The organism is Thioalkalivibrio sp. ALE25, assembly GCF_000377285.1.
Lineage (GTDB): Bacteria > Pseudomonadota > Gammaproteobacteria > Ectothiorhodospirales > Ectothiorhodospiraceae > Thioalkalivibrio.
Window position 1 is genome coordinate 112,702 of record NZ_KB897933.1, and the last position, 55,583, is coordinate 168,284.

Annotated in this window: 55 protein-coding genes, 5 tRNA genes and 1 pseudogene (2 of these 61 only partly in view); 47 read left to right on the top strand and 14 right to left on the bottom strand. The window is 68.4% G+C overall.

Going from position 1 to position 55,583, the window contains the following annotated elements; all coding sequences use genetic code 11:
- From C996_RS0109435 to lipB, 5 genes are all read left to right on the top strand, one after another.
- Positions 1–645, top strand: the 3' portion of a protein-coding gene (locus C996_RS0109435) for a septal ring lytic transglycosylase RlpA family protein (protein WP_018867203.1). Its footprint begins 348 nt before the window's first position; the window shows 645 of its 993 coding nt (coding positions 349–993); its start codon lies beyond the left edge, outside the window; the stop codon is at positions 643–645.
- Positions 646–728: 83 nt separating this feature from the next.
- The gene (locus C996_RS0109440) at positions 729–1,988 is read left to right on the top strand and encodes a D-alanyl-D-alanine carboxypeptidase family protein (protein WP_018867204.1); all 1,260 of its coding nucleotides are present in this window, start codon (positions 729–731) and stop codon (positions 1,986–1,988) included.
- A gap of 14 nt (positions 1,989–2,002) precedes the next feature.
- The gene (locus C996_RS0109445; RefSeq protein ID WP_018867205.1) at positions 2,003–2,890 is read left to right on the top strand and encodes a D-amino acid aminotransferase; all 888 of its coding nucleotides are present in this window, start codon (positions 2,003–2,005) and stop codon (positions 2,888–2,890) included.
- Entirely contained in the window at positions 2,887–3,150 is a 264-nt protein-coding gene (locus C996_RS0109450) for a YbeD family protein (RefSeq protein WP_018867206.1), read from the top strand. Before C996_RS0109445 ends, C996_RS0109450 begins: the two co-directional genes overlap by 4 nt.
- Positions 3,147–3,857 carry a lipoyl(octanoyl) transferase LipB gene (gene lipB / locus C996_RS0109455; RefSeq protein ID WP_018867207.1) on the top strand — a complete coding sequence of 237 codons (711 nt, stop codon included), beginning with the start codon at positions 3,147–3,149 and terminating at the stop codon, positions 3,855–3,857. Before C996_RS0109450 ends, lipB begins: the two co-directional genes overlap by 4 nt.
- A gap of 852 nt (positions 3,858–4,709) precedes the next feature.
- Here the strand turns inward: lipB and lipA are convergent.
- From lipA to C996_RS0109485, 6 genes are all read right to left on the bottom strand, one after another.
- Positions 4,710–5,666, bottom strand: a complete 957-nt coding sequence (gene lipA, locus C996_RS0109460) for a lipoyl synthase (protein WP_018867208.1) — start codon at positions 5,664–5,666, stop codon at positions 4,710–4,712.
- Positions 5,667–5,736: 70 nt separating this feature from the next.
- The gene (locus tag C996_RS0109465; RefSeq protein WP_018867209.1) at positions 5,737–6,942 is read right to left on the bottom strand and encodes an HDOD domain-containing protein; all 1,206 of its coding nucleotides are present in this window, start codon (positions 6,940–6,942) and stop codon (positions 5,737–5,739) included.
- A gap of 6 nt (positions 6,943–6,948) precedes the next feature.
- Positions 6,949–8,160, bottom strand: coding sequence for an HDOD domain-containing protein (locus tag C996_RS0109470; protein ID WP_018867210.1), 1,212 nt, complete (start codon positions 8,158–8,160; stop codon positions 6,949–6,951).
- An 87-nt stretch (positions 8,161–8,247) separates the two neighbouring features.
- Positions 8,248–8,802 (bottom strand): hypothetical protein, encoded by a 555-nt coding sequence (locus C996_RS0109475; RefSeq protein ID WP_018867211.1) that lies wholly within the window; start codon positions 8,800–8,802, stop codon positions 8,248–8,250.
- Complete coding sequence (locus C996_RS0109480) at positions 8,799–9,203, bottom strand: hypothetical protein (RefSeq protein ID WP_018867212.1); 405 nt, start codon at positions 9,201–9,203, stop codon at positions 8,799–8,801. The genes C996_RS0109475 and C996_RS0109480 overlap by 4 nt, the downstream gene beginning before the upstream one ends.
- An 18-nt stretch (positions 9,204–9,221) precedes the next feature.
- Positions 9,222–9,461: a BolA family protein gene (locus C996_RS0109485; protein WP_018867213.1), complete on the bottom strand. Its 240-nt coding sequence runs from the start codon at positions 9,459–9,461 to the stop codon at positions 9,222–9,224.
- Positions 9,462–9,685: 224 nt separating this feature from the next.
- Here C996_RS0109485 and C996_RS0109490 point away from each other — a divergent pair, with 224 nt between their 5' ends.
- From C996_RS0109490 to C996_RS0109500, 3 genes are read left to right on the top strand one after another with little or no spacing between them, the layout of a single operon-like run.
- Entirely contained in the window at positions 9,686–10,438 is a 753-nt protein-coding gene (locus C996_RS0109490) for an MBL fold metallo-hydrolase (RefSeq protein WP_018867214.1), read from the top strand.
- Between the two features lie 43 nt (positions 10,439–10,481).
- Positions 10,482–11,414 (top strand): nucleoside triphosphate pyrophosphohydrolase, encoded by a 933-nt coding sequence (gene mazG / locus C996_RS0109495; RefSeq protein ID WP_018867215.1) that lies wholly within the window; start codon positions 10,482–10,484, stop codon positions 11,412–11,414.
- Entirely contained in the window at positions 11,411–12,139 is a 729-nt protein-coding gene (locus C996_RS0109500) for a ferredoxin--NADP reductase (RefSeq protein ID WP_018867216.1), read from the top strand. The genes mazG and C996_RS0109500 overlap by 4 nt, the downstream gene beginning before the upstream one ends.
- 206 nt (positions 12,140–12,345) lie before the next feature.
- Here C996_RS0109500 and nadB read toward each other — a convergent pair whose 3' ends face one another.
- Positions 12,346–13,986, bottom strand: a complete 1,641-nt coding sequence (nadB, locus tag C996_RS0109505) for an L-aspartate oxidase (protein WP_018867217.1) — start codon at positions 13,984–13,986, stop codon at positions 12,346–12,348.
- A 144-nt stretch (positions 13,987–14,130) separates the two neighbouring features.
- Between nadB and rpoE the strand changes: the two genes are divergently transcribed.
- The 18 genes from rpoE (at position 14,131) to C996_RS0109595 (ending at position 30,030) form a co-directional block, all read left to right on the top strand.
- Positions 14,131–14,712, top strand: coding sequence for an RNA polymerase sigma factor RpoE (gene rpoE, locus C996_RS0109510; protein ID WP_018867218.1), 582 nt, complete (start codon positions 14,131–14,133; stop codon positions 14,710–14,712).
- Positions 14,713–14,724: 12 nt separating this feature from the next.
- Positions 14,725–15,288 carry a sigma-E factor negative regulatory protein gene (locus C996_RS0109515; protein ID WP_018867219.1) on the top strand — a complete coding sequence of 188 codons (564 nt, stop codon included), beginning with the start codon at positions 14,725–14,727 and terminating at the stop codon, positions 15,286–15,288.
- 6 nt (positions 15,289–15,294) lie between these two features.
- Complete coding sequence (locus tag C996_RS0109520) at positions 15,295–16,269, top strand: MucB/RseB C-terminal domain-containing protein (protein WP_081619385.1); 975 nt, start codon at positions 15,295–15,297, stop codon at positions 16,267–16,269.
- 18 nt (positions 16,270–16,287) lie between these two features.
- Positions 16,288–16,776: a SoxR reducing system RseC family protein gene (locus tag C996_RS0109525; protein WP_018867221.1), complete on the top strand. Its 489-nt coding sequence runs from the start codon at positions 16,288–16,290 to the stop codon at positions 16,774–16,776.
- A gap of 82 nt (positions 16,777–16,858) precedes the next feature.
- A complete protein-coding gene (locus tag C996_RS0109530) occupies positions 16,859–18,283 on the top strand; it encodes a DegQ family serine endoprotease (protein ID WP_018867222.1) in 1,425 nt (474 codons plus the stop codon).
- Between the two features lie 87 nt (positions 18,284–18,370).
- Positions 18,371–18,610, top strand: a complete 240-nt coding sequence (locus C996_RS0109535) for a glutaredoxin family protein (RefSeq protein WP_017940958.1) — start codon at positions 18,371–18,373, stop codon at positions 18,608–18,610.
- Positions 18,607–20,415, top strand: a complete 1,809-nt coding sequence (gene lepA / locus C996_RS0109540) for a translation elongation factor 4 (RefSeq protein ID WP_018867223.1) — start codon at positions 18,607–18,609, stop codon at positions 20,413–20,415. The genes C996_RS0109535 and lepA overlap by 4 nt, the downstream gene beginning before the upstream one ends.
- A gap of 67 nt (positions 20,416–20,482) precedes the next feature.
- Complete coding sequence (lepB, locus tag C996_RS0109545) at positions 20,483–21,253, top strand: signal peptidase I (protein ID WP_018867224.1); 771 nt, start codon at positions 20,483–20,485, stop codon at positions 21,251–21,253.
- 62 nt (positions 21,254–21,315) lie between these two features.
- Positions 21,316–21,672: a DUF4845 domain-containing protein gene (locus C996_RS0109550; RefSeq protein WP_018867225.1), complete on the top strand. Its 357-nt coding sequence runs from the start codon at positions 21,316–21,318 to the stop codon at positions 21,670–21,672.
- A 43-nt stretch (positions 21,673–21,715) separates the two neighbouring features.
- Positions 21,716–22,393, top strand: a complete 678-nt coding sequence (gene rnc / locus C996_RS0109555; protein ID WP_018867226.1) for a ribonuclease III — start codon at positions 21,716–21,718, stop codon at positions 22,391–22,393.
- Positions 22,390–23,313 (top strand): GTPase Era, encoded by a 924-nt coding sequence (gene era, locus C996_RS0109560; protein WP_018867227.1) that lies wholly within the window; start codon positions 22,390–22,392, stop codon positions 23,311–23,313. Before rnc ends, era begins: the two co-directional genes overlap by 4 nt.
- A 16-nt stretch (positions 23,314–23,329) precedes the next feature.
- Positions 23,330–23,989: a DNA repair protein RecO gene (locus C996_RS0109565; protein ID WP_018867228.1), complete on the top strand. Its 660-nt coding sequence runs from the start codon at positions 23,330–23,332 to the stop codon at positions 23,987–23,989.
- A gap of 35 nt (positions 23,990–24,024) precedes the next feature.
- The gene (pdxJ, locus tag C996_RS0109570; protein ID WP_018867229.1) at positions 24,025–24,792 is read left to right on the top strand and encodes a pyridoxine 5'-phosphate synthase; all 768 of its coding nucleotides are present in this window, start codon (positions 24,025–24,027) and stop codon (positions 24,790–24,792) included.
- Positions 24,793–24,797: 5 nt separating this feature from the next.
- Positions 24,798–25,178: a holo-ACP synthase gene (gene acpS, locus C996_RS0109575; protein ID WP_018867230.1), complete on the top strand. Its 381-nt coding sequence runs from the start codon at positions 24,798–24,800 to the stop codon at positions 25,176–25,178.
- A gap of 126 nt (positions 25,179–25,304) precedes the next feature.
- Positions 25,305–26,528, top strand: coding sequence for an FtsH protease activity modulator HflK (gene hflK / locus C996_RS0109580; RefSeq protein WP_018867231.1), 1,224 nt, complete (start codon positions 25,305–25,307; stop codon positions 26,526–26,528).
- Positions 26,528–27,412, top strand: a complete 885-nt coding sequence (hflC, locus tag C996_RS0109585) for a protease modulator HflC (protein WP_018867232.1) — start codon at positions 26,528–26,530, stop codon at positions 27,410–27,412. The genes hflK and hflC overlap by 1 nt, the downstream gene beginning before the upstream one ends.
- A 132-nt stretch (positions 27,413–27,544) precedes the next feature.
- On the top strand, positions 27,545–28,729 hold the full coding sequence (locus tag C996_RS0109590) for an ATP phosphoribosyltransferase regulatory subunit (protein WP_018867233.1): 1,185 nt from the start codon (positions 27,545–27,547) through the stop codon (positions 28,727–28,729).
- Positions 28,729–30,030 carry an adenylosuccinate synthase gene (locus tag C996_RS0109595; protein WP_018867234.1) on the top strand — a complete coding sequence of 434 codons (1,302 nt, stop codon included), beginning with the start codon at positions 28,729–28,731 and terminating at the stop codon, positions 30,028–30,030. Before C996_RS0109590 ends, C996_RS0109595 begins: the two co-directional genes overlap by 1 nt.
- A 266-nt stretch (positions 30,031–30,296) precedes the next feature.
- Here C996_RS0109595 and C996_RS0109600 read toward each other — a convergent pair.
- Positions 30,297–30,383: transfer RNA gene (locus C996_RS0109600), tRNA-Leu, on the bottom strand.
- Positions 30,384–30,761: 378 nt separating this feature from the next.
- On the opposite strand from C996_RS0109600, the gene rnr reads away from it, so the two are divergent.
- From rnr to C996_RS14875, 15 genes and pseudogenes are all read left to right on the top strand, one after another.
- Positions 30,762–33,413, top strand: coding sequence for a ribonuclease R (rnr, locus tag C996_RS0109605; protein ID WP_018867235.1), 2,652 nt, complete (start codon positions 30,762–30,764; stop codon positions 33,411–33,413).
- 103 nt (positions 33,414–33,516) lie between these two features.
- Complete coding sequence (gene rlmB, locus C996_RS0109610) at positions 33,517–34,284, top strand: 23S rRNA (guanosine(2251)-2'-O)-methyltransferase RlmB (protein ID WP_018867236.1); 768 nt, start codon at positions 33,517–33,519, stop codon at positions 34,282–34,284.
- A 149-nt stretch (positions 34,285–34,433) separates the two neighbouring features.
- The gene (gene rpsF / locus C996_RS0109615; RefSeq protein ID WP_018867237.1) at positions 34,434–34,838 is read left to right on the top strand and encodes a 30S ribosomal protein S6; all 405 of its coding nucleotides are present in this window, start codon (positions 34,434–34,436) and stop codon (positions 34,836–34,838) included.
- Between the two features lie 42 nt (positions 34,839–34,880).
- Positions 34,881–35,105 (top strand): 30S ribosomal protein S18, encoded by a 225-nt coding sequence (rpsR, locus tag C996_RS0109620; RefSeq protein WP_018867238.1) that lies wholly within the window; start codon positions 34,881–34,883, stop codon positions 35,103–35,105.
- A 31-nt stretch (positions 35,106–35,136) separates the two neighbouring features.
- Positions 35,137–36,072 carry a hypothetical protein gene (locus C996_RS0109625; protein ID WP_018867239.1) on the top strand — a complete coding sequence of 312 codons (936 nt, stop codon included), beginning with the start codon at positions 35,137–35,139 and terminating at the stop codon, positions 36,070–36,072.
- A gap of 67 nt (positions 36,073–36,139) precedes the next feature.
- A complete protein-coding gene (gene rplI, locus C996_RS0109630) occupies positions 36,140–36,589 on the top strand; it encodes a 50S ribosomal protein L9 (RefSeq protein ID WP_018867240.1) in 450 nt (149 codons plus the stop codon).
- 79 nt (positions 36,590–36,668) lie between these two features.
- On the top strand, positions 36,669–38,033 hold the full coding sequence (dnaB, locus tag C996_RS0109635) for a replicative DNA helicase (RefSeq protein WP_018867241.1): 1,365 nt from the start codon (positions 36,669–36,671) through the stop codon (positions 38,031–38,033).
- An 8-nt stretch (positions 38,034–38,041) separates the two neighbouring features.
- Positions 38,042–39,151 (top strand): alanine racemase, encoded by a 1,110-nt coding sequence (alr, locus tag C996_RS0109640; protein ID WP_018867242.1) that lies wholly within the window; start codon positions 38,042–38,044, stop codon positions 39,149–39,151.
- A 40-nt stretch (positions 39,152–39,191) separates the two neighbouring features.
- Positions 39,192–40,382: an O-succinylhomoserine sulfhydrylase gene (locus C996_RS0109645; protein ID WP_018867243.1), complete on the top strand. Its 1,191-nt coding sequence runs from the start codon at positions 39,192–39,194 to the stop codon at positions 40,380–40,382.
- Positions 40,383–40,409: 27 nt separating this feature from the next.
- Positions 40,410–41,882: a cardiolipin synthase gene (gene cls, locus C996_RS0109650; protein WP_018867244.1), complete on the top strand. Its 1,473-nt coding sequence runs from the start codon at positions 40,410–40,412 to the stop codon at positions 41,880–41,882.
- A gap of 96 nt (positions 41,883–41,978) precedes the next feature.
- Positions 41,979–42,335, top strand: a complete 357-nt coding sequence (locus C996_RS0109655; protein WP_018867245.1) for a hypothetical protein — start codon at positions 41,979–41,981, stop codon at positions 42,333–42,335.
- Positions 42,336–42,443: 108 nt separating this feature from the next.
- Positions 42,444–42,575, top strand: a complete 132-nt coding sequence (locus C996_RS14820; protein WP_019592986.1) for a hypothetical protein — start codon at positions 42,444–42,446, stop codon at positions 42,573–42,575.
- 11 nt (positions 42,576–42,586) lie between these two features.
- Positions 42,587–45,091, top strand: coding sequence for a heavy metal translocating P-type ATPase (locus tag C996_RS0109665; RefSeq protein ID WP_018867247.1), 2,505 nt, complete (start codon positions 42,587–42,589; stop codon positions 45,089–45,091).
- Positions 45,092–45,110: 19 nt separating this feature from the next.
- Positions 45,111–45,953, top strand: coding sequence for a ferritin-like domain-containing protein (locus C996_RS0109670; protein WP_026279277.1), 843 nt, complete (start codon positions 45,111–45,113; stop codon positions 45,951–45,953).
- 347 nt (positions 45,954–46,300) lie between these two features.
- A pseudogene (locus tag C996_RS14875) lies at positions 46,301–46,506 on the top strand (hypothetical protein).
- Between the two features lie 278 nt (positions 46,507–46,784).
- Here C996_RS14875 and C996_RS0109675 read toward each other — a convergent pair.
- Together C996_RS0109675 and C996_RS0109680 are read right to left on the bottom strand one after the other, a co-directional pair.
- Complete coding sequence (locus C996_RS0109675) at positions 46,785–47,540, bottom strand: UDP-2,3-diacylglucosamine diphosphatase (RefSeq protein WP_018867249.1); 756 nt, start codon at positions 47,538–47,540, stop codon at positions 46,785–46,787.
- A gap of 8 nt (positions 47,541–47,548) precedes the next feature.
- The gene (locus C996_RS0109680) at positions 47,549–48,064 is read right to left on the bottom strand and encodes a peptidylprolyl isomerase (protein WP_018137548.1); all 516 of its coding nucleotides are present in this window, start codon (positions 48,062–48,064) and stop codon (positions 47,549–47,551) included.
- A 192-nt stretch (positions 48,065–48,256) separates the two neighbouring features.
- Between C996_RS0109680 and gltX the strand changes: the two genes are divergently transcribed.
- Positions 48,257–49,690, top strand: coding sequence for a glutamate--tRNA ligase (gene gltX, locus C996_RS0109685; protein ID WP_018867250.1), 1,434 nt, complete (start codon positions 48,257–48,259; stop codon positions 49,688–49,690).
- A 30-nt stretch (positions 49,691–49,720) separates the two neighbouring features.
- Here the strand turns inward: gltX and folD are convergent, their stop codons facing one another.
- Positions 49,721–50,584, bottom strand: coding sequence for a bifunctional methylenetetrahydrofolate dehydrogenase/methenyltetrahydrofolate cyclohydrolase FolD (folD, locus tag C996_RS0109690; RefSeq protein WP_018867251.1), 864 nt, complete (start codon positions 50,582–50,584; stop codon positions 49,721–49,723).
- A gap of 107 nt (positions 50,585–50,691) precedes the next feature.
- On the bottom strand, positions 50,692–51,567 hold the full coding sequence (locus C996_RS0109695; RefSeq protein ID WP_018867252.1) for a GGDEF domain-containing protein: 876 nt from the start codon (positions 51,565–51,567) through the stop codon (positions 50,692–50,694).
- A gap of 173 nt (positions 51,568–51,740) precedes the next feature.
- Here C996_RS0109695 and C996_RS0109700 point away from each other — a divergent pair.
- From C996_RS0109700 to C996_RS0109720, 5 genes are all read left to right on the top strand, one after another.
- Positions 51,741–51,817 (top strand) — tRNA-Pro (locus tag C996_RS0109700).
- A gap of 67 nt (positions 51,818–51,884) precedes the next feature.
- A tRNA-Arg gene (locus C996_RS0109705) sits at positions 51,885–51,961 on the top strand.
- Positions 51,962–52,000: 39 nt separating this feature from the next.
- Positions 52,001–52,076: transfer RNA gene (locus C996_RS0109710), tRNA-His, on the top strand.
- A gap of 16 nt (positions 52,077–52,092) precedes the next feature.
- Positions 52,093–52,168, top strand: a tRNA-Lys gene (locus C996_RS0109715).
- A 346-nt stretch (positions 52,169–52,514) separates the two neighbouring features.
- The gene (locus C996_RS0109720; RefSeq protein WP_018867253.1) at positions 52,515–54,515 is read left to right on the top strand and encodes a nucleoside-diphosphate sugar epimerase/dehydratase; all 2,001 of its coding nucleotides are present in this window, start codon (positions 52,515–52,517) and stop codon (positions 54,513–54,515) included.
- Positions 54,516–54,579: 64 nt separating this feature from the next.
- Here the strand turns inward: C996_RS0109720 and C996_RS0109725 are convergent, their stop codons facing one another.
- The gene (locus tag C996_RS0109725; RefSeq protein ID WP_018867254.1) at positions 54,580–55,548 is read right to left on the bottom strand and encodes a D-2-hydroxyacid dehydrogenase; all 969 of its coding nucleotides are present in this window, start codon (positions 55,546–55,548) and stop codon (positions 54,580–54,582) included.
- Positions 55,539–55,583, bottom strand: the 3' end of a protein-coding gene (locus C996_RS0109730; protein WP_018867255.1) for an aldolase/citrate lyase family protein. The gene runs 807 nt beyond the window's last position; 45 of the gene's 852 nt are visible here — the last part of the coding sequence; the start codon falls outside the window, past its right edge; it ends in the stop codon at positions 55,539–55,541. The genes C996_RS0109725 and C996_RS0109730 overlap by 10 nt, the downstream gene beginning before the upstream one ends.

Genomic DNA, 55,583 nt, shown 5'->3' on the forward strand with positions numbered 1-55,583 from the left:
GGAACCAAGTTCCACGGACGGCGCACTTCCAGCGGCGAGCCCTACGACATGTACGCGATGACCGCGGCGCACAAGTCCCTGCCGCTGCCGAGCTTCGTCGAGGTCACCAACCTGGAAAACGGCAAACAGGTGATCGTACGGGTGAATGATCGCGGCCCGTTCGTGGACGGACGCATCATCGATCTCTCCTACGCCGCCGCCCATCGCATCGACATGACCGATGCCGGGGTCGCGCGCGTGCGCATCCGGGCGGTGGGGCCGGGCGACACGACGCCGGCCCGGGTGGCAGAGGCACCGGAGCCCGAGCCGCTCGAGGTGGCCGCCGCAGCTCAGCCGGACATCGCGCCCGAACCGCAGGACGCAGCGCCGGCCGCGGCCGGCGCCAATGGCGAGGCGGCGGGGCCCGGGCGTTTCGTCCAGGTCGGGGCGTTCGCCGAGCGCCATTCGGCCGAGCAGGTGCGCGAGGATCTGCGCGCGCTCGGCTTGGAGCCGGTGCGGATCTCCAGCGTCGAACGGGACAACGGGGCGCAACTGCACCGCGTGCGCATCGGCCCGCTGGCCGATGGCGACGCGGTCCGCACGATTACCGATCGCCTGCAGGGCGCGGCGCACGTGGACTACCGCGTAGTGACCGACGCGCCGTAAGCCCTCGTCCCCGGTATTTCCGGCCCGTACCGGGCCCCAATTCTGCTATCGTATTTCGGTCCTTCAGGAGGCCCTTCGCAATCATGAATTCGTCCGTCCGCACCCCGTTTCTGCCGCTGTTGGCGGCCTGCCTGCCGGTGATGCTGGCGCTCCTGCTGGCGCTGGTTCCGGCGCAGGCGCAGGAGTCGGAGCTGCCCGTGGCCGGCGCCGGCGCGAACGTGCCCGGTGGCATCCCGCGGCCGCCCTCGGACGTGACGGCGGCGAGCTATGCGCTGATGGACTTCGACTCCGGCCTGATGCTCGCCAGCCGCGATCCGCTGGTGGAGCGCGAGCCGGCCAGCCTGACCAAGCTGATGACGGCCTACGTGGTGTTTGGCGAAATCACCGATGGCCGCATGGCGCTGGACGACCAGGTTACGGTCAGCGAGCGTGCCTGGCGGACCGGTATGCGCGGGGCATCGCGCATGTTCATCGAGGTCGGCGAGGAGGTTGTGGTCGAGGATCTGCTGCGCGGGATGATCATCCAGTCCGGCAACGATGCCTCCACCGCGCTGGCCGAGCATGTTGCCGGTTCGGAGGGGGCGTTTGTCGACATGATGAACGCCCAGGCGCGCGAGCTGGGGATGCGCCAGTCCTACTTCGCCAACCCGCACGGACTGCCCTCCGACGAGTCGCAGTACACCACCGCCCAGGACATGGCATTGCTCGCCCGGGCGCTGATCCGCGACTTCCCGGATCTCTACGGCTACTACAGCGAACGTTCCTTCGAGTACAACGACATCTCGCAGAGCAACCGCAATATGCTGCTGTGGCGCGATGCCGGATTCGACGGCCTGAAGACCGGCTGGACCTCGAACGCGGGCTACAACCTGGTTTCGTCCGCCAAGCGTAACGACCGCCGGTTGGTGGCCGTGGTCATGGGGATCGAGGCGTCGGATCATCAGCAGGGCGGTACTCGCCGCGCCAACGAGTCCCAGGCGCTGGTGAACTGGGGGATGCGCTTCACCGCGACCCGCAAGCTGTTCGAGGGCGGGCACGAACTGGGGACCCCGCGGGTCTATCGCGGGGCGCAGACCGAAGTGGCCGTGGGCCTGGCGGAGGACTTCTGGGTCATGGTCCCGCCGGGGCGCGAGGACGATCTGGACGCCTCGATGGAGGTCAACCAGCCGCTGGAGGCCCCGCTGGCCGCGGGCGATCCGGTGGGCGAAGTCGTGGTGCGTCTGAACGGCGAGGTCCTCCGCACCCAGCCGCTGGTTGCGTTGCAGCCGGTGGAACAGGGCGGTCTGATCCGCCGCCTGTGGGATAGTGCGGCCCTGGGCATTCAGTCGGCCTGGCCATTCTGAGCCGTGTTTCGCCCGTGAGCATTGCCTATTACAACGGGGATTACCTGCCGCTGGACCAGGTGCGGATCTCGCCGCTGGACCGGGGCTTCCTGTTCGGAGACTCGGTATACGAGGTGATCCCCAGCTATTCCGGCGAGTTCTTCCTGCTCTCCGAGCACCTGGAGCGCCTGGCGCGATCCCTGGCGGCGATCCGCATCCGCAACCCGTTTGACCGCGAGGGGTGGCGTGCGCTTCTGATGGACTTGCTGGCGCGCAATGCCGACCCTGCGACGCCCGATCTCGGGGTCTACCTTCAGGTGACCCGTGGCGTGGCCCCGCGCGACCATGCCTTCCCGGTGGATGCGCCACCCACCGTCCTGGCGATGGTCAGCCCGATCCGGCCCCTCCCGGAGACCATCCGCGTGGACGGCGTGGCCGCCGTGACGGCCGAGGACCGCCGCTGGGGCCACTGCGATATCAAGGCCACCACCCTGCTGGCCAATGTGCTGAACCGCCAGGATGCGACCGAGCGGGGTGCCGTCGAGGCCGTGTTGTTGCGGGACGGGCAGTTGACCGAAGGCGCGGCCAGCAATGTCATCGTGGTCCTGGACGGGCGGGTGATCACCCCGCCGCTGGATGCATCGGTACTGCCGGGGGTCACCCGCTCGCGGGTGCTCGACCTGGCGCGCGAGCTGGGCTACCCGGTGGAGGAGCGCGGGGTCAGCGCCGACGAGCTGGCCCGGGCCGGGGAGGTCTGGCTCACCAGCTCGACCCGCGAGATCCTGCCGGTTACGCGGCTGGACGACCGCACCGTGGGTACAGGGCGCCCCGGACCGGTCTGGCAGGCCGTGCACGCCGCCTACCAGGCGGCCAAGCCCGGCGCAGCCGTGAGCGAACCCCTGCAGTCCGGAGGTGCGGCATGAGCGACCGCGAGAGCCTGATCGAGTTTCCCTGCCGTTTCCCGGTGAAGGTGATGGGCGATGCTCATCCGGAGCTGATGGAGGCGGTCGAGGACTGTGTCGCCGAACATCTGGATGCCGAGGATACGGTGATCGAGCAGCGCGCCTCGCGCGCCGGCCGTTTCGTCGGCATCACCATCACCTTTACCGCGACCAGCCAGGAGCAGCTGGACGCCTTCTATCGTTCCCTGGGCCGTTGCGACCGGGTGCGCATGATCCTGTGACCGACGCGCTCGTGCCCGGGCCGGTGGTCCGCCTGCTGGGTGTGCAGCCCTACGTCCCCGTCTGGCAGGCGATGCAGCTCCAGGCGCGGGAGCGCGATGCGGCCCGGCCGGATGCGTTCTGGTGCGTGGAGCATCCGCCCGTGTTTACCCAGGGCCGGAATGGCCGCCCCGAGCATCTGCTGGACCCCGGCGCGACGCCGGTGGTGGCGATCGATCGCGGCGGGCAGGTGACCTGGCATGGCCCCGGGCAACTGGTCATCTACACGCTGGTGGACCTGCCGCGACTGGGGATCGGGGTGCGGCGCCTGGTCGCGGGTCTGGAGCAGGCGGTGATCGACACGCTGGCGCAATGGGGGATCCTTGCGCAGCGTCGAGACAAGGCGCCGGGGGTGTATGTCGATGGCGCCAAGATTGCGGCGCTGGGGCTGCGGATACGGCATGGGCGCAGCATCCATGGGCTGGCGCTGAACATAGCCCCTAGTCTGGCACCGTTTCAGCGCATGAATCCCTGTGGCTATCCGGGGCTCGCCGCGACCTCCATGCAGCATCTGCTCGGTCCGCTGGACGGCAACCGGGTCCGGGAGCAGTTGCTTGCCCACCTCACCGCGCAGCTGTTTCCCGCTGAGGTTGCGCGCATGCGGCATGAACCTGCGTTGCCGCCCGAGTTGGTCCGCGTGCTTGCGCTGGGACGTTGTCCCACGCCCTGAGGCTTCCCCCTGGTTCGACCTCGAGTGTTTTCGGTGGCGCTGTCCGGCCGCCTGCCAAGATGTGGCTGGGCCTGGTTCGTCCTCTGGTGTTTACGGTGCCTCCGGTCCACGTACTGCCGTGCGCTGACTCGCCAGCGCGCCGCGAGGTCCTTCTTTGCTCGTGCAAAGAAGTACCCAAGAAACACGCCCGACTGCCGCGACCCCGGCCCGCTGTGCGGGCCGGGGTTTCCCTCGCTCCGAGGGTTTTCGCGGGCGGCGCCGAACTCGCTGCGCCTGCGGCTCCGCTCAGACATCCAGCGCCTCTAAATCAGAAAACTGTCCCGACGGTCTTGCCAGTGGATGAAGGCTAGGTCTTCGCACATCTTGGGCACGCTCGGCCTTCGGCCATAGCGTGCCGCGCCCGCGGTGCGGGCGCCGGGGGGTTCAGGCGGCGGGGCCGTTGTCGTGTCGTGGCGTTGGGATGCCTTCTGTTTTGACCTTCCCCTCCCGTATGGAGCCCCTTGCGGAAGGGTCCTCGGGCCGGAAGAAGGCGCTGGATGTCTGAGCGAAGCGCAGCGTAGCGAGTTCAGCGCCGCCGGCCCGAGGGCCCTGGAGCAAGGTTCCCGGGCGAAATCCGGGTGCCCTTCTTTGGGTCCTTTCTTGGGCAAGCAAGAAAGGACCTCGCGGCGCGCTGGCGAGTCAGCGCTCGGCAGTACGTGGACCGAAGGCACGTAAACACCGGAGGACGAACCAGGCCCAGCCACATCATGGCAGGCGGCCGGACGAAGCCATCGCAATCACCGGGGCTCGAAGCGCCAGCGCCAGCCTCGGGGCACGGGATGATGGCCCAGAGGCTGGAAACGGCAGGGCGGGTCAGGCGGTCTCGAGGCCCTGGGCCTGGAGGTCGGCGTGGTAGGAGGAGCGCACCATCGGGCCGCTGGCTACCTGCTTGAAGCCCATTTCGCGGGCACGCTCGCCGAGCTCGTCGAACTCCTCCGGCGACAGGAAGCGCGTTACCGGCAGGTGATGGCGCGACGGCTGCAGGTACTGGCCCAGGGTCAGCATGTCGCAGCCGTGCTCGCGCAGGTCGTGCAGGACCTCCAGCAACTCCTCGCGGGTCTCGCCCAGACCCAGCATCAGGCCGGATTTGGTCGGCACGCCGGGGTGCTGCTCGCGGAACTGCCGGAGCAGCTCGAGCGACCAGGCATAGTCGGCACCGGGGCGCGCCTCGCGGTACAGCCGCGGAACGGTCTCCAGGTTGTGGTTGAAGACGTCCGGCGGGGCCTGGTGCATGATCTCCAGCGCGCGGTCCATGCGTCCGCGGAAATCGGGCACCAGGATCTCGATCTTGGTGTTCGGGTTCAGGCTGCGCACCTCGCGGATGCAGTCCACGAAGTGGCCGGCGCCGCCGTCGCGCAGGTCGTCGCGGTCCACCGAGGTGATGACCACGTAGTTGAGGCCCAGCGCCTGGATGGTCTCGGCCAGATGGCGCGGCTCGTCGGCATCCAGTGCCTCCGGGCGGCCGTGGGCCACATCGCAGAACGGGCAGCGACGGGTGCAGATGTCGCCCATGATCATGAAGGTGGCAGTGCCGTGGGCGAAGCATTCGCCCAGGTTGGGGCAACTGGCCTCTTCGCAGACGGTGTGCAGCTTCTGTTCGCGCAGGATGCCCTTGATGCGCTGCACCTCGGGGCGGGCCTGACTCTGGGCGCGAATCCACTTGGGCTTGCGCTGCGGGCGCTCGGTGGGATTGATCTTGACCGGGATGCGCGCGACTTTGTCGGCGGCGCGCTGTTTCTCTCCGGGCTGGGGGCGGGTGCGTGTGTCCATGGACCTTCCCTGAATCTCTCGGGCGGCCGGTGTGTGGGCGGCCGACGTGGGGCGACTGGGCGGTACCGGGTCAGGCAACCTGACGAATCAGTTCCTCGACCTCCTGCCGCGCGGTCTCGATCGCGGGCAGGCTGCCATCCTCGTCGAGGATGAAGCCGAGCCGTTCCACGGCCCGCAGATCGGCGAGCGGGATGCGGTCGGCAAGCGGGTCGTCCTCGGCATCTCGCGGGCACGCGGCGCGTGCGATCCGCACGATGTCCGTCAGGACAGGGGCCTCGGGGTTCTCCGGGCCGCCGGAATCGCGAATGGCGTCAATGATATCGGATGACAGATCCCATTGCTGGGCAACCAGTTCGCCGATCAGGCCTTCGAGACGAAACAACACCCGTTCGACCTCTTCCGGCGTTCGGTCAGGGTGGGTGCGGGCGACCTCGGCGATCACCGGCAGGGCGCCCACCCGGTGCAGCAGTCCAGCCAGCAGGGCGGTCTGCGGATCGACTGCCTCGCACTGGTCGGCGAGCACGCAGCTGATGGCCGCGATGCGCGCGGAGCGGCGCCACAGACGTTCGAGGAGGTCGTGGTAGGGGCTGTCGCGATGGATGAAGACCTGGTGCATGGCCAGGGCCATCACCAGCTGGCGGGTGCGTTCGAGCCCCAGTCGGGCCACGGCATCCTGCAGGCGTGACACCTCGCGGCGGCTGCCCATGGCCGGGCTGTTGGCCACGCTCAACAGGCGCCCCGCGACGCTCGGATCTTCCTCGATGATGCGGGTGGCCTCGGCAATGGAGACGTCCGGATCTTTCAGGGCCTGCTGCAGGTGCAGCGCCACCTCGGGGAGCTGGGGCAGGGCCAGCTCGCCCGAGTAGGCATGCGTGTAGATGCTGCCGAACAGCTCGCCCTCGAGGTCGGACAGCTCGATCTCGCTGACCTCGACGCTGTCCTGCCCGCCGCCGTCGACCAGGGTCTCGTAGACCTTGCGGTCCAGCATCGCCAGGGTGGCGCGGGTCGCGGCGATCGCATGGCTGTGATAGTCGTGGGGTTCGAACAGCGGGTTGAGGGCCTCGCTGGAGTCCCCGTTGAGCATGACCGAGTTGCGCCCGCTGGCCAGGATCATCCGCCCCTCCAGCAGGAAGATCATGCTGCGGAATTCGTCGCGCGCATGCAGCTTGAACCCCGGATCCACCGTCATGGTGCGGGCATGCTGCAACAGCTTGTCGCGGGCGCGCTCGCTCAGTTCGGCGAACGGGCGCAGCTGTGGAAGGCGTTTTTCGATCACGGGGGTTCAGACGTTGAACATCGCGCGGAGTTCGGCCAGGTCCTCGGCGCGTTCCTCGAGGAACGCGATCGGTTCCCCCGGCGCCGGTGGCTCGATCCCGAGGACGCCGAAGGCGGCGACCTCGGCCGCATCGGGCACGGTTTCGCCCTCGGCGCGTCGGGCGGCCCATTCCGCGACCAGCGCGATGCTGGCGTAATCCGGTTCGCCGGCGCGATAGCCCCAGTCCCCGGCATGCTCCGCGACCGTGACCAGGTCGCCCCCGAGGTCCCAGTAGTTGATCACCAGGACACCGGCGAGGTTGCGCAGGCGCCGGACCAGCGACTGCACGCGCTCGGTGTCGGGGTGGTCCTCGCGCAGTTCCACGAACTGGATGATCGGGACCGCGCCGATCCCGGCGACCAGCCCGGCCAGCAGGGCGCGTTCGCGGTCCAGCAGCTTGAGCGAATCCGCGATCAGGTAGCTGTAGGCGGATTGCAGGGCGCCATGCTTCCAGCTGGCTTCCATGGCGTCGCGGGTGGAAGCGTGCTTGGCCTTGAACGCCTGGCGCAGCGCCATGTTCATCGCCAGCATGCGGGTGTTGCGAAAACCGAGGCGATTGACCGCGTCCCGCACGGACTGGATCTGTTTGGCGGCGCGGAACAGCGGGCTGTTGGTCGCGTGCAGCAACGCCCCGGCGATGGTGCCGTCACGCTGGATGACCTCGGTCAGCTTGTCGAGGTCGGCGTCCGGGTCGTTGGTCAGTTCCTGAATACGCAGCGCGATCTCCGGCATGGTCGGCAACTCCAGCCGGTTGCTGGTGATCAGGTCGTAGAGCTCGCCGAAGAAAGCGCCTTCGGTATCGTCCAGGTCGGTGTCATGCACGACCAGCGAAGCGCTGTGGGCCTTTTCGAGGGCCGCGGTCGGGATCTCCAGCATCTGGCAGGTCTTCTCGGTGATCAGGAAGTCCTGCTGGCCGATGTTCTGGTCGAACATCTGCAGCGGGCTGTCGGGGTCGGCCGCATCCAGGGTGATACGCGCCGGGCTGCCGCCGCTGACGCGGACCAGCTGGCCGCTTACCAGGAACAGGTAGCGGTCCTCGACCTCCTGCGGGCGCAGGCGCCGACCGGCGTCCAGCTCCCGTGCCAGGCAGGCCGAGGCGAGTTCGCTGCGGGCCTGGTCCGACAGGCCGGAGGTGAGGTCCAGGTCCTGAAGCAGGGTGTCGATGCTGGTGCTATCCATGGGGCGGTTCCCGGTCCGTGCTGTGCCAATCCATTCCCGCGTCGCGACGCCGCAGGAAGGGCAGCGGGGCGGGCGCGCGTGCGCGATCTAGTCAATGGACGCCAGTGTAGCATCCGATCCCGCCACAGGAACCGCCGCCGCGGCCCCGCGGCAGGCGAAGCGCGGCCGGTCGTCGTGGTCGATCAGGTCGTGGGATTGCAGGAAGCGGCGCGCGTCGGCGGCATCCTCGCGAAACCATGCGGCGGTGCTGCCCAGGCGGAAGCTGTAGCCCCAGGTGTCCATGTCCCGCATCAGCCGCTCGCGGCCGACGCCGGGCAGCTCGTCAGCCAGCAGGATCTGCAGGTAGCAGACACCGCATTCCTCGAGGTCGTCGCCGCCGGCATTGGTGTGCAGGGTGGCACGCCGCGTGGCGTCCATGCAGATCAGGTGTCCGGCCTCGTGCAGGGCCGAGTGGATCGGGGTGTCGGGGCGCACGTGGACCTCCAGGCCGATAATCCCGGCCTCGGGTTCGCCCCACCAGGTGCCGGGCAGCGGGTCCCGGGCCGGGTGTGTCACCAGACGCAGGCCGTAGCGCGCCAGCAGGTCCGCGAGGGCCTCCCGCAGGCCGGGGTCGCCGCAGGTCTGGATCGCGGAGGGGCTCATGCGTCTGGCCGACCGGGCAGGGCGCTGCTGTGCTTGCGGCTGCGCCGGGGGCACTCCTCGGGATGCTCGCGGCACCAGGCGTCGACGCGCTCGGCGAGGTCGTCCTGAAAGCACAGCAGGTAGAACCGGGCCTGTTCGCGGTTGACGATGGCCGGGCGTCCCAGGGTGTCGACTACCCCGGTGCGCAGGGCGGCGATGATCGCGTTGGCGGCCTTCTTCTGTGGCCAGGTGGTGATCTGCTCCCAGGCCTCGGGGGTGAAGTACAGGCGCAGCAGGTCGGGGCGGGTGGTCAGCAGCATGCGCGTGACGTTGCGCAGCGTGGTCTCCGCCTCGCCCCAGTCGTGGACCAGTCCGCCTTCCAGCAGGCGCTCGATCTCCTCGCGGCCCTTGGGTGACAGCATGGGCGGATGCGGTACGCCTCAGGCGTCCGGTGCGTCCTCCGGCGTGAAGGCGCGGATGGACAGCGCGTGCACCTCGCCGGAGTCGATCTGATCGCGCACGGTGGCGTAGACGGTCTGGTGCTTCTTGACCGCGTTCATGCCGGCGAACTGCGGGCTGACGACCAGGGCCTCGAATTTGCCCTCGCCCCCGGTGACCTCGACCTTCTGGGCCTCCGGCAGGCCGGCGCGGATGAGTTCGGCCACTTGGCTGGCTTCCATGATGAGTCCCCTTGCGTGCGTGTGATGAGTGCGAATGTCAGCCGCGGATGATAGCCGGGCGTCTGGCCCGACATGAAGTGCCCCCACACGCGGAACTCCAACCCGGAGTGGGGTTCCCATCGGAACACCTGCATGGAAAGTCGGGGTGGTTTGGTCCGAACCGAACCGGCTCGCTAGCATCAGGCCATCATTGACCGGCCCGTCGGGCCACGGAGGCAAAGACCATGATCTTCAAGCAACTGTTCGAGGACGAGTCGTCCACCTATACCTATCTGCTGAGCTGCCCGGATACCGGGAAGACGGCCCTGATCGACCCGGTCATCGAGACCGTCGACCGCGATCTGCGCGTGCTGCAGGAGATGGGCCTGAGTCTCGACTACGTGATCGAGACCCATATCCATGCCGATCACATCACCGGTGCGCGGATGCTGCGCGAGAAGACCGGCTGCAAGCTGGGCGGTCCGGCGATGGACGAACTGCCCTGCCGGGATTTCGGCCTGCGCGAGGGTGAGCCCTTCCAGGTGGGCAACCTGGTGATCAACCCGCTGTACACCCCGGGTCACACGGATGCGCACCATGCCTATCTGATGGATCACGTCGGCCTGAAGATGCTGTTCTCCGGTGATGCCCTGCTGATCGAAGCCTGCGGCCGCACGGACTTTCAGTCGGGGGATGCCAAGACCCTGTACCACTCGATCCAGGACAAGTTCTTCACCCTGCCGGACGAGACCCTGGTGTACCCCGCGCACGACTACGAGGAGCGCCAGATCACCACCATTGGTCAGGAGAAGATGCGCAACCCGCGCCTGGGCAAGGGCAAGCCGGAGGCCGAGTTCGTGAAGATCATGGACGAGATGGACCTGCCGTACCCGAAGAAGATCGACTGGGCGCTGCCCGGCAACGAGGGCTGCGGCATCTGTCCGGACAACCTGCCGGACGAGAAGAAGCGCCTCTGCGAGACCGATCAGCAGGGTTAGTCCGATCCCTTCCGGTGGCCCCGCCAGGAGCCACCGGTTCCGAATGTTCATCCGGTGGGCGGTTTTTACCGCCTGCCGGACCCCGTACACTCCCGCGATGACCGACCACACTCCCGCTGACGCGCCGGGCTCGCTCGCGTCGCCGAACCCGCTGGAACGTCTGCGCGCGATCATGGCGCGGTTGCGCGATCCCGAGGCCGGTTGTGCCTGGGACCGGGCGCAGACTGCGGGCAGTATCGTCCCGTTCACTCTGGAAGAGGCCTATGAGCTGGCCGACGTGGTCGCCCGCGACCAGGGCGCGGATGCGGACACCCGGGAGCTGCGTGACGAGCTGGGGGACCTGCTGTTCCAGGTGGTCTTCCAGGCGCGTATCGCTGAGGAGGCCGGTCGCTTCGATCTGGATGATGTCGCCCGCGCGATTGGCGACAAGCTGGTACGCCGGCATCCGCACGTGTTCGCCGATGTCGAGCACGGCTCGGATGCCGAGCGCGAGGCCGCCTGGGAGGCGGACAAGGCGCGCGAGCGTGCGGCGCGCGCCCAGACCAGCGCGATGGACGATATCCCGCTGGCGTTGCCGGCCCTGTCGCGCGCGGTAAAAAGCCAGCGCCGCGCCGCGCGCCTGGGCTTTGACTGGGACGACCCGGCCCCGGTGGTCGCCAAGATTCACGAGGAGCTGGCCGAGGTGCAGGCGGCGGTGGACCAGGGCGAGCCGCCGGCGCGCATCGCCGAGGAGGTCGGCGACGTGCTGTTCGCGGTCAGCAACTGGGCGCGGCATCTGGGGGTGGACCCGGAGGGCGCGCTGCGCGGCAGCACGCGCAAGTTCGAGGCCCGTTTCCGCCAGATGGAGGCGCTGGCCGCGGCCAGCGGCGAGACCCTGGCCGGACTCGATTTCGACCGCCAGGAGACCCTTTACCAGGAGGCGCGGCGTCTTGAACGCGCGACCCGGGACACATTCGATACCAAGGACCCGACATGACCGAAGCCGTTGAGCTGCCCGACCACTTTCTGCCCGCCCGGATCGAGACCATCGAGCAGGTCACCCCGCTGATCAAGGTATTCACCCTGGCGGCGGACCCGCAGCGGTTTTCCAGCAAGGCCGGCCAGTGGCTGGACCTGGTGATCCCGCAGGCGGAGGGTAAGCCCTTCGTCGGGGGGTACTCGGTGGTCTCCGCGCCGCGCGCCGACGGGCGGCTGCAGCTGGCCATCAAGTACGCGGACCATCATGCGGCCACCCATTACCTGCACACGGAGGCCGGCGAGGGCGACACGGTGTACATCACGCCGGGGCAGGGCAGCTTCTTCTTCGAGCCCGGCATGGCGCAGAACGTGGTGCTGCTGGGGGCGGGCATCGGGGTCACGCCCCTGTTCGGCATCCTGCGCGCGATCCATGCCGGGATGCCGGACGTCTATGCCCACCTGGTCTACAGCGTGGCCCACCAGGACGAGGTGCTGTTCCCGCAGGAGCTGGAGGCGATGGCCGCGGCACCGAACATCGACGTCAGCCTGACGGTCACGCGCGAGGCGGAGGACTGGCTGGGGCATACCGGCCGCATCAGTCATGCGTTGCTGGAGTCGCTGGACCTGCCGCGCGATGCGCTGTTCTATTTCTGCGGGTCGCGGGAGTTCATCGAGGACATGGCCACCCTGCTGGCGGAATGGGGCATCCCCGAGGCCCAGCTGAAATACGAGAAGTGGTGGTAGTGCGCCAGGCGGCGGTCTGAATTGGTCATTGCGAGTCGCCGCAGGCGACGAAGCACAAAAGCAGCGAAGCTGCGTTGAACGGCCGCAGGCCGGCCCGAAGGGCGAGCGGAGCGAGTAGTCTCCCAGCGCTGGCAGTGCGCCGGGATCAGGTGGCTGAGCACATCGATTGCCGCGTTGCCTGTGGCGACTCGCAATGACGGGGTGGCTTACGGGCGGCGGGTGTCGCCCGGGCGCAGGGCGTTGTCGGGGGCGAGGATCGTGGGCTGTCCATCCAGTGCCGGATCGGTGTCGGGGTAGTCGCGGATATAGTGCAGGCCGCGGCTCTCCTGGCGCGACAGCGCGCTCTTCACGATGATCTCGGCGACCATGGCCAGGTTGCGCAGCTCCAGCAGGTCCGGGGAGATGCGGAAGTGGCTGTAGTACTCGTGGATCTCCTCCTGCAGGATGCGGATGCGCCGCTCGGCGCGGTGCAGCCGTTCGCGGGCGCGCACGATGCCCACGTAGTCCCACATCAGGCGGCGCAGTTCGTCCCAGTCGTGGGCCACCACCACCTCTTCCTCGGACTCGGTGACCCGGGACTCGTCCCAGGCCGGTGGGACCGGGAGCTGCTCGGGGGCGGGCAGATCGGTCTGCGAAAGGATGTGATCGGCCGCGGCACGGGCGTAGACCAGGCACTCCAGCAGCGAGTTGCTGGCCATGCGGTTGGCCCCGTGCAGCCCCGTGTAGGACACCTCGCCGGCGGCGTACAGCCCGGGCAGGTCGGTCTGGCCGAAGTGGTTCACCATCACGCCGCCACAGGTGTAGTGGGCGGCCGGGACAACCGGCAGCGATTCCCGGGTCATGTCGAAGCCGAATTCCAGGCAGCGCTCGTAGATCGTGGGGAAATGCTCGCGAATGAACTCGGCCGGCTTGTGGCTGATGTCGAGGTTCACGTGGTCGATGCCGAGGCGTTTCATCTCGTGATCGACCGCGCGGGCGACGATATCCCGCGGGGCCAGTTCCGCGCGCTCGTCGAAGCGCGGCATGAAGCGCTCGCCGTCGGGCAGGAGCAGCACCCCGCCCTCGCCGCGCACCGCCTCGGAGATCAGGAACGACTTCGCCTTCGGGTGGAACAGGCAGGTCGGGTGGAACTGCATGAACTCCATGTTCGCGATGCGACAGCCGGCGCGCCAGGCCATGGCGATGCCGTCGCCGGTCGCGCCGTCCGGATTGGAGCTGTACAGATAGACCTTGCTGGCCCCGCCGGTGGCCAGGATCACGGTCGGCGCCAGCAGGGTCTCCACCTCGCGGGTCTTCGCGTCCTGCACGTAGGCGCCGATCACGCGGCGGCTGCCATCCACCGGCTGGGTGATCAGGTCCACCGCCACATGGCGTTCGAAGACTTCGATGCTGCCCTGGCCCGAGGCGTTGCGCACCAGTGCCTCCTCGATCGCGCGGCCGGTGGCATCGGCGGCGTGTGCCACCCGGCGCGCGCTGTGCCCGCCCTCGCGGGTGAGGTGCAGGCGGCTGCGGCCTTCCAGGGGTTCCCGGGTGAACGGCACGCCCAGGTTGAGCAGCCAGTGGATGGCCTCGGGGCCGGCCGCCACGGTGCGGCGCACGGCGTCCGGGTCGCACAGGCCGGCACCGGCGTCCAGGGTGTCCTGGATATGGGCGTCAAAGGAGTCGGTGCGGTCGAGTACTGCGGAGATGCCGCCTTGGGCATAGCGGGTGGAACCCTCGTCGACCGGACCCTTGCTGATCACGGTGACGCGTCGATGCGGGGCCAGATGCAGGGCCGCGGAGAGCCCCGCCGCGCCGCTTCCGATGACGAGGACGTCCGCCAGGCGCGGTTGTTGTACTGTCCCCATGGGTCAGGTAACGTGCTGCGCTTGTTGCCAGAGCAAAATGTGGCCCTTGCGCAACAGTGTTGTGCGCAAAGCGAACTTAATGCGAGTCAGGCGGTCCATGCACCATAGATTACCGGAGACCGGTGTGCTGGCGGGAGTCCCCGCATGAGCGAGAAGGCTTCCGACGAGGCCCTGGTCAAGCGAGTTCAGAACGGCGACAAGGCGGCTTTCGACATCCTGGTGCTGAAGTATCAGCACAAGATCGTCAACCTGGTCGGGCGCTATGTCCATGACCACGCGGCGGCCCTGGATGTGTCCCAGGAGGCCTTTATCAAGGCCTACAAGGGGCTGGCGAACTTTCGCGGCGAGAGTGCGTTCTATACGTGGCTCTACCGCATCGCCATCAACACGGCCAAGAACCACCTTGTCTCCCAGGGACGGCGTCGGCCCGAGGCCGAGGTCGATGCGCAGGACGCGGAACAGATGGGCGGCGACTCCGCCCTGAAGGACAGTGCAACCCCGGAGGGGGAGCTGTTGTCCGAAGAGATTGAAGGGGCGGTGCGTAGCACCATCGAGGAATTGCCCGACGACCTTCGGATGGCCATCACGCTGCGCGAGATCGAGGGACTGAGTTACGAGGAGATCGCGCAGACGATGGGATGCCCGATCGGCACGGTCCGCTCGCGCATCTTCCGGGCCCGCGAGGCCATCGACCGGACCTTGCGTCCGTTGCTAGACAACAACTGAACGAGTAGCGCCATGAAAGAACAAGTCTCCAAGAACGAACGTCTGTCGGCCCTGGTGGACGGAGAAACGGATGACTTCGAGACGCGTCGCCTGATGGACGAGCTGGTGCGGTCCGAGGAGGACCGGGCCCGCTGGGAACGCTATCACCTGATCGGCGACAGTCTGCGCGGGGGGATGCGCCGCACCGCACCCGCGAGCTTCATGGACGGCGTCCAGGCGGCCCTGGCCGAAGAGGCCCCGCTGTCGGTCGCGCGCAAGCCGGATCAGCCGCGCTGGCTGAAGCCGGTGGCCGGTACTGGCGTCGCCGCCGCGGTCGCGATGGTCACCCTGGTCGGGATGCAGATGATCGGCCCCGACTCCGGTGCGCCGGAGGCGACGCCGGTCGCCAGCGAGGGCGCGCCGGCGCAGCTGGCCGACGGTATCCAGCGGGTCAGCACCACGGGTTCCGAGGCGCCGGCCACCGAGCCGGAAGGCCTGGATCCGCGCTTTGCCCGATACCTCGAAAACCATGCGGAACTGATGGGGCCGGGGTCCACCGCCCTGGGTCGTGTTCGCTTTTCGGTGAGTGACGAGTAACGCGTGATGCGCCGCAGCCTCGCGTACGCCCTGGTTGCCGCTACCGCGCTTTGTTGTCTGCCTTTGCCGGTCCTGGCGGGGGAGGCGTCCCCCGCCGACTGGTTGCAGCGTATGACCGGCAGCCTGCACTCGGAGAGTTACCAGGGGACCTTCGTGCTCCAGCGCGACGATCGGCTGGACGCCATCCGTGTGGTACACGCCGCCGAGAACGGTGGCTACCGTGAACGTCTGGAGACCCTGACCGGCGCCCCGCGCGAGATCCTGCGTTCGGTCGACCGGCTGAGTGCCCTGAAGGGTGCCCGGGCGGCGGCGGGTGAGCCCCCGCACGGACCGGCCGGTGCGCCGGTGTTCCTGCTTGAGCGCCACGATCACTATGAACTGAAGGACATGGGCGCGGACCGCGTGGCCGGTCTCGACTGCCGCATGATCCTGGCGCGGGCGCGCGATACCTTGCGCTACAGTCATCGCTACTGCCTGCATACGGAAACCGCGCTCCCGCTGCTGAGCGAGCTGTACGACGGGCATGGCCATCTGCTGGAACGTCTCGCGTTCACCAGTCTCGAGCGTCTGGAGGAGGTCGCCGAGGGTGCTCTCGAGCCCACGCAGGAAGACGCGGAGCGGGTCGAAGTGCGGGCCGATCGTGGCCACAAAAAGCCCGAATGGGACGCACAGACGGGCATGGACGGCTGGCACTTTGATGCGCTGCCGGACGGTTTTACCGCGATCGCCGCGACCGAACGTCCGGTCGGGGATGGCGAGGCCCGTCTGCGCCACTTCGTGCTGAGCGACGGCCTTGCGTCGGTTTCGGTGTACATCGAAAAGACCAGTGGCGAGCGGATGTTCGAGGGCACGACCCGCGCGGGCGCCACGCACGGCGCGGCCCGCTCGATTGCCGGGCACCAGGTAACCGCGGTGGGCGACGTCCCGCGGGCCACGGTTCAGGGTGTGCTGGATGCGATCGTGTACCACTCCGGTGAATGATCCCTCGCGGGGCGCAGCATGAGTGAATGGATCCGCGAACAGGGCATTGTGCTGTCGGTGGAGGGCTATGCGGCGCGCGTGCGCATTGAGCGCCAGTCGACCTGCGGCAGCTGTTCGGCCCGTACGGGCTGCGGCAGCGGGGTGCTCTCCGAGGTTCTCGGTCGCAAGGCGGTGGAGGTGACCGTCGGGCATCTCGGAACGCTGCAGCCCGGGGATACCGTGACCCTGGGGATCCGTGACCAGGCCCTGGTCTCAGGGGCCCTTGCAATGTACCTGCTGCCACTGGCCGGGCTGGTGGCGGCGCCCGGCCTGATGATGCTGGTCGCGCCCGGGCTGGGCGAGGGAATACACCTGCTCGCCGGCGCCCTGGGCTTTGCCGCGGGCCTGTATGCGGTACGCGTCTGGCTGCGCCGTCGGGCGCCGGATCTGGCGCCGGTGCTGCTGGAGCGTCATCCGGCCTCGGGGGTGCATGGCTCCGCCGGCTCCGTGCTCACGCCGCGACCCTGAGGGTCTGTGTGCGCCCGCGGGAACTTGCGGGTGGGTGCGGCTTTCTAGAGCGTTGAACCTTCGACTTCCCAATGCGGATCAGATGATGATGAAACCGATGCAATGGGCACTGGTGGCCCTGACCTTTCTCGCCCTGTCGCTGCCGGCCTCGGCGCGCATGCTGCCGGACTTCGTGCCGCTGGCGGAGGAACACAGCCCGGCGGTGGTGAACATCGCCACCACCCGCGAGCGCGAGAATCCGCATCGCGGCCAGATGCCGGACTTCGAGGGCACGCCCTTCGAGGACCTGTTCGAGCGTTTCTTTGGTGGTCCGGGCGGCTCGGGCGAGCGCGCCCCGGAGAGCTTCGAACGCAACTCGCTGGGTTCCGGCTTCATCTACACCGAGGATGGCTACATCATCACCGCGAACCATGTGGTGGACGGAGCCTCGGAGGTCGTCGTCCATCTGTCCGACCGGCGCGTGTTCGACGCCGAGATCGTCGGCAAGGACCCGCAGAGTGACGTGGCACTGCTGAAGATCGACGCCGAGGACCTGCCGACCCTGAAGCTGGGTTCTTCGTCCGACCTGAAGGTCGGCGAATGGGTGCTGGCGATCGGTTCGCCGTTCGGCTTCGATCACTCCGTCACCGCCGGCATCGTCAGCGCCAAGGGGCGCAACCTGCCGACCGAGAACTACGTCCCGTTCATCCAGACCGACGTGGCGATCAATCCGGGCAACTCGGGCGGGCCGCTTCTGAATCTGGATGGCGAGGTCATTGGCATCAATGCCCAGATCTACAGCCGCACGGGCGGCTTCATGGGCCTGTCCTTCGCCGTGCCTATCGAGATGGTGGAGGACGTGGTGCAGCAGCTGCGGGAACACGGCGAGGTGACGCGCGGCTGGCTGGGTGTGCTGATCCAGGAGGTTACGCGCGAGCTGGCCGACTCCTTCGGCATGGACAAGCCCACCGGCGCCCTGGTCGCGCGGGTGCAGGCCGACAGCCCGGCGCAGAAGGCCGGCTTCGAGACCGGTGACGTGATCCTGTCGTTCAACGGCATCGAGGTGCCCAACTCCTCCGCTCTGCCGCCGATCGTCGGGCGCACGCCGGTGGGCACCGAGGCCGAGGTGGAAGTGCGCCGCGGCGACGAGACCCGCACCATCACGGTCGAGATCGAGCGCCTGCCGGACGACATCTCGGCCCAGCGTGGCGGGCCACAGCGGCAGACGCCGGAGCGGACCGAGCCGCAGAGCCTGCTGGGGATGGTCCTGGAGCCGCTGGAGGCCGAACGCGCCGCGGAGCTGGACGTGGACGCCGGCGTGGTCGTGCGGGAGGTCGTCGACAACCCGGCGCGTTCCGCCGGCCTGCGCCCCGGCGATGTGATCGTGCAGTTCGGCGGCCATGCCATCGACTCGGCGGAGACGCTGGAGCAACAGATCGCCGAGGTCGGCGACCGGCGGACGGTGCCGGTCCTGGTGTATCGCGGCGACAACCCGACCTACATCGCCCTGCGCATCCCGCGGGACTGAGACCGCCTTCGGGGCGCACGCCCCGGGGCCGCCATGGAGCAAGGGAGGGTTGTCGGCCCGGTCGGCAGCCCTCCCGATCGTTTGCGGATGACCGAACTGACGCTTTATCACCGCGAGAGCTGCGGTCTCTGCCATGACATGCTGGCCGAGATCATGGCCCTCAAAAGCCGTTATACTTTCGCGCTTACGGTCGTCGACATCGACGAGGACCCGGAGCTGCAGGCGCGTTTCAACGTCAAGGTCCCGGTGCTTGCGGTCGACGGCGACATTCTCTGCTGCCATTTCCTCGACCGAAAGGCACTGCTGGACCAACTGGCCCCTGCATGACCGAAACCCGCCTCACCCGCAATTTCTCCATCATCGCGCATATCGACCACGGCAAGTCCACGCTGGCGGACCGCCTGATCCAGGGCTGTCATGGCCTGACCGAACGCGAGATGTCCGAGCAGGTGCTGGACTCGATGGATCTGGAGCGCGAGCGCGGGATCACCATCAAGGCGCAGAGCGTCTCGCTGTACTACGACGCCCAGGACGGTGAGCGCTATCAGCTCAATCTCATCGACACCCCGGGGCATGTGGACTTCTCCTACGAGGTCTCGCGCTCGCTGTACGCCTGCGAGGGTGCGTTGCTGGTGGTGGATGCCTCGCAGGGCGTCGAGGCGCAGAGCGTCGCCAACTGCTACACCGCGATCGATCAGGGGCTCGAGGTCGTCCCGGTGCTGAACAAGATCGACCTGCCCGCCGCCGAGCCGGACCGGGTGGCGGCCGAGATCGAGGATGTGATCGGTATCGAGGCGACCGACGCCCTGCGCGTCTCCGCCAAGACCGGCGAGGGCATCGCCGAGCTGCTGGAGGAGATCGTGCGCCGGATCCCGCCACCGGAGGGCGATGCCGAGGCCGCGCCCAAGGCGCTGGTGATCGACTCCTGGTACGACAACTACCTGGGCGTGGTGGCGCTGGTGCGGGTCAAGGCCGGACGCTTCTACGCGGGCCAGAAGATCAAGGCGATGTCGGTGGGGCGGGCGCACGAGGTCAGCCGGGTCGGCGTATTCACGCCCAAGCCGGTGGACCGCAAGACCCTGGAGGTCGGCGAGGTCGGCTATCTGATCGCGACCATCAAGGACATCTCCGGGGCCAAGGTGGGCGACACCTTTACCGATTTCAACAACCCGGCGGACGAGCCGGTACCGGGCTTCCAGGAGATCCAGCCGCGGGTATTCGCCGGGCTGTTCCCGGTCAGTGCGGACGACTTCAACGACCTGCGCGAGGCGCTGGACAAGCTGCGCCTGAACGATGCGGCGCTGTCGTTCGAGCCGGAGACCTCGCAGGCGCTCGGGTTCGGCTTTCGCTGCGGCTTCCTCGGCATGCTGCACATGGAGATCGTGCAGGAGCGCCTGGAGCGGGAATACGACCTGGACCTGATCACCACCGCGCCCACCGTGGTCTACGAGGTGGAGCGCAACGACGGCGAGGTGGTCTCGGTGCACAACCCCTCCGAGCTGCCGGCGAACAACGAGGTGGCCGAGATCCGCGAGCCGATCATCGAGGCGAATATCCTGGTCCCGCAGGAGTATGTAGGGGCGGTGATCACTCTGTGTGTCGAGAAGCGCGGTGTGCAGACGAAGATGCAGTACCTCGGGCGCCAGGTGCAGCTGTCCTACGAGCTGCCGATGTCCGAGGTGATGCTCGACTTCTTCGATCGCCTGAAGTCCGCGACCCGCGGCTATGCCTCGTTCGACTACCAGCCGCTGCGCTTCCAGGCGGCGCCGCTGGTGCGCGTGGACATCCTGATCAATGGCGACCGCGTGGATTCGCTGTCGGCCATCGTGCATCGCGACCATGCCGAGTCGCGCGGGCGCGAGATCATCGAGCGCATGGCCAAGATCATCCCGCGTCAGATGTACGAGGTGGCGATCCAGGCGGCGATCGGTTCCAAGATTATCGCGCGCGCCACGGTCAAGGCGATGCGCAAGAACGTGCTGGCCAAGTGCTACGGCGGCGACGTAACCCGCAAGCGCAAACTCCTGGAGAAACAGAAGGCCGGCAAGAAGCGCATGAAATCGATCGGCAAGGTGGACGTGCCGCAGGAGGCCTTCCTGGCGGTGCTGTCGGTGGACGACGACAAGAAGTGACAATCAGGCCTGCGGCCCGGCAGGGCCGTCGGGCAATCCCCGGCGGGCCGGGAACAGAGGACACGGCATGGCAAATCTCGAACTGATCCTGGTGCTGGCAACCGCCGTGACCGGCCTGATCTGGCTGGGCTGGGTGGTCCTGCGGCGGCGTCGCAGCCCGGAGCGCCAGCGTGCGATGCCCTGGTTTGTGGACTATTCGCGTTCGTTCTTCCCGGTGCTGCTGATCGTGCTGATCCTGCGCTCGTTCGTGGCCGAGCCCTTCCGCATCCCCTCCGGGTCGATGATGCCCACCCTGCTGGTGGGCGACTTCATCATGGTCAGCAAGTTCTCCTACGGGATCCGCCTGCCGGTCACCCGCACCAAGATCCTCGATACCGGCGAGCCGGAGCGTGGCGAGGTCGTGGTGTTCAAGTATCCCCGCAACCCCGCCGAGGACTACATCAAGCGGGTCATCGGTCTGCCGGGCGATACCATCGCGTTCCGCGATCGCGTGCTGTACGTGAATGGCGAGCCGCAGCCGGCCGAGCGGGTTGGAACCTTCGAGGGCGAGGGCTCCGGGCAGGTCATGTCGGGCGCGTCGATGTTCGAGGAGACCCTGGATGGACGCACCTACAACACCCTGATGCGCGAGCAGCAGGCGAGCCTCGACGGTTCGGTCACGGTCCCCGACGGTCACTACTTCATGGTCGGTGACAACCGCGACAACTCCAACGACAGCCGGGTCTGGGGGTTCGTCGCCGAGGAGCACCTGGTGGGCCGGGCGCTCTTCATCTGGCTGCATTGGGATTACAATGAAGGCCATCGGGACTTTTCCCGGATCGGCCAGGCGATTCGCTAGGCCGTATTCCGCGGGAGCAGGCAACCAGGGGCAGGGTATTCATGCGACATTCCAGACACTCGATGCAGGGCGCGGGCGCGGTGACGATTCTTGCGCTGATCTTCCTCGCGCTGCTGGTCGGCACCTTCGTGATCAAGATGGGTACGCAGTACACCCAGTTCCTGACCGTGCGCTCGATCATGCAGGATGTGGCCACCCAGACCGGCGCCGCCGACAAGAGCGAGCGCGAGCTGTGGCGCGAGATCAATCGCCGGTTCCAGATCAATTCGGTATACGACGGGATCGGCGAGGACAACTTCAGCGTGACCGAGCACGGGGAGGGCCGCCGCCTGAACCTGGAATACGAGGTGCGCCGCGAATTCCTCGGCAACGTGGACGTGGTGGCGCGCTTCTCGAACAGCGAGACACTCGCCCCCTGAGGAGGGCGGCGTCGATCTGTTGCATGCCTCCAGGGGTGTTTTCGTGAGTCGTGACTTTCGCAGCCTGCTGCCGCCGGCCGTGCGCGACGGCGAGGGCGTGGGCCAGGCGCTGACCCACCGCAGTGCCGGCGGGCGCAACAACGAGCGTCTCGAATTCCTCGGGGATGCCGTGCTGGGCCTGGTGATCGCCGACGCCCTGTACGAGCAGCTCCCGGACGCCCCGGAGGGCGACCTGACCCGCCTGCGTGCCGCGCTGGTCAATCGCGAGTCGCTGGCCGCGCTGGCGCGCGAGACGGGACTGGAGGGCACGCTGAACCTGGGCCAGGGCGAGCGCAAGAGTGGTGGTCAGCGCCGCGACTCCATCCTCGCGGATGCCGTGGAGGCCCTGATCGGGGTGACCTATCGCGAGGCCGGCATGCAGGCCGCGCGCGAGTTCACCCTGGCGCTTTACGCCGAGCGCCTGCAGGATCTGCCGTCGGCCGAGTCGCTGAAGGACCCGAAAACCCGCCTTCAGGAACAGCTGCAGGGCCGCAATGCGGAGCTTCCGGTCTACGAGGTACTGGAGGTGGCCGGCCCCGATCACAAGCGCCAGTTCACCGTGGCGGTGCACCTTCCCACCCAGGGCTGGGGGCAGCGCGGCCAGGGCTCCTCGCGGCGCCGCGCCGAGCAGGCCGCGGCCGAGGCCGCCCTGAAGCGCCTGCAACAGGTACAGGAACAATGAGCGAAACCGATGACCGCCCCGCGGGCGAATCCACGCGCTGTGGTCTGATTGCGCTGATCGGCCGGCCCAACGTGGGCAAGACCACGCTGATGAACCGTCTGGTCGGCGAGAAGCTGGCGGCGACGACCCGGCGGCCCCACACCACGCGCAACCGCATCCTCGGGATCGTGACCGAGGAGCAGGACCAGATCGTGCTGATGGATACGCCCGGCATCGACACCGAGCGCACCCAGCTCGTGAACCGCGTCCTCAACCGCACGGCCAGCCAGGCGCTGGCGGATGCCGACCTCGTCTGCTTCATCGTCGAGGCCGGCCAGTTCCGCCCGGGCGACGAGCGCATCGAAGAGACTATCCGGCATTCCGGGCGCCCGGCGCTGCTGGTGATCAACAAGGTCGACCAGTTCCGCGCGAAGGAGGAGCTGCTGCCGTTCATTCAGGCCCGGGCCGCGAGTTTCGACTATGCCGGCGTGGTGCCGCTGTCGGCGAAGACCGGCTCCAATCTGGAGGGCCTGATCGCGGAGATCCGGACGCACCTCCCGCAGGGCCCGTTCCTGTACGACCCCGATCAGCTCTCGGATCGTCCGCAGCGATTTCGCGCCGAGGAGATGATCCGCGAATCCATGCTCGAGCACCTGGGGCAGGAGGTTCCGTACTCGGTGGCGGTGCGCGTGGAGGACTGGTCGGACGAGCCGCGCACGACACACATCGACGCGGTCATCCTGGTCGAGCGCGACAGCCAGAAGGGAATCGTGATCGGCAAGGGTGGCCAGCGCCTCAAGCGGATCGGCCAGGCGGCCCGCGTCCAGCTGGAAGAACTGCTGGAGCGCAAGGTCATGCTGCGTCTGACCGTGCGGGTGGAGGCCGACTGGACCCGCAACCCGCGGGCCCTGCGCGAACTCGGCATCGAAGAACCCCGATGAGGGCCCCGCGACGGGCATGAGTGGCGCGGGGTCGGCGGTCACCCAGGGGGTCGTGCTGCACGCCCGCCCGCTGCGCGAGAACAGCCGCGTGCTGGATCTGCTGACCGCCGGGAGCGGCCGCCTGTCGGCGGTGGTGCGCGGCAAGGCCGGGTCTGTCCAGCCGTTCGTGCTGCTGGATCTGGCCTGGCGCGGGCGCGGCGAGTTGCCCACCCTCAGCGTCGCCGAGCAGCAGCGGGTCTTCCCGCTGACCGGACGGTCCCTGGTCTGCGGGCTGTACCTGAACGAGCTGATCCTGCGCCTGTACCCGCGCGAGGCCCCGATCCCGGAGGCCCTGCCCGCGCTGCTGTCCGCCTACGCCCGGCTGGCCGCGGGCGAACGCGCCGATACCGCCCTGCGTCGTGCCGAATGGGCCCTGCTTGCCCCGCTGGACTCCGGGCTGGAGCATGTCGAGCCGGCCGAGCTGGACCCGGATGGCTGGTATCGCTACGACCCGGAGGCCGGACTGGAGCCCGTGGCCGCCGGACGGGGCGAGGCGATCCCCGGTTCGGCGCTGCGGGCGCTGGCCACCGGGGAGGACGTGCCGGATAATCATGCCCGCGTCAGTCGCGACTTCATGCGCCGGCTGATCGACATCCACCTGGCCGGTCGGCCCCTGCGCACCCGGGGTCTGCTGTAGGCTTCGGGACCGCATCCAACCAAGGGCACCGCCTCATGTCGCATCCTGCTCCGCTCAAGCTCGGGGTCAATCTCGATCACATCGCCACCATTCGCCAGGCGCGGCATACGCCGTATCCGGACCTGATGCAGGCGGTGCGCCTGGCCGAGGCCAGCGGCGCGGACTCCATCACCCTGCACCTGCGCGAGGACCGCCGCCATATCCAGGACGACGATGTCTTCGGGATCAAGCCCCGGCTCAAGGTCCCGATGAACCTGGAGATGGCGGCCACCGAGGGCATGCAGGCGATTGCCCTGAGGCTGCGCCCGGAGGCGTGCTGCATCGTGCCGGAGAAGCGCGAGGAGCTGACTACCGAGGGTGGGCTGGATGCCGTGGGGCAGCTGGAGCGCCTGCGCGAGTTTGTCGCGCCCCTGACCGCCGCGGGGATCGAGGTCTCGCTGTTCGTGGAGCCGGATGCGCGCCAGCTGGAGGCGGCGGTGGCCATTGGCGCGCCGGTGGTGGAGCTGCACACCGGTGCCTATGCCAACGCCCGTGATGCGGCCGAGCGCGAACGCTTGCTCGCCGGCATTAACGAGGCCGCTGCCGCCGGCCGGGAGATGGGGCTGGTGATCAACGCCGGCCACGGGCTGGACTACGACAACGTGCGCCCGATCGCGGCCAACCCGGTTTTCCACGAGCTCAATATCGGGCATTCGATCGTCGCGCGGGCCCTGTTTACCGGCCTGCCCGAGGCGGTCAGTCACATGCGCGGGCTGATGGATGCTGCCCGCCAGGGGCTGCCGGCCGGGCAGTACCCGGTCTGAGCGCGATGATCCTCGGGATCGGGACCGATCTGGTGCAGGTCGCGCGCATGCGCGGCATGTGGGAGCGCCACGGCCGCCGCCTCGCCGAGCGCATCCTGCATCCGCTGGAGCAGGCCGATCTGCCATCCCATGAACCGGCCGGGTTTCTGGCCCGGCGCTTTGCCGCCAAGGAGGCGCTGGCCAAGGCGCTGGGCTGCGGGGTCGGGGCCGACATGGCGCTGTCGGAGGCGGGGGTGACCCATGACGCTCGCGGGCGCCCCGAATTCGTGCTGGCCGGGCGGGCCCGGGCCACGGCAGACCGCCTCGGTGTGCGCGCGATCCATCTCAGCATCAGCGACGAACGCGAATACGCCCAGGCCTTCGTGGTCCTCGAAGGTGGCGAGTAACCCGCCTTTCCCTCCGGGCGAGGTTGCCCGGGTTGGGGCGGCTCCCTAGAATGTGGCTCCTTATGCCTGCCGGTGTCCGCGGATGCCGTGGCAGGCCAGCCCTGAGCGAGCGACGGAGTCCAGTCAATGCCCTGGAACGAACCGGGAAACAACAACCGCGACCCCTGGAGTGGGGGTGGTGGCGGCCAGCGCGGTAGCGGTGGCGGTGGCGGGGGTGGCAATCAGCCCCCCGACCTCGAGGAGATGATGCGCAAGCTGTCGCGTCAGCTGAATGGTATCTTCGGCGGGGGCGGCAGCGGCGGCTCGGGCGGTTCCGGCAGTGGCGGCATGGGCCGGGGTGCCCAGGCCCTGGTCAGCCTCGGCCTGATTATCGCGCTGGTGGTCTGGCTGGCGTCCGGCTTCCACATCATCTCGGAAGGCGAACGCGGCGTGGTGCTGCGCTTCGGCGAGTTCCAGCAGGTGAAGAACCCGGGGCCGGGCTGGCATCTGCCCTATCCCATCGAGCGCATCGAGATCGAGAACGTCGACAACGTCCGGACGCTCGAGCATCGCGCGCTGATCCTGACCGGCGACGAGAACATCATCGATGTCGATATCGCGGTGCAGTACCGCATCCTCGACCTGGTCGACTATCTCTTCAATGTCCGCAACCCGAACGCCACGGTGAATCGGGTGATGGAGTCGGCGATCCGCGAGCGCATCGGCAAGAACAACCTCGAATTCATTCTCGGCGAGGGGCGTGGCGAGATCGCCTCGTCGTCGCGCGTGGTGATGCAGGAAAACCTGGACGCCTATGGGGCCGGCATCATCGTCACCGCCGTGTCCATGCAGCAGGCGCAGCCGCCGGAACCGGTGCAGGAGTCCTTTGCCGACGCGATCCGCGCCCGCGAGGACGAGGTGCGTTTCCGCAACGAGGCCGAGGCCTACGCCAATGGCGTGATCCCGCGGGCCCGCGGTCAGGCCGCCCGCATCATCGAGGAGGCCGAGGGCTATCGCGATCAGGTGATCGCCCGGGCCGAGGGTGATGCCTCGCGCTTCGACCAGTTGCTGGCCGAATACCAGCAGGCCCCGGACGTGACCCGGGATCGTCTCTACCTGGAGGCGGTCGAGGCCGTGCTGGAGGATTCGCGCAAGCTGATGCTGGACGTGGGTAGCAGCAACAACCTGATGATGCTGCCGCTGGATCAGTTGTTCCAGGGCGCCGCGCGCAGCGGGAACAGTTCCGGCGACACACCGACACCGCGACCGCTGGATACCAGCCGCAGTGTCTTCAGCAACAGTGGCTCGGGTACGAGCAGCCGGCTGGGTGATCGCGACCCGGCCGCCCAGCGTTCGCGGGAGGTGCGCTAATGCTCCGCATAGCCGGTATTGCCGTGGTCGTGCTCGGTATCGTCGTCGCCCTGTCGACTTACACCGTTGACGAGCGCGAACGCGTGATCAAGTTCGCCCTGGGGGAGATCCGCGAGGTCGATCCGGCCCCGGGCCTGCACTTCAAGTTCCCGCTGATTCAGAACGTCGAGAAGTTCGACGCCCGGATCATGACGCTGAATATCCCGCCGGACCGGTTCCTGACCTCCGAGGCGAAGAACATCATCGTCGATTTCTACGCCAAGTGGCGGATCGACGACGTCGGGCAGTTCTATCGCGCCACGCGCGGCGACGAGCGCCTGGCCGAGGAGCGCCTGGCGCAGATCCTGCGCGACGGGATGCGTAACGAGTTCGCCCGCTTCGAACTGCAGGATGTGGTCGCTGGTGAGCGCCTGACGATCATGGGCGCGGTGCGTCAGACGGCACTGGAGACCGCTCAGGAGCTGGGCATCAATCTGGTGGATGTGCGCATCCGCCGCATGGACCTGCCCGACGAGGTATCCGAGTCGGTGTACGAGCGCATGCGGGCCGAGCGTCAGCGCGTGGCCCAGGACTTCCGGGCCCGCGGGCAGGAAGAGGCCGAGCGTATCCGGTCGCGGGCCGACCGCGAACGCACGGTGATCCTGGCGAATGCCTATCGCGACTCCGAGGAGATCCGCGGTGCCGGTGACGCACGGGCGACCGAGACCCTCGGGCGTTCGTTCGGCGAGGACCAGGACTTCTTCCGCTTCTATCGCAGCCTGATTGCCTACCGCAACAGCATGAGCGGCGAGAACAGCACCTTCATCCTGGAACCGAACTCCGAGTTCTTCCAGTACTTCAATGCCCCCGGGGGCGAACGTCCGGCGCCGCTGCCGCCCCGCTGAGCGGGCCGGAAACCGGGTGGCTGCGGCCGCCCCGAAGGTCGCCGTTTGCAACGGGCCCGGAAGTATCCGGGCCCGACTTTTGCCGGACGGTGGGCCGGGCGTGGTGGATGACAGGACAAGGACAGGGATGACATGACCGATATCAACCGCTGGCTGCTGCCGGACGGCCTGGAGGAGGCCCTGCCGGATGCCGCGCGGCGTCTCGAGGCGCTCCGGCGCCGCGTGCTGGACCAGTTCGACACCTGGGGCTACGACCTCGTGATGCCTCCCCTGGCCGAGTATCTGGAATCCCTCCTGACCGGGGCCGGGCATGCCCTTGATCTGCAGACCTTCAAGCTCACCGATCAGCTCACCGGTCGCATGATGGGTGTGCGCGCGGACCTGACCCCGCAGGTGGCACGTATCGACGCGCATCGCCTGCGGGTGCAGGGGCCGAATCGCCTGTGCTACGTGGGTACCGCCCTGCGTACCCGCGCGGACGAATGGTCCGGCTCGCGCAGTCCCTTGCAGGCGGGTGCCGAGCTGTTCGGCCACGACGGGATCGACAGCGATCTCGAGATCATCCGTCTGATGCTGGCCACCCTGACCGTCTGCGGCGTGGACCGCCCGAGCATGGATCTCGGCCATGTCGGGATCTATCGCGCCCTGGCGCGCGACGCCGGCCTCGACGAGAGCCAGGAGCAGGACTTCTTTGACCAGCTCCAGCGCAAGAGCGTGCCCGAGATCGACGAGACCCTGGCGGCCTGGCAGGCCTCCGGCATGGACCCGGCCGCCTGCGCGCGCCTGCGGGCGCTGGTCGATCTCAACGGGGACGCCACGGTACTGGACGAGGCCCGCCGGGCCCTGGACGGCGCACCGACGGAGGTTCAGGCGGCGCTGGATCACCTGCAGGCCGTGGTCGCGCGCCTCGAGGCGGGCGAGCCGGGGCTGGACCTGCACCTGGACCTTGCGGAACTGCGCGGCTACGCCTATCACACGGGGCTGGTGTTCGCCGCTTTCGTCCCGGGTTCCGGCCAGGCCATCGCCCGTGGGGGGCGGTATAACGACATCGGGCGGGTATTCGGCCGTGCGCGCGCGGCGACCGGGTTCAGTACCGATCTGCGCGCCTTCGTGCGCCGCGAAGGCGGGGTGGCGGCCCCGACCCGGGAAAGCGTGCATGCGCCGGCCAGCGGCGATGCGGCCCTGGAGGCCGCGATCGCGGACCTGCGCGCACGCGGGGTGCGCGTGGTGCGCGAGCTGGATGGCCAGGACAATGAATCACCCGCCGGCGCGCGTCTGGAGCAGCGCGACGGCGAATGGACGGTAGTGGAGCATTGATGACGATGGGACGTTTTGTAGTCGTGCTGGGCAGCCAGTGGGGGGACGAGGGCAAGGGCAAGATCGTCGATCGTCTGACCGAGGACGCGGCCGCGGTGGTCCGCTTCCAGGGCGGGCACAATGCCGGCCACACCCTGGTGATCGGCGGTGAGAAGACTGTTCTGCACCTGATCCCGTCCGGCATCCTGCGCGAAGGCGTGGAATGCATGATCGGCAACGGGGTCGTGCTCTCGCCCGAGGCCCTGATCACGGAGATGGAGGAGCTGGAGGCCAAGGGGGTGCCGGTCGCCGACCGCCTCCGTCTGTCGGATGCCTGCCAGCTGATCCTGCCCTACCACGTGGCACTGGACCATGCGCGCGAGAAGGCACGTGGCAAGGCGGCCATCGGGACGACCGGGCGCGGCATCGGGCCGGCCTACGAGGACAAGGTGGCGCGTCGCGGCCTGCGTCTGGACGACCTGTTCCACCGCGAACGCCTGGCGGCCAAGCTGGGCGAGGTGATGGACTATCACAACTTTGCGCTGAAGCACTACTTCAAGGCGCCGACCGTCGATCAGCAGGAAGTGCTGGAGCAGTGCCTGGCGCACGCCGAACGACTGCAGCCGATGGTCACGGACGTGGCCGGGCGGCTGCACGCGCTGCGCGAGCAGGGCAAGGACGTGATGTTCGAGGGCGCCCAGGGCACGCTGCTGGACATCGACCACGGCACGTATCCGTTTGTGACCTCGTCGAACACCACCGCGGGGGGCGCCTCCACCGGCTCCGGGGTGGGCCCGCGGGACATCGACTACGTGCTGGGGATTACCAAGGCCTATACCACGCGTGTGGGGGCGGGGCCGTTCCCCACCGAGCTGTTCGACAACATGGGCGAGCACCTTGCGCGCCAGGGCAACGAATTCGGCTCCACCACCGGGCGTGCGCGGCGTTGCGGCTGGTTTGACGCGGTCGCGCTGAAGCGGGCGGTCCAGGTGAACACGATCAGCGGCCTGTGCATGACCAAGCTGGATGTGCTGGACGGGCTGGAGAGTGTGCAGATCTGTGTCGGCTATGACTGTGGTGGCGAGCGCCGCGAGGTGCCGCCCTCTGGGGCCGAGGCCTATGCGGCCTGCACCCCGATCTACGAGGAGATGCCGGGCTGGGCGGAGTCCACGGTCGGCATCCGCGAGTACGCGCAGCTGCCGGCGAATGCGCGCGCCTATCTGGAGCGGCTGAGCGAGGTCGTCGGGGTCCCGGTGGATATGGTCTCCACCGGCCCGGATCGCGACGAAACCCTGGTGCTGCGCGACCCGTTCGACAGCTGATATCCCGCCCGGACGGACGGTCGGGGCGTCAGCAAGCGCGGGCTTCGGTGATGCCCCGGCCCGGGGGGCCGGCGCCTGTGCACGCGGGTGCGCATGACGCGTGTGTATGAAGCGGCGTCGAGGTTTGCCCATGTGGCATGCGAATGGCCCGGGTGAATGCTCCACGGGCCGCGCCCGCGAAGGCAGCGCCCACGAAAAAATCCACGCCATCCATGTGGATGCCGCGCGTTACGGGGTGGTTCAGGGAGTGTGTTGAAGCAGAAAAATGGTGCCGAGGAGAGGACTTGAACCTCCACGGGGTTACCCCCACTAGCACCTGAAGCTAGCGCGTCTACCAATTCCGCCACCTCGGCACGAGGGACGACACAGCGGTGAAAACCGAGTGTCCTGCGCTTCAGGAGCGCGCACTATAGTGCGCGCCCGCGAGGCTGTCAACGCCCCGGGGGCCGAAATTCGCCGTCCGGGACGGGCGCCGGCGGGCCGGCGCGAAGCCGCGCTGCGCAACAAAATTCTGCATGCCTCATAATGGGCGCTTCGGGAAGCGCCGATTCATGTACCCGCTGGTGTTGCGGTCCGCTGGTGTCGCTCCGCTACACTGCACTCACCGCGCCTTGATCGCACGCTGGAAAGCGGCTCGAGCGGGAGCGGGCACCTGAATCAGCGTTTCCCTTGCGCGCCCGGCCGGTTCCCGGCGAAGGGCTGCCCATTGCAACATCCACAGAGTTCACTGAATGCCAAGACAACGTCGCAAGACCCCCGCCGATCCCAACTTCGAGCGCGAGGCGCAGAAGTACGACAACCCCATCCCCAGCCGCGAGTTCATCCTCGGGCTCCTGCAGGAAGCCGACAACCCGCTGTCCTACGACGAGATCGCGGAGCGGCTGCAGATCGACGATGACGATCGTCTCGAGGCCCTGCGCCGCCGCCTGAAGGCGATGGAGCGCGACGGCCAGGCCCTTTGCAATCGCCGAGGGGCCTATCTGCCGGTCAACCAGGAAGATCTGATCCGCGGCCGTGTGATCGGGCATCCGGACGGCTTCGGCTTCCTGGTGCCGGACGAGCAGGACGACGATCTGTTCCTGTCGCCCAAGCAGATGCGCGGCGTATTCCATGGCGACCGGGCGCTGGCCCGGGTCATGGGCGTGGATCGCCGCGGCCGCCGTGAAGGCGGGATCGTGGAGGTCCTCGAGCGCAACACCACCCAGGTGGTCGGGCGCCTGAAGATCGAGGACGGGGTCGGTGTCCTGACCCCGGACAACAAGCGGATTACCCACGACATCCTGGTGCCGCCGGACGGCCTGGGCGAGGCGCAGGACGACCAGATCGTGGTGGTGCGTATCCGCGAATCCGCCTCGCGCACCGCACGCCTGAAGGGCGATGTGCTGGAGGTCCTGGGCGAACACATGGCCCCGGGCATGGAGATCGACATCGCGATCCGTGCCCATGGCCTGCCGCACGAGTGGCCGGACGAGGTCACGGCCGCCGCCGACGCACTGGGTGCCGAGGTCGCCGAGAAGGACAAGAAGGGCCGTCTGGATCTGCGCGAGAAGCCGTTTGTCACCATCGACGGCAGTGATGCCCGCGACTTCGACGACGCTTTGTACTGCGAGCCGGAGGGCAAGGGCTGGCGCCTGTGGGTCGCGATCGCCGATGTGTCCCACTATGTCGAACGCGATGCGGCCCTGGACCGCGAGGCCCGCACCCGCGGCACCTCGGTGTACTTCCCCGACAACGTGATCCCGATGCTGCCGGAGGCCCTGTCCAACGGCCTGTGCTCGCTGAACCCGAAGGTGGATCGGTTGAGCATGGTCTGCGAGATGGAGATCGGCGCGCGCGGGGCACTGAAGAGCTATCGCTTCCACGAGGGCCTGATCCGCTCGCACGCGCGTCTGATCTACGACGATGTTGCGGCGATGCTCGACGGCGACACGGCCCTGCGCGAGCAGAACGCCCATGTGATGCCGCATCTGGAGACCCTGCACAAGGTCTTCAAGTCCCTGCACGCAGCCCGCAATCGCCGCGGCGCGATCGACTTCGACACCACCGAGACCAAGATCGTCTTCGGCGAGGACCGCAAGATCGAGCAGATCGTCCCGACCGAGCGCAACGATGCCCATCGCCTGGTCGAGGAATGCATGATCATGGCGAACGTCGCGGCGGCGCGGTTCCTGAAGAAGCACAAGGTGCCGGCGCTTTATCGTATCCACGACCAGCCACCGGCGGAGAAGGTCGAGGAGCTGCGCGAGTTCCTGAATGGCGCGGGCCTGAGCCTGGGCGGCGGGGCCGAACCCACACCGGCCGACTACACCGCCGTGCTGAAGGCCGCCCGCCAGCGCTCGGACCAGCAGCTGATCCAGACGGTGCTGCTGCGCTCGCTGAGCCAGGCGGTGTACGCCCCGGAACTGGACGGGCACTTTGGTCTGGCGCTGGACGACTACGCGCACTTTACCTCGCCGATCCGGCGCTATCCCGACCTGCTGGTGCATCGTGGCATTCGTCATGTGCTGCGCAAGGGCAGTGGCAAGGCGTTCCCGTATTCGCACAGCGACATGGAATCGCTGGGCGAGCACTGCTCGATGGCGGAGCGGCGCGCCGACGATGCCACCCGCGATGCCGAGGCCTGGCTGAAGGCCGAGTACATGCAGGACAAGGTCGGGGAGACCTTCACCGGCGTGGTCTCCGGCGTAACCGGGTTCGGCCTGTTCGTCGAGATCAAGGATGTCTACATCGAGGGCCTGGTCCACGTGACCAGCCTGGACAATGACTTCTACCACTTCGACCCGACCCGTCACACCCTGACCGGCGAGCGCGGCGGACGGGTGTTCCGTATTGGGGACGAACTGCAGGTGCAGGTGGCCCGGGTGAGTCTGGATGATCGCAAGATCGACCTCGCGCTGGCCGGGGAACCGGGCAAGCCGAAGCCGACGGACGCGCCACCGAAGAAGCGCAGCCGCCGCAGCAAGCGCCGCAAGGATGCCGAGACCGCCCCGGCCGCCACCCCGGCGGACGAGACCCAGCCGGCCGAAGCTGCGGCGGACCCGGCTCCGGCCGAGCCGCAGGCACCCGCCGCCGACGACGAGGCCCCGGCACCGAAGAAGAAGCGTCGCCGTCGCGGCGGTCGCCGCCGTGGTTCGGCCTCCGGTGACACGACCCCGGACCCGGCCCCCGAGCCGGGGAACGAGGCGGCCCCGGTGTCCGACCCTGACGAGGGTATTCCCGATGCCCCGGAACCCGGCAACGAGGCGGTCCCGCCGCCGCGACCGGAGGCCGACAAGGACGGCAACACCATCGTCGAGTCGGAGCCGCAAGCCCAGGGGGCGGGCAAGAAGCCCGCAGGTTCCGGCCGTCGCCGCAGCCGGCGCCGGCGTCCCTCCTCGTCCTGAGGTACCGCCCGGTGAGTGCGCAGGGCCATCCATCGCGAGGCGCGGCATCCCCGCGCAAGCGCGCGGCGGGTTCGCCGCCGGTTGTGTCCCGTGGAGGGAGGCGGTGAGCAAGGGTGGCAAGGGTAGCCGCGCGGAGACCTTCGGCGGTATTCATGCGGTGGCGGCGGTACTGGAGCGTGCCCCGGAACGGGTGAAGCGCCTGCAGCTCGCGACCGACCCGGTCGAGCCCGCGCTGGAGCGCCTGCTGCATCGTGCCCGCGCCTGCGGTCTCGCGGTGGAGCGGGTGGGCCGCGAGCGACTGGATCAGCAGCATCCGGGGTTCCAGAACCAGGGCGTGATCGTCCACTGCACCCCGCGTCCGGTGGTGGATGAAAAGACCCTGATCCAGCGGGTGCGCGATGGTCTGGACCTCGTGCTGATTCTCGACGGGGTGACCGACCCCCACAACCTCGGCGCCTGCCTCCGCACCGCCGATGCGGCGGGGGCCGGCGCGGTGATCATGCCGCGCCACCACAGCGCCGCCCTGACCCCGGCGGCCATCAAGGTGGCCTCGGGCGCGGCCGAAACCGTGCCGGTGGTAACGGTCGGAAATCTCGCGCGGACGCTCGCCTCGCTCAAGCAGGCCGGTATGTGGACCGTCGGCCTCGCGGGCGAGGCCGGGGAAAGCCTCTACGCGCTGGACCTGCGCCCGCCGACCGCGATCGTGATGGGGGCCGAGGGCGAGGGCCTGCGCCGGCTCACCCGGGAGGCCTGCGACCACCTGGCCGCCTTGCCCATGCACGGGACGGTGGAGAGCCTCAATGTCTCCGTGGCCACCGGGGTAACCCTGTTCGAGGCGGTGCGCCAGCGCCAGGCCGGCGCGCCGGACTGAGGGCGTCGGCCGCCTGGCCTGTTCGTCGCTTGTTGTTGTCGCCCGCTTCGGTTATCGTATCGCGCCTTTCTGCCCCGCGGGCGCGCCCGCGGGGTCGAACCCTTGCCTCACCGCGTGGACGGGAGGCTGATACCCGCAAGGAGTTCCCGATGCGTCACTACGAAGTTGTATTCCTGGTCCACCCGGACCAGAGCGAGCAGGTCCCGGCGATGATCGAGCGCTACAAGGGCCTGGTCGAAGGCCACGAAGGCAAGATCCATCGCCTGGAAGACTGGGGCCGCCGTCAGCTGGCCTACCCGATCCAGAAGCTGGTGAAGGCCCACTACGTGCTCATGAACATCGAGGCCTCGGAAGAGGCGATGGAAGAGCTCGCCAGCGCCTTCCGGTTCAACGATGCCGTGCTGCGCCACCTGGCGATGCGCATGGAAGAGGCAGTGACCGAGACCTCCCCGCTGGCCAAGGGCCAGGAAGAGGAAGGCTCCAAGGGCCGTCGCCGCGAGCGTGACGACGAGGGCGGCGAGTCCGCCTCCGATGATTCGGCCGCTGCCGAATAAGTCCCGCCCGTTCGTTGACCGAATTTTTGAAGGAGAGTTGAGATGGCCCGTTTTCCGCGTCGCCGCAAGTACTGCAAGTTCACCGCCGAAGGCATCGATTACATCGATTACAAGGACCTGAACCTGCTCAAGGGTTTTATTACCGAGACCGGCAAGATCGTGCCCAGCCGCGTCACCGGCACCAGCGCGAAGTACCAGCGTCAGCTGGCCACCGCCGTGAAGCGCGCGCGCTTCCTCGCCCTGCTGCCGTACAGCGACAACCACTAAGTCTCGTACCGGTTCGCCGGGGGCCGTCGCCATGCGCGCACTGGCCGAATTCGCGATGAAGAGCCGGGGCCGCGCCGTGGGCGCGGTCTCCGGTTTTGGTGTGGCGGGGCTGTTTCTGCCGCCGGTGGCGCTGCTTGGCAGCGCGCTGGTCGCCCTGGTCGGGCTGCGCATCGGCCTCGGGCAGGCACTGCTGGTGAGCGCGCTGTCCGCGCTCGTGCTCGGGGTCGCAATGTTTGCCCTGATGCCCGAGGCCCCGCTGTTCGCGGGGGTGGTGGCCGGGGTGGTGCAATGGGCGCCGGTGGCGCTGCTGGCGGAGCTGCTGCGACGGACCGTCTCGTGGCGCAGCACGCTGCAGGCCGCCGCCGGGGTCGCCGGGTTCGGGGTGCTGGCCGTCCATATGCTCGTCCCGGATCTCGAGTCCACCTGGGCCGAGGCCGGGATGAGACTGCTGGGGCCCCTGGTCGAAGGTAGCGAGACCGGTCCGCAGGAACTCGAGGCGGCGTTGCGCCGCGCCGCCCCGTACCTGACCGGGCTGTTTGCCGGGATCCTGCTGCTGAGCCTCACGCTCTCGGTGCTCCTGGGTCGCTACTGGCAGGCGCTGCTGTACAACCCGGGGGCGTTCGGCGAGGAGTTTCGGGCACTGCAGTTCGGGCGCGCCACAAGCGCGGCCACGCTGCTGCTGGCGGGGATCGGCCATCTGGGCCCGGTGCCGCTGGCGACCGAACTGGCGTTCATCCTCGCGGTGCTGTTCTTCCTGCAGGGGATCGCGCTGATGCACGCGCTGACCTTCCGTCAGGGCATGAGCAGCTTCTGGCTGGTGGGGATGTACGTCCTGCTGGCGCTGGCGATGCCGCAGATGTTCCTGCTGCTCGCCACCATCGGCGTCATCGACGCCTGGGCGGACATCCGCTCGCGGCTGGGCCCCGGCTCCGCATCGGGTGGGCAGGGCGGCGACAACAATCCGTGAGACCGGTCCGAGACCGGTGTAGAATGCGCCCCTTCGGGGGCTGATCAAACGTTACAGGAATACAAAGATGGAAGTCATTCTGCTGGAAAAGATCGATAACCTCGGCACCCTGGGTGACCGTGTCAACGTGCGTCCCGGTTTCGCGCGCAACTATCTGCTGCCGCAGGGCAAGGCCACGTTCGCCACCGCCGAGAACATCGCCGAGTTCGAGGCGCGTCGCGCCGAACTGGAGAAGGCCGCCGCCGAGGCCCTCGCCGCTGCTGAGGCGCGCAAGGAAAAGCTGGACGGCACTGTGCTCGAGATCACCGCGAAGGCCGGTGGCGAAGGCAAGCTGTTCGGCTCCATCGGCCCGGCGGACATCGCCGACGCGCTGAGCGCCAAGGGCACCGAAGTCGAGAAGAAGGAAGTGCGCATGCCGGAAGGCCCGCTGCGTACCGCCGGCGAATTCGAGGTCGGGCTGCACCTGCACTCGGACGTGGATGTGGACATTCGCGTCGTTGTGATCGGCGAAGAGTGATCCGTCGGATGTCGGGAGGGTGGCCCCACCGGGTCGCTGATACCCGGCAGGTGGGCGGGTTCGTCGCATGAACTCGCCCATGACCCCGAATCCGCGGGTCCCCCCGCATTCCGAGGAGGCCGAACAGGCAGTCCTCGGAGGCCTGATGCTGGATAACGCCGCCTGGGACCGGGTGGCGGACCGCATTACCGCAGAAGACTTCTATCGCCACGACCACCGCCTGATCTTCCGGGCGGTGTCCACGCTGGCGGATCGCAATGCCCCGTTCGACATGGTCACCGTGTCGGAGCAGCTGGACCGTACCGCGGAGCTGGAATCCGCGGGGGGCATGGCCTATCTCGGCCGCCTGGCAGCGGAAACCCCCAGTGCCGCGAACATCGTGGCCTACGCCGATATCGTCCGCGAGCGCTCCATCCTGCGGTCGCTGATCTCGGTGGGCACCGAGATCGCCGATTCGGCCTATACCCCCGAGGGCCGCGACTCCAAGGAACTGCTGGACGTGGCGGAGCAGAAGGTGTTCCGCATCGCCGAGCAGGGCGCGCGCGGGGCCCAGGGCTTTCGCGGGATGAAGCCGCTGCTGACCGCGGCGGTCGACCAGATCGAGTATCTCTACGAAAGCCAGAACCCGATTACCGGGGTGGCCACCGGCTATCAGGATCTGGATGCCCTGACCTCCGGACTGAACCCGGGCGATCTGGTGATCGTCGCCGGGCGTCCGTCCATGGGCAAGACCTCGTTCGCGATGAACATCGCCGAGTACGTGGCGATGAAGAACTCCGAGCCGGTCGCGATCTTCTCCATGGAGATGCCCGGCGAGCAGCTGGCCATGCGCCTGCTGTCCTCCATGGGCCGGATTAACCAGCAGAAGCTGCGCTCCGGGCGCCTGGAGGACGGCGACTGGCCGCGTCTGACGAGCGCGGTGCAGATGCTCTCCGAGGCGCCCCTGTTCATCGACGACACACCGGCGCTGTCGCCCACCGAACTGCGGGCGCGCACCCGCCGCCTGATGCGCGAACACAAGGGGCTGGGTCTGATCGTCGTCGACTACCTGCAGTTGATGCAGTTTCCCGGCAGTGGCGAGAGCCGGGCCCACGAGATCTCCGAGATCTCGCGCGGGCTGAAGGCCCTGGCGAAGGAACTGAGTGTCCCGATGATCGCGCTGTCGCAGCTCAACCGCTCGCTGGAACAGCGCCCGAACAAGCGCCCGGTGATGTCCGACCTGCGCGAGTCCGGGGCCATCGAGCAGGACGCGGATATCATCGCCTTCGTGTATCGCGACGAGGTCTACAACGACGAGTCGCCGGACAAGGGTACTGCGGAGATCATCATCGCCAAGCAGCGTAACGGCCCCATCGGCACCGTGCGCCTGACTTTCCGCGGGCAGTTCACCCGTTTCGAGAACTACGCCCCCGACGTCTACGGCGAGATCGGCCACGAGGCCTGACCCGGGACGTGAAGCGAGCGGCGACCATCCAGCTCGACCCCGAGGCCCTGCGGCACAACTTGGCCGTGGCGCGACGCCTGGCGCCCGGTGTCCCGATGTGGTCGGTGATCAAGGCCGAGGGCTACGGCCATGGGCTGATATGGGCCGCCGAGGCCCTGGCGGCGGCCAGCGACGGGCTCGCCGTCTCCCAGGTCGGCGAGGCCCGGGCGCTGCGCGCGGCCGGCTTCGACGGTCCAGTGCTGGTCCTGCAGGGGCCGCACGATGCCAGCGACGCACGCGCCTGTGCCGAGTTCGCCCTGCAGCCGGTCCTGCATGACCCGGCCCAGCTCGATCATCTGGAGGCCTCTGCCATCCGCCTCCCCGAGGTCTGGGTCAAGCTGAACACCGGCATGAACCGCCTGGGCTTCGAACCGCGCCAGGCGGGCGAGGCGGTGAAGCGCCTGCGAGCCGCTGGGCACGGGCAGCAGGGGCTGCACTGGATGACACACCTGGCCTGCGCCGACACGCCCGGTCACCCGCAGAATGCCCATCAACTGGAATGCTTTGCCGGCGCCGTCGGGGCGTGGCCGGGATACCGCAGCGTGGCCAACTCCGCTGCGCTGTTCGCCGGCTGGGGCTCGGGCGGTGAGGGGGCCGCGCCCGGCGACTACTGGGCGCGGCCCGGCATCATGCTCTACGGGGCACACCCGGCCTCCGTGCCGGCGGATCGTCCGCCCGAGGGGCCGGAGGGCGAGCTGCGCCCGGCGATGACGGTGCAGGCCCCGGTCATCGCGACCCAGCCGCTGGAGCCGGGCAGCCGCGTGGGTTATGGCGCCACCTGGACGGCCGATCGACCGGGTCGCGCCGGGATCGTCGCGATGGGCTATGCCGACGGCTATCCGCGTCATGCCCCGTCGGGCACGCCGGTGCGGGTCGGTGACCGGATCTGCCCGCTGATCGGCCGCGTGTCCATGGACATGCTGGCGGTGGATCTGACCGAGGTGCCTGCCGCGCAGGTTGGCGACCAGGTGACACTGTGGGGCGAGGGGCTCCCGGTGGAGCGGGTCGCGCGCGCGGCTGGCACCATCAGCTACGAGCTGCTGACCCGCGTGGCGGATCGCCTGCAGCCGGCGCACTGAGCCCGGTACACTGTGGTATCCCGCAGCCAAGGATGCCCCGATGACCGATTTCGACCCTGCCGATTACGACCCGCAGACCGTAGCCATCCGGCATGGCTACCAGCGCACCCCGGAGGGGGAGCATTCCGAGGCGATCTTCCCCACCTCCAGCTTCGTGTTCGGCTCGGCCGCGGAGGCCGCGGCGCGCTTTGGCGGCGAGTCGCCCGGCAATATCTACTCGCGCTTCACCAATCCGACCGTGCGCACCTTCCAGGACCGTCTGGCCGCGCTGGAGGGGGGCGAGGCCTGTGTGGCCACCGCCTCCGGCATGTCCGCGATCCTGGCGACCATGATGGGCCTGCTGAAGGCCGGCGATCACGTGGTCTGCTCGCGTTCGGTGTTCGGCACGACCACGGTGCTGTTCAACAACTACCTCGGCCGTTTCGGTGTCGAGGTGACCTACGTCGAGCTGTCGAACCTCGAGGCCTGGGAGGCCGCTACCCAGCCGAATACCCGGCTGTACTTCTGCGAGACGCCCTCCAACCCGCTGGGCGAGGTGGTGGACATCGCCGCGCTGGCGGAAATCGCGCATCGCCATGACGCGTTGCTGGCGGTGGACAACTGCTTCTGCACGCCGATCCTGCAGCGTCCGCTGGATCTGGGCGCCGACATCATCATCCACTCGGCGACCAAGTTCCTCGACGGCCAGGGCCGCTGCCTGGGCGGCGCGGTGGTGGGCGACGCCGAGCGCGTGGGCAAGGACGTCTACGGTTTCCTGCGCACCGCCGGGCCGACGCTGTCGCCGTTCAACGCCTGGGTGTTCCTGAAGGGGCTGGAGACCCTGGCCCTGCGCATGCGCGCCCACAGCGACAACGCCCTGGCCCTGGCGCAGTGGCTGCAGGCCCACCCGAAGGTCACCGCCGTGCATTACCCGGGGCTCGAATCCCACCCGCAGCATGCGATCGCCAAGCGCCAGCAAAGCGGCTTTGGCGGCGTGCTGAGCTTCGAGGTCGCCGGCGGGCGCGAGGCCGCCTGGTCGGTGATCGACGCAACGAAGTTCCTGTCGATCACCGCGAACCTGGGCGATGCCAAGACCACCATCACCCACCCGGCGACTACCACCCACGGTCGCGTGGACCCGGACAAGCGCGAGGCCCAGGGCATCACCGAGGCCCTGGTGCGGGTCGCGGTGGGGCTGGAGGCGGTCGCCGATATCCAGCGCGACCTGGCCCGCGGGCTCGACGCGCTCTGACGCAGGCACCGGGTCGACCGCGCGGATATGTCCAGACCCGGGGCCGGTGATGTCCATCCGAATCCGCGTCGGCGTCCGCGCTGGCGTGTACTGCTGACGATTGTCATTGGTTTCCACCTGCTGGGGTTCCTGTCGTCGCTGGATGCGCTGATGTCCACCCGCACGCCGCAGGGCGCGGTGGCGTGGATCGTGTCGCTCAACACCGTTCCCTATGTGGCTGTGCCGGCCTACTGGGTATTCGGCGCCAGCGAGTTTCGCGGCTATGTGGTCGCGCGCCGCGACGAGGACTCCGCTCTGGCGCGGGCCCTGCAGCCGAAGACCGAAGAGCTGTGGTCGCACCAGTACATCGCCGAGGAGCCAAGCAAGCACCTGGACGGGGTGCAGCGGCTGGCGCGCTGGCCGTTCCTCCACGGCAACGAGGTCGAGCTGCTGGTGGATGGCGAGGCGACCTTCGACAGTATCTTTCAGGGGATCGAACAGGCCGAGCGCTACCTGCTGGTGCAGTTCTATATCGTGCGCGACGACGCGATCGGGCGCGAACTCCAGCGGCGGCTGGTCGACCGGGCACAGGACGGGGTCGAGGTCTATTTCCTGTACGACGAGATCGGCAGCTACCGCCTGCCCGGCGGCTATCTGGACACCCTGCGCGAGGCGGGGGTGCATGTGCAGCACTTTCACTCCACCCGCGGGCGCGGCAATCGCTTCCAGCTGAACTTCCGCAACCACCGCAAGATCGTGGTGGCCGATGGCGAACAGGGCTGGCTCGGTGGCTTGAACGTGGGGGACGAGTACCTCGGGCGGGACCCGAGGATCGGGCCCTGGCGCGACACCCACCTGCGCATCGAGGGGCCGTCCGCCCTGGCCCTGCAGTCGGTGTTCCTGGAGGACTGGCACTGGGCCACCGAAGAGATCCCGGAGCTGGAATGGAAGCCGGCGATCATGGCGGACGATGGCGTCCCGGTGCTGATCCTGCCCTCCGGCCCGGCGGACGAATTCGAGACCGCCAGCCTGATGATGCAACAGGTTATCCATGCGGCGGATCGGCGTATCTGGATCGCCAGCCCGTACTTCGTGCCGGACGAGGGCGTTCAGGGCATGCTCAAGCTGGCGGCGCTCAGCGGTGTCGACGTGCGCGTGCTGATCCCCGAGGTGACCGACAATCCGCTGACCACGCACGCGGCCTACGCCTTCCTGGGCCCGCTGCTGGATGCCGGCGTGCGCGTCTACCGCTATCAGGAGGGCTTCCTGCACGGCAAGGCCTTTGTGGTGGACGACATGGGTGCGGCGGTGGGGACCGTGAACCTGGACAACCGCTCGTTCCGGCTGAATTTCGAGGTTACCGCGCTGGTGATGGACCCGGCCTTCGCTCGCGAGACCGCGCGCATGTTCGAGGCCGATTTCGCCCGCTCGCGCGAGATGGCCCGGCAGGACGTGGACGACCTGCCGCTGTGGCGCCGCGTGGCCGCGCGGGCCGCCTATCTGCTGGCGCCGGTGCTGTAGGCTTCAAGGCAGTGACCGGCAGGCTTGATCTGTGTCATGTGCAGGCGCAGCGCCAGTGCTAGACTTGCAGGCAGAATACCTTTTCGAGGCCGGCCCGTGTCGCGAGCCCTGCACCATCTGCTGAACCTGTTGATCGTCGTCGCCCTGTTGCTGGCGCCGATCGCCGGTGCCGGGATGATGCACGGGGATGCCGCGGACAGCGTGACCCCGGCGGCCCACTGCCCGGACCAGGGTGCCGGATTGCCGTTGGAACCCGGATCGGCAGATTTCGAGATCCAGGCCGAGCCTTCGGCCTGCGAGATGCCCTGTGCGGTCTGCGGCGTCTGCGGGGTCTCTGGTTTGCCTTCACCCGCCGGCACGCCGGTCACGGCGGCCGCGCCCGTTTTGGTTTCCCTTCCCGTCGCCATGGGCCCCGGTACCCCCGCGGCACCGGATCTGCGCCCACCCCTCTGATTCCTCCCTGGCCGGGGTTCCACCCGGCCCCGGGTGATCGCGCATCACCCACGCACTGCGCATTACCGCGCTTTGCGTCTTTCACTCTGTCCCGGGGAGGACTACATCATGATGAATGAACAAGGTTTTGGCTGGATGGGCGGTATGGGTCTTGGCGGGGGCCTGATCGGGCTGCTCGTCCTGGTGTTGCTGATCCTCGGGATCGCCGCCCTGATCAAGTACCTGTTCAGTAATCGCTGAGGAGTCGCGCGATGACGACGGAAGCGAGGCCAGCGGACACCCGCGAGGCGGTGGTGATCGTCCCCGGCATGGGGTCGGACCACTGCGCGGGGATCGTGCGCGCGGCGCTGGAGAAGACCCCCGGCGTGGCCTCGGTGGGGACCAATATCGCCCGCCACCGGGTGACCGTGGGATACGACCCCGAGCAGGTGGGCCCGCAGGGGTTGCGGGCCGCGGTCGAGGGGGCTGGCTACGACGTCGCCCAAGTCGAGGGCGAAACGGGCGCCGCCGGTACGGTGCGTCTGGTGGTACCCGGCATGGGGTCGGACCACTGCGCGGGGATCGTGCGGGGTGCGATCGAGAAGCTGGAGGGCATCCAGGCGGTGCGCACCAACATCGGTGATCACCGTGTGACCATAGAACCCGGTCCCGGTGGCCCCGACGCCGAGGCCCTGCGCGCCGCGGTCGAGGGGGCCGGCTATGACGTGGCGGCGTTGGAGACCGAGGAGGCCGGCAGCGAGGCGGACGATGCCGAGATTGACGCGGCCTATCTGAAGCAGGCCTGGCGCCGGCTGTGGATCGCGATGATCCCGACCATCGCGATCATGGTGCTGATGATGCCGCACATGTTCTGGCAGGAGATCCCCGGCTATCTGCTGATCATCGCCGTGCTGGCGTTCCCGGTGGTGTTCATGGCCGGGGGTGCGGCCACCCACCGTTCGTCCTGGCGCGCGCTGAAAAGCGGCAGTCTGAACATGGACGTGCTGATCTCCATGGGCTCGCTGCCGCCCTATCTGCTGGGGCTGATCGGCTTTGTCTACCCGATGACCTCGTTCATCGAGATGGCCGCGACCATCATGGCCTTCCACATGCTCGGGCGCTACCTGGAGTACCGCGCCAAGGGCGAGGCCTCCTCTGCGATCCGCAAGCTGCTGGATCTGGGCGCGAAGTCGGCCCGGGTGGAACGCGACGGCGAAGAGATCGAGGTGCCGGTGAAATCGCTGCAGGTGGGCGAGGTGATGATCGTGCGCCCGGGCGAGAAGATCCCCACCGATGGCGAGGTGGTTGCCGGCGAGAGCACCGTGGACGAATCCATCGCCACCGGCGAGTCGGTGCCGGTGGACAAGGCTGAGGGCGATACCGTGCTCGGTGCGACCCTGAACCAGCAGGGGCGGCTGAAGGTGCGCGCGACCCGTGTGGGGGCCGACACTTTCCTGTCGCAGGTGATCCGTCTGGTGAACGAGGCGCAGGGTTCGCGGGTGCCGGTGCAGGAGCTGGCGGACAGCATCACCGCGCGGTTCGTGCCGGCGGTGCTGGTGATTGCGCTGGCGGCGTTTGCGGCCTGGCTGGCGTTCTCCGGGGCGCTGCAGCCGATCCTGATCTGGGGCGAGGGGTTTCTGCCGTGGGTGGATTCCGAACGTCCCCCGCTGGTACTGGCGATCCTCGCGGCGATCGCCGTGCTGGTCATCGCCTGCCCCTGCGCGCTGGGGCTGGCCACACCCACCGCCCTGATGGTCGGTTCCGGCATGGGGGCCGAACGCGGCGTCCTGATCCGCTCGGGCTCCGCGATCCAGACGCTGAAGGACATCCGCGTGATCGTGCTCGACAAGACCGGGACCCTCACCCGCGGGCAGCCGGCACTGACCGACGTGGTCGCCGCCGAGGGCTTCGATGACGCTCGTGTGCTGCGCGCGGCCGCGGCCGTGGAGGCTGGTTCTGCGCATCCGCTGGCCGAGGCCATTGTGCAGGGTGCGCGCGATCGGGAGCTGGCGGTCGCCGAGGTCGAACAGTTCCAGTCGCACACCGCGCGCGGGGTGGAGGCCCGCCTCGACGGGGAGCGCGTCCTGGTCGGCAGCCAGCGGCTGCTGGAGGAGCAGGGCCTGGATCCGTCCGGCCTGCTGGAATCGCTGCGGCAGTTCGAAGATGCCGGGAAGACCGCGATGCTGGTGGCCATCGGCGATCGACCGGCCGGCATCGTCGCGGTCGCCGACACCCTCAAGGAAGAGTCGCAGAGCGCCATCGAACAGCTGCATGCCCTCGGCATCCGCTGCGTGATGGTCACCGGTGACAACGAGCGCACCGCGAAGGCCGTGGCCGCGCAGGTGGGGATCGACGAGGTCCGAGCCGGCGTGCTGCCGGAGGGCAAGGTCGAGGCGATCCGCGAACTGCAGGCGGAGTACGGCGACCACGTGGCGATGGTGGGCGACGGCATCAACGACGCCCCGGCCCTGCAGCAGGCGAATGTCGGCATCGCGATCGGGGCCGGCGCGGACGTGGCCATCGAGGCCGCCGACGTGACTCTGGTGCGCGGCGAGCTGACCAAGGTCGTCGAGGCCGTACAGCTCTCGCGCCTGACCTTCCGCAAGATCGTGCAGAACCTGTTCTGGGCCTGGGGCTACAACACCGCCGCGATCCCCATCGCCGCGGTCGGCCTGTTGCACCCGATGATCGGCGTGATCGCGATGACCGCCAGCTCGCTCTCGGTCATCGGCAACTCCATCCTGCTGCGCCGCAGCATGCCGACCGACGAGCGCTGAACGGGTATCCTTGGCCGCCATGAGTCAGCCGATCACCCATCCCGTGAGCCCGGATCTTTACCGAGCGGCCGAAATGGCGCTGCGCGAGTGCGATCCCGAGACCAAGTGCGAGCGCGTGCTGGCGCTGATGCAGGCCTGGTGGTCCGACGGGCTGGAGGCGCTCGCCAGCTCCGGTCCGGAACGGTTGGAGGTGCCCGGACGTCCGGAACGGCCGGTGCTGGTGCACCCGAAGGATCTGCCGCGGCGCGGATTGCACACGACGGCCGGGCGGGTGGCGCTGGTGCACGCGGTCGCGCATATCGAGTTCAACGCGATCAACCTGGCGCTGGATGCCGTCTATCGCTTTCGCGACATGCCGGCGCCGTTCGTCAGCGACTGGCTGCAGGTGGCGGCCGAGGAGGCGCGCCATTTCCGGCTGTTGCGTGCGCGGCTCAACGAGCTGGGGGCGGACTACGGCGACCTGCCGGCCCACAACGGGCTGTGGGAGGCCGCACTCGCGACCGACCACGACGTGATGATCCGCATGGCCCTGGTGCCGCGCGTGCTGGAGGCGCGCGGGCTGGACGTGACCCCGGGCATGATCGAGCGCCTGGCAGCAGCGGGCGATCACGCGACCGTGGCGCTTCTCGAGATCATCCAGCGCGAGGAGGTCGCCCACGTGGCGATCGGCACGCGCTGGTTCCGCGAGTTGGCCCACGCGCGCGGGCTTGATGCCGAGCCGCTCTTCCTCGAGCTGCTGGCAGAGTACATGCCGGGCCGCGTACGCCCGCCCTTCGCCCACGCCGCCCGCCGCGCCGCCGGCTTCACCGACTCCGAGATGGCGCAACTGGAGGCCCAGGCCACCACCGAACCGTCGCCATAGCCCCGACCGCCTGCCTTGTGGTGGCTGGTCCTGGTTCTGCATCCGGTGTTTACGTGCCTTCGGTCGGCCGCCTGCCAGGCGCTGACTCGCCAGCGCGCCCCGAGTGACTTCTTTGCTCGTGCAAAGAAGTCACCAAGAAACACGCCCGACTGCCGCGACCCCGGCCCGCTATGCGGGCCGGGGTTTCCCTCGCTCCGAGGGTTTTCGCGGGCGGCGCTGAACTCGCTACGCTGCGCTCCGCTCAGACATCCAGCGCCTTGTCTCCCGCGAAAACCCTCTCCACTCGGCGCGACGACAACGGGGGGTCAAGGTCAAGACAACGGCCGTCCCGACGGTCGTGCCAGTGGATGAAGGCTAGGTCTTCGCACATCTTGGGCACGCTCGGCCTTCGGCCATAGCGTGCCGCGCCCGCAGCGCGGGCGCCGGGGGCTTTCAGGCGGCAGGGCCGTTGTGGTGCCGTGGGGTTGGAATACCTTCTGTTTTGACCTTCGCCTCCCGTATGGAGCCCCTTGCGGAAGGGTTCTCGGGCCGGGAGAAGGCGCTGGATGTCTGAGCGAAGCGCAGCGCAGCGAGTTCAGCGCCGCCGGCCCGAGGGCCCTGGAGCAAGGTTCCCGGGCGAAATCCGGGTGCCCTTCTTTGGGTCCTTTCTTGGGCAAGCAAGAAAGGACCTCGGGGCGCGCTGGCGAGTCAGCGCTCGGCAGTATGTGGACCGAAGGCACCGTAAACACCGGATGCAGAACCAGGCCCAGCCACAACAAGGTAGGCGGTGGTGCCGTCATAAACACCAACGACGAACCAGGGCCAGCTGTGCAACAGCGCGAAGGGTGTGGTTCAGGCGTGCAGCAGGTGCGCGGGGTAGGGCGAGCCGTCCAGCTCGCGCAGGACAGGGCCGGTCGCCGCGACCTCCAGGTAGCCCGGGTGCTCGTCCCAGGCCGGGAGCACGCAGCGCTGGCGCGGCTGACCATCGACCGCCAGGTCGTGGATCGCGGGGCGGTGGGTATGGCCATGAATCATCAGCGGGACATCGGCGTCGCGGAAGGTATCGGCCACGGCGTTCGCATTCACGTCCATGATGGCGTCGGCCTTCATCCGGCTGTTGTCGCGGCTGGTGGCGCGCATGGCCTCGGCCTGGCGGATGCGTTCCTCCAGCGGATGGGCCAGAAAGGCCCGCTGCCATTCGCCGCCGCGCACCTGCTGGCGAAAGGCCATGTGCTCGGTGTCGTCGGTGCACAGGGAATCGCCATGCAGCAGCACGGCGGGCCCGCAGGGCAGGGCCGCATGCAATGGCTCGGGCGCCAGCTGCATCCCCGCCCGTTTGGCGTAGTCCGGGCCCACGAGAAAATCCCGGTTGCCGTGGATGAAGGCGACCGGGATCTCGAGTGTCTGCAGGGCCTCGGCGAGCTGTTCGGCCGCCGGGAAGCCGGCGTCATCGCCGACCCAGTATTCGAACAGGTCGCCGAGGATGTACAGCGCCGAGGCGCTGCGCGCCGGCCCCTTCAGGAAGGCAAGTACGGCCTCCAGCAGGGGGCCGGGCTCGCGATCCAGGTGCAGGTCGGAGATGACCAGGGCCGGCGCGCTCGAAGCCACGGGGTGGCTCAGTCCTCGACGCGTTTCACGCTTTCCATCACGACCGGCTCCTGCGGCACATCCTGGTGCATGCCGGAACGCCCGGTGGGCACGGACTCGATCTGACGCACGACGTCCATGCCCTCGGTCACCTTGCCGAAGACCGCATAACCCCAGCCCTGCGCATTCGGGGCCGTGTGGTTGAGGAAGTCGTTGTCGTTCACGTTGATGAAGAACTGCGCGGTGGCCGAGTGCGGATCCTGGGTACGGGCCATGGAGATCGCGCCCACCTCGTTCTTCAGGCCGTTGTCCGCCTCGTTGCGGATCGGCTCGCCAGCGGACTTCTGGCTCATGTTCTTGTCGAAGCCGCCGCCCTGGACCATGAATCCCGGGATCACGCGGTGAAAGATCGTACCGTCGTAGAAGCCGTCATCCACGTAGGACATGAAGTTGGCGACCGTCTCCGGGGCGGCTTCGGCGTTGAGTTCCAGCACGATGCGGCCATGGTTGGTTTCGATCGCGACCTGCGGATTGGTATCGGCCATGGGGGCTCCTGAAAGCAGTAGGGCAAGAAGGGCGGTGGCCAGCACAATGGCAAGCCGGGTGCGGATGCGCTGCATGGTTCTGACCTCCGGGGAATTCGAGGGGGGCATGGTACCCGCCACCGGCGGGGCCTGCCAGCACGCCGGTTGGATGTGTGGACGCGGCGCTGGTGAGGCCGCGGGCGCTCCGCTACCATGCGCGCGATGACGAACACCATGACCCGAACCCGTTTCGCCCCCAGTCCCACCGGCCTGCTGCATCTGGGCAACGTCCGCACCGCGCTGTTCAGCGCGCTGCTGGCGCGGTCGCGCGGCGGCCGTTTCCTGCTGCGGATCGAGGACACCGATGCCGAGCGCTCGCGGCCGGAGTTTGTCGAGGCCCTGCAGCGTGATCTCCGCTGGCTGGGCCTGGACTGGGACGAGGGCTTCGGCGCAGGGGGTGACGCCGGTCCCTACGCGCAATCCGAGCGCGGCGAACTCTACGCGGGTTATTACCGGCAGTTGATCGATCAGGGGCTGGCCTATCCGTGCTTCTGCTCGGCCGCCGAGCTGGACCGCGGGCGCAAGCGCATGCGCGCCCAGGGCAAGCCGCCGCGCTATCCCGGGACCTGCGCCCACCTGAGCGCGGAGGAGGCCGAGCGGCGCGCGGCCGAGGGGCAGAAGCCGACCCTGCGCTTTCGCGTGCCGCTGGGCCGGACGGTCCGTTTCGAGGACGGGGTACGCGGGCCGGTGAGCTTTCGGACCGACGAGATCGGCGACTTCGTGATCCGGCGCTCCGACGGCACGCCCGCCTTCTTCTTCTCCAATGCGATCGACGATGCCCTGATGGGCGTGACCGACGTGGTGCGCGGCGAGGACCATATCGCCAACACCCCGCGCCAGATGCTGCTGCTGGAGGCGCTGGGGCTGGTGGCGCCGGCCTATCACCACCTGCCGCTGGTGATGGGGCAGGACGGGGCGCCGTTGTCCAAGCGCAACGGCTCCGCCAGCGTCGAGGAGCTGCGCGCCGATGGCTATCTGCCGCTGGCGATCCTGAACCACCTGGCGCGGCTCGGGCATCGCTTCGAGTCGGACGAGTTGCTCTCGGCCGAGGCGCTGGCGGCCGGCTTCAGCCGCGAGCGGATCGGGCACAGCGCGGCCCGGCACGACCCGCAGCAGCTGGAACACTGGCAGTCGGAGGCCCTGCGCGGGCTGTCGGACGAGTCACTGCAGGCCTATCTGGAAGCGGCCGGTGTGCTCGAGGGGGTCGCCGCCGAAGAGCGACCGGCCCTGGCGCGCCTGCTGCGGGACAACATCAGCCGGGCGGCCGAGGCCCCGGTGTGGGTGGCGGCGTTCGCGGACGACCCGATGCCGTACAGCGACAGCGCCCGCGAGGAGCTGGCGGGGGCCGGGGCGGCGTTCTATGGCGCCGCGCTGGCGGCGCTGGATGAGGCCGAGGACTTCCCGGCGCTGGCCAAGGCCGTGGGGGCCGCGACGGGTGCCAAGGGCCGCAAGCTGTTCATGCCGCTGCGCGCAGCCCTCTCCGGGCAGACCTTTGGCCCGGAGCTGCCGCGGATCTGGGAGTATCTGGGGCGCGAGCGGGTGCGGGCGCGGCTGCGGGCCGCGCAGGAGATTGCCGCGGCCGGTTGAGCGGGGTCCCGGGCGGGCCCGGGCGCGTCCTCAGCCCGCTTCGTGGGTCCCGAAGGCGCGGGCGCGCAGGGTGTTGTCCAGCAGCATCGCGACGGTCATCGGGCCGACGCCGCCCGGCACGGGCGTGATCCAGGCGGCCTTCTCGGCGGCGGCATCGAATTCCACGTCCCCGGTCAGCGTCCCGTCGTCGCGGCGGTTGATGCCGATATCGATGACCGTGGCCCCCGGCTTGATCCAGTCGCCCTTGACCAGGCCGGGTTTGCCCACGGCCGCGACGACGATGTCGGACTGGCGGGCGATGGCGGCGGTGTCCGGCGTGAAGCGGTGGCAGATGGTCGGGGTGGCGCCGGCCAGCAGCAGCTCCAGGGCCATCGGGCGCCCGACGATGTTGGAGGCACCGATCACGCAGGCGGTGCGACCCTTGAACGGCTCCTCGATGTGGCGCAGCAACTGGATGACGCCCCAGGGCGTACACGGGCGCAGGCGCGGCACGCGCGCCACCAGGCGGCCGACGTTATACGGGTGGAAGCCGTCCACGTCCTTGGCCGGAGAGATGCGCTCGATCACCGTTTCCGGGTCGATGTGGTCGGGCAGGGGCAGCTGGACCAGGATGCCGTCGATGGTGCGGTCGGCGTTAAGCTGGTCGATCAGCGCCAGCAGGTCGGTTTGCGGGGTGCCGGCCGGCAGGTCGTAGGAGTGCGAGACGACGCCGACCTGTTCGCAGGCCTTGCGCTTGTTGCGCACGTACACCTCGGAGGCCGGGTTGGTCCCGACCAGGACCACGGCGAGACCCGGCGGACGCAGGTCGCGGGCGGTCATGGATTCGATCTCGGTCGCGATCCGTGCGCGGTGGCTTTGTCCGATCGCGCGTCCGTCGATGAGCTGGGCCGTCATGGGGTCTCGCCTTGGAAGGAATGCCCGCGATCTTCCCATGGCGGGGGCGGGCGCTCAAGCCGACGCGGGCGGGAATCCGTGTTGTCGGCGGACGCCGGAAGAATCCGTTACAGCGCCGCGGAGAGGCTGGTTGTGGCGGGGCTGGCCTCGCAACGGTTGCGTCCGTCCTGCTTGGCGCGATAGAGCGCGTCGTCGGCACGGGCGATCAGGGTCTCGGCGGTCTCGCTGGCTTGTGGGTCGCTGGCGAGGCTGGCGATGCCGACGCTGACGGTGACGGTCAGTTCGTCCGGGGCGCAGGGCGGGGCCGCCTGGTGCCCAGTCAGGGTGATCGGGGTACCGGCGATTGCGTTGCGCAGCTTGTCACCCAGGGCCATGGCCGCCTCGAGGTCGGTATGCGGGGCGATCACGACGAATTCCTCCCCGCCGAAACGCGCGGCCAGGTCGGAGCGCCGCAGTACCAGTCGCATGCGTTCGGCGAGGGTGGTCAGGATGTAGTCGCCGATCAGGTGACCGAGGCGGTCGTTGATCGGCTTGAACTGGTCGATGTCCAGCATCACCAGGGAGAGAGGCTGGCCGTAGCGCCGCGCGCGGGAGACCTCCTCTTCCAGCCGGCGATCCATGTGCCGCCGGTTGAACAGACCGGTCAGCGGGTCGGTGATGGATTCATGCTCCAGCCGCGTGACGCGGCGGATCTTTTCCACCGAGCTGTAGGTCAGGCCGACCACGGTGCAGACGAAACAGCCGCCCAGCAGGAAGATCACCGGGACCAGCAGGTCCGGCAGGCCCTGGTAGAGGCCCCAGTTCAACGGGATGTAGCCGAAATAGCCCAGGGTGAACACCGGGACCAGGAAGGCCATCATCTTCCAGCCCGTACGCACGCGGCTTTGCGGCAGTTGGCGCAGGAGCTGGGCGAGCTTCCACTGGGCGTACAGAAGGCCTGCCGCCCCCAGCACAATGGCCGTACTGGCTACCCAGTCGAGCATCCGTTTCTCCCTGCGACGCGGCCTTGCGTACGATTCGGTTTGACGTTACCACGACAGGCGGCTGCCGGGGGCGAGCCAGGTCGAAATTTCCCCCTTTTTCCTTGACCGGTCCCCTCTTCCGGCGCTACCATCCTGCGCTCGCTGTGTAGGCCCTTTTTGCGGGGACGGCTCGACGGGGTATAGCGCAGTCTGGTAGCGCGCCTGCTTTGGGAGCAGGATGTCGGGGGTTCGAATCCCTCTACCCCGACCATGGCTCCCGGCCAAGGCTTGCAGGCAGGTTCGAATCAGGCGCCATGGCCCCAATGCTCGGCGGTAACGCGCTCGTAGCTCAACCGGATAGAGCATCGGCCTTCTAAGCCGACGGTTGCAGGTTCGAGTCCTGCCGGGCGCGCCAGGGCCGCCTTCGCGAAAGTAGCTGTACAGTGACACGGTGGTGACCGTAGCTCAGTTGGTAGAGTCCCGGATTGTGACTCCGGTTGTCGTGGGTTCGAGTCCCATCGGTCACCCCATCCCCTTTTGTTCCGGGGGCCGTTAGCTCAATTGGTAGAGCAGTGGACTCTTAATCCATTGGTTGTAGGTTCGATTCCTACACGGCCCACCATTTCTTCCTCGTATCCTTGTCGTCGGTGCTGCTTGAGAAAGCGGTCTCGAGCCCGTGTGGGTGCGTGTCGGGACATCGTTCTCCCTTTTTCAGTCGCGGGGCACCTGCCTGAAACGTCCGTCTCCCGCGGTGTAGCGGTTCGAAACCGGCGCTGTGCCGGCCCGTTTCCCCGGGGTTGTCTCCATAGCGTGACGCTGCCCTCAGTCGGATCCCGGACAGCGTGATTCTCCCCCCAGATGGTCCGTGAGTGCGCTGGTAGCCTCCCTTCTCGCTTGCGGTGAACAGCGGCATCAAGGAGCCGGTGTTCGGGCCGCGATCCGATGGATGATCAGAGGGAGGCCACGAGATGGCGATACTGGATCGTAGTCTTGACAACCTGCTGCAGCTGCCGCGTGGCGCGAAGCAGGGACTGATGGTTGTGGCGGATGCCGCCATGCTGCCTCTCGCCCTGTGGCTGGCCTTCGTGATTCGCACGGGTCAGCCGCTGCCGGCGATGATGGTCGAGGCCTGGTGGCTGTTCCCGCTGGTTTCGGCGGTGGGGATCCTGGTGTTTGCCCGGCTGGGGCTCTACCGCACCGTCGTGCGCTTCATGGGGGCCCGGGCGTTTCGGGCCATCATCACCGGCGTGCTGGCGCTCGCGGTGATGGTCTGGGCGTCCACCGAGCTGACGCAGACCCCGGGGTTTTTCGGGGCCGTATCGGTGAATTTTTTCCTGCTCGCCTTCGCCCTGGTGGCCGCGGGGCGGTTTCTGGTGCGTAGCTGGTACCAGGCGGTCTCCGACGGGCGTTCGGGTAGCGAACGTGTAGTGGTCTTTGGTGCCGGCGAGGCGGGTATACAGCTGGCGTCGGGGCTGCAGTCCAGTGGGCGCTTCCGGGTGGTGGCGTTCATTGACGAGGATCCGGCCGTGCAGGGGCGTGCGATCGACGATATCCCGGTATGCGGGCCCGCGGCCCTGGAGACGCTCGTGGACCAGTGCGGGGTCGGCCGGGCCTTGCTGGCCGTGCCCTCGGCGAGTCGTGCCGACCGTCGCCGCATCCTCGAATGGCTGGAACCCTATCCCCTGCATGTCCAGTCGGTTCCTTCGCTGGAGGCCGTCGTGTCGGGGCAGGCGCCACTGGATCAGCTCGAGGACCTCGATATCGCGGATCTCCTCGGGCGTGACCCGGTCCCGCCCGACGAGGCCCTGCTGGCCCGGAGTATCCGGGGTCGAGTGGTCATGGTGACCGGCGCGGGGGGGTCGATCGGCTCCGAACTGTGCCGGCGGATCCTGAGTCTGGAGCCGGCGGCGCTGGTGCTCTTCGAGCGCAACGAGTTTGCGCTGTACCGGATCGAGCAGGAACTTGCGGAGCGCGGTTCCAGGATGCCGACGAAGGTGGCGGTCCATGCCGCGCTCGGGTCGGTTGCCAACCGGGCGCGAGTGGACGAGGTCCTGCGCGCCCACGGTGTGCAGACCCTTTATCACGCCGCTGCCTACAAGCATGTGCCGCTGGTCGAGGGCAACATACTCGAGGGCCTTCGCAACAACACGCTGGGGACCGCCACGGTCGCGGATGCCGCGATCGCCGCAGGGGTGGAACGCTTCATCCTGATCAGTACCGACAAGGCCGTGCGTCCGACCAATATTATGGGTGCGAGCAAGCGCCTGGCCGAGCTGGTGCTGCAGGATCGTGCCCGGCACCAGAACGAGACCGTGTTCTCCATGGTGCGGTTTGGCAATGTCCTCGGTTCTTCCGGCTCGGTGGTCCCGCTGTTTCACCGCCAGATCCGCGAAGGGGGGCCGGTGACCGTGACCCATCCCGAGATCACCCGCTACTTCATGTCCATCCCCGAGGCGGCGGAACTGGTGATTCAGGCCGGGGCCATGGCCGAGGGGGGCGAGGTCTATGTGCTCGATATGGGCGAACCGGTCCGAATTATCGATCTGGCACGGCGCATGATTCGCCTGCATGGCCACCAGGTCCGCGAGGACGGGGCCCCGGGGGGTGAGGGCGTGGCCATCACCTGTACCGGTCTGCGTCCCGGCGAAAAGCTTTATGAGGAGCTTCTGATCGGAGAGAACGTGGAGGCGACGGATCACGCCAAGATCATGCGCGCGCGCGAGACCTGCGTGGCGAGCGAGGTGCTGGCCCAGGCGCTCGCAGCGCTTGAGCGGGCCGACCGCGAGCGGGATGCCCGGGCCGCGTTCGAGACCGTGTGCCGTGTGGTGGATGGGTACCGGCCGGGAACCGAGGAACAAGCCAGCCACCGGGCGCCGGCACCGGCATACGCCCCCCGCCCGGTCGCCCCGACCCCGGCGCGCCCCGCCGCAGTGGCCTACGCACGAACGGTGGAGCCGGTCTCCCGGTAAGGCCGGCCTGGCCGCGCTGGGCTTTGCCCCCGCGCCGGTTGCCAACCCCGGGGGCGTGCAGGCGTCAGTAACCGGCGCTGCGATCGACCGGGGTGGCCGGGTCCATGCCCTGTACCAGCGCGCGGGCGTTGCGGACGAAGATCTCCAGGGCGCGGTCCATGTAGTGCGGCGAGGTGCCCGAGACGTGGGGCGTGACGAGGACATTCGCACGGTTCCACAGCGGCGATTCGGCCGGCAAGGGCTGTTGCTCGAAGACATCCACGGCGGCCCCGCGCAGCTGTTCCGCATCCAGCGCCCGGGTCAGGGCCTGCTGATCGACAACGCCCCCGCGCGAGATGTCCACCAGGACTGCGCCGCGCTTGAGGTACTGGAACTGGGACGGGCCGACCTGGTGCCGGGTATCGGGTGTCAGCGGCAGGCATACGACCAGGTAGTCCACCTCGGGCAGGTGTTCGTCCACCGCGTCCAGCGCGATGACCTCGTCGGCGTCCTCGTGGGGCCGCGGGTTGCGCTGCACGCCGATCACGCGCATGTCGAAGGCCCGGGCGCGTCGGGCGACCTGCGCACCGATGTGCCCCATGCCGAGCACCATCGCCGTGCGGCCGGTCAGTTCTCCGAGCCAGCAGCGTTCCCAGCGGCTTTCCCGGCTTTGTGCGTTGAAGCGGTCGAAGGACTTGGCAAAGTAGAGCATCGCGCCGATTGCGTACTCGCTCATCGGGGGGCCATGTACGCCACTGCTCTTGGTCAGCAGCAGGTCCTCCTTCGGAAAGGGCATGTCCCAGATGCGTTCCACTCCGGCCGACAGGAAATGAATCCAGCGATAACGCGCCAGGCGCTCCAGGGCCTCGGGCAGCCAGGGAAGCGTGGGGGCGATCACGGCGTCCACCGCGAGTCCTTTGGGGACGGATTCCGGCGCGGCAGCGAAGGTCAGGGTGGTGCCGGGCAGTGCCTTGTGCAGGTGAGCCTCGATGGCGGCCTGTTGTTCCCGCAGTACCTCCGGTTTCTGCAGGAACAGGATCTGGCTCAGGCGCATGCGCGACTCCGGTTGTGCAGCCGGGCCGCGAGCCG

Excerpts from the sequence above, each read along its gene's own strand:
- C996_RS0109625 (WP_018867239.1), top strand. The coding sequence starts at position 35,137 with ATGCGCGCACTGGCCGAATTCGCGATGAAGAGCCGGGGCCGCGCCGTG.
- rplI (WP_018867240.1), top strand. The coding sequence starts at position 36,140 with ATGGAAGTCATTCTGCTGGAAAAGATCGATAACCTCGGCACCCTGGGT.
- C996_RS0109695 (WP_018867252.1), bottom strand. The coding sequence starts at position 51,567 with ATGCTCGACTGGGTAGCCAGTACGGCCATTGTGCTGGGGGCGGCAGGC.
- lepB (WP_018867224.1), top strand. The coding sequence starts at position 20,483 with ATGGCAAATCTCGAACTGATCCTGGTGCTGGCAACCGCCGTGACCGGC.
- folD (WP_018867251.1), bottom strand. The coding sequence starts at position 50,584 with ATGACGGCCCAGCTCATCGACGGACGCGCGATCGGACAAAGCCACCGC.
- C996_RS0109550 (WP_018867225.1), top strand. The coding sequence starts at position 21,316 with ATGCAGGGCGCGGGCGCGGTGACGATTCTTGCGCTGATCTTCCTCGCG.
- lipA (WP_018867208.1), bottom strand. The coding sequence starts at position 5,666 with ATGGACACACGCACCCGCCCCCAGCCCGGAGAGAAACAGCGCGCCGCC.
- dnaB (WP_018867241.1), top strand. The coding sequence starts at position 36,669 with ATGACCCCGAATCCGCGGGTCCCCCCGCATTCCGAGGAGGCCGAACAG.
- C996_RS0109470 (WP_018867210.1), bottom strand. The coding sequence starts at position 8,160 with ATGGATAGCACCAGCATCGACACCCTGCTTCAGGACCTGGACCTCACC.
- mazG (WP_018867215.1), top strand. The coding sequence starts at position 10,482 with ATGTTCATCCGGTGGGCGGTTTTTACCGCCTGCCGGACCCCGTACACT.
- C996_RS0109720 (WP_018867253.1), top strand. The coding sequence starts at position 52,515 with ATGGCGATACTGGATCGTAGTCTTGACAACCTGCTGCAGCTGCCGCGT.
- C996_RS0109665 (WP_018867247.1), top strand. The coding sequence starts at position 42,587 with ATGACGACGGAAGCGAGGCCAGCGGACACCCGCGAGGCGGTGGTGATC.
- C996_RS0109450 (WP_018867206.1), top strand. The coding sequence starts at position 2,887 with ATGAGCGACCGCGAGAGCCTGATCGAGTTTCCCTGCCGTTTCCCGGTG.
- C996_RS0109535 (WP_017940958.1), top strand. The coding sequence starts at position 18,371 with ATGACCGAACTGACGCTTTATCACCGCGAGAGCTGCGGTCTCTGCCAT.
- rnr (WP_018867235.1), top strand. The coding sequence starts at position 30,762 with ATGCCAAGACAACGTCGCAAGACCCCCGCCGATCCCAACTTCGAGCGC.
- pdxJ (WP_018867229.1), top strand. The coding sequence starts at position 24,025 with ATGTCGCATCCTGCTCCGCTCAAGCTCGGGGTCAATCTCGATCACATC.
- hflK (WP_018867231.1), top strand. The coding sequence starts at position 25,305 with ATGCCCTGGAACGAACCGGGAAACAACAACCGCGACCCCTGGAGTGGG.
- acpS (WP_018867230.1), top strand. The coding sequence starts at position 24,798 with ATGATCCTCGGGATCGGGACCGATCTGGTGCAGGTCGCGCGCATGCGC.
- lepA (WP_018867223.1), top strand. The coding sequence starts at position 18,607 with ATGACCGAAACCCGCCTCACCCGCAATTTCTCCATCATCGCGCATATC.
- rpsR (WP_018867238.1), top strand. The coding sequence starts at position 34,881 with ATGGCCCGTTTTCCGCGTCGCCGCAAGTACTGCAAGTTCACCGCCGAA.
- nadB (WP_018867217.1), bottom strand. The coding sequence starts at position 13,986 with ATGGGGACAGTACAACAACCGCGCCTGGCGGACGTCCTCGTCATCGGA.
- C996_RS0109475 (WP_018867211.1), bottom strand. The coding sequence starts at position 8,802 with ATGAGCCCCTCCGCGATCCAGACCTGCGGCGACCCCGGCCTGCGGGAG.
- C996_RS0109525 (WP_018867221.1), top strand. The coding sequence starts at position 16,288 with ATGAGTGAATGGATCCGCGAACAGGGCATTGTGCTGTCGGTGGAGGGC.
- C996_RS0109670 (WP_026279277.1), top strand. The coding sequence starts at position 45,111 with ATGAGTCAGCCGATCACCCATCCCGTGAGCCCGGATCTTTACCGAGCG.
- C996_RS0109595 (WP_018867234.1), top strand. The coding sequence starts at position 28,729 with ATGACGATGGGACGTTTTGTAGTCGTGCTGGGCAGCCAGTGGGGGGAC.
- C996_RS0109440 (WP_018867204.1), top strand. The coding sequence starts at position 729 with ATGAATTCGTCCGTCCGCACCCCGTTTCTGCCGCTGTTGGCGGCCTGC.
- C996_RS0109500 (WP_018867216.1), top strand. The coding sequence starts at position 11,411 with ATGACCGAAGCCGTTGAGCTGCCCGACCACTTTCTGCCCGCCCGGATC.
- hflC (WP_018867232.1), top strand. The coding sequence starts at position 26,528 with ATGCTCCGCATAGCCGGTATTGCCGTGGTCGTGCTCGGTATCGTCGTC.
- C996_RS0109490 (WP_018867214.1), top strand. The coding sequence starts at position 9,686 with ATGATCTTCAAGCAACTGTTCGAGGACGAGTCGTCCACCTATACCTAT.
- C996_RS0109565 (WP_018867228.1), top strand. The coding sequence starts at position 23,330 with ATGAGTGGCGCGGGGTCGGCGGTCACCCAGGGGGTCGTGCTGCACGCC.
- C996_RS0109725 (WP_018867254.1), bottom strand. The coding sequence starts at position 55,548 with ATGCGCCTGAGCCAGATCCTGTTCCTGCAGAAACCGGAGGTACTGCGG.
- rpsF (WP_018867237.1), top strand. The coding sequence starts at position 34,434 with ATGCGTCACTACGAAGTTGTATTCCTGGTCCACCCGGACCAGAGCGAG.
- era (WP_018867227.1), top strand. The coding sequence starts at position 22,390 with ATGAGCGAAACCGATGACCGCCCCGCGGGCGAATCCACGCGCTGTGGT.
- C996_RS14820 (WP_019592986.1), top strand. The coding sequence starts at position 42,444 with ATGATGAATGAACAAGGTTTTGGCTGGATGGGCGGTATGGGTCTTGGC.
- C996_RS0109520 (WP_081619385.1), top strand. The coding sequence starts at position 15,295 with ATGCGCCGCAGCCTCGCGTACGCCCTGGTTGCCGCTACCGCGCTTTGT.
- C996_RS0109680 (WP_018137548.1), bottom strand. The coding sequence starts at position 48,064 with ATGGCCGATACCAATCCGCAGGTCGCGATCGAAACCAACCATGGCCGC.
- C996_RS0109530 (WP_018867222.1), top strand. The coding sequence starts at position 16,859 with ATGATGATGAAACCGATGCAATGGGCACTGGTGGCCCTGACCTTTCTC.
- C996_RS0109645 (WP_018867243.1), top strand. The coding sequence starts at position 39,192 with ATGACCGATTTCGACCCTGCCGATTACGACCCGCAGACCGTAGCCATC.
- gltX (WP_018867250.1), top strand. The coding sequence starts at position 48,257 with ATGCGCGCGATGACGAACACCATGACCCGAACCCGTTTCGCCCCCAGT.
- C996_RS0109515 (WP_018867219.1), top strand. The coding sequence starts at position 14,725 with ATGAAAGAACAAGTCTCCAAGAACGAACGTCTGTCGGCCCTGGTGGAC.
- C996_RS0109480 (WP_018867212.1), bottom strand. The coding sequence starts at position 9,203 with ATGCTGTCACCCAAGGGCCGCGAGGAGATCGAGCGCCTGCTGGAAGGC.
- C996_RS0109590 (WP_018867233.1), top strand. The coding sequence starts at position 27,545 with ATGACCGATATCAACCGCTGGCTGCTGCCGGACGGCCTGGAGGAGGCC.
- rpoE (WP_018867218.1), top strand. The coding sequence starts at position 14,131 with ATGAGCGAGAAGGCTTCCGACGAGGCCCTGGTCAAGCGAGTTCAGAAC.
- C996_RS0109485 (WP_018867213.1), bottom strand. The coding sequence starts at position 9,461 with ATGGAAGCCAGCCAAGTGGCCGAACTCATCCGCGCCGGCCTGCCGGAG.
- cls (WP_018867244.1), top strand. The coding sequence starts at position 40,410 with ATGTCCAGACCCGGGGCCGGTGATGTCCATCCGAATCCGCGTCGGCGT.